Origin of the sequence: Anabaena sp. UHCC 0451 (genome assembly GCF_034931405.1) — a bacterium.
In the GTDB taxonomy this organism is placed as follows: Bacteria; Cyanobacteriota; Cyanobacteriia; order Cyanobacteriales; family Nostocaceae; genus RDYJ01.
In genome coordinates this window covers 22,246-78,965 of record NZ_JAYGHA010000019.1, presented here as the reverse complement: position 1 = coordinate 78,965, position 56,720 = coordinate 22,246, and the positions used below count along the sequence as shown (strand labels likewise).

General features: G+C 37.6%; 61 protein-coding genes, 1 tRNA gene and 1 pseudogene (1 of these 63 running past the window's edge). 35 read left to right on the top strand and 28 right to left on the bottom strand.

What is annotated here, in order from left to right:
- The 4 genes from carB to mutT form a co-directional block, all read left to right on the top strand.
- Positions 1-2,343: the 3' portion of a carbamoyl-phosphate synthase large subunit gene (carB, locus tag VB694_RS14830; protein ID WP_323361088.1), read on the top strand. It extends 951 nt beyond the left edge of the window; 2,343 of the gene's 3,294 nt are visible here — the last part of the coding sequence; its start codon lies beyond the left edge, outside the window; it ends in the stop codon at positions 2,341-2,343.
- Between the two features lie 592 nt (positions 2,344-2,935).
- Positions 2,936-3,892: an RNA polymerase sigma factor, RpoD/SigA family gene (locus VB694_RS14825; protein WP_323361124.1), complete on the top strand. Its 957-nt coding sequence runs from the start codon at positions 2,936-2,938 to the stop codon at positions 3,890-3,892.
- Between the two features lie 347 nt (positions 3,893-4,239).
- On the top strand, positions 4,240-4,587 hold the full coding sequence (locus VB694_RS14820; RefSeq protein ID WP_323361087.1) for a DUF760 domain-containing protein: 348 nt from the start codon (positions 4,240-4,242) through the stop codon (positions 4,585-4,587).
- Positions 4,588-4,717: 130 nt separating this feature from the next.
- Positions 4,718-5,149, top strand: a complete 432-nt coding sequence (gene mutT, locus VB694_RS14815; protein WP_323361086.1) for an 8-oxo-dGTP diphosphatase MutT — start codon at positions 4,718-4,720, stop codon at positions 5,147-5,149.
- A 34-nt stretch (positions 5,150-5,183) separates the two neighbouring features.
- Here the strand turns inward: mutT and VB694_RS14810 are convergent, their stop codons facing one another.
- On the bottom strand, positions 5,184-6,080 hold the full coding sequence (locus VB694_RS14810; RefSeq protein ID WP_323361085.1) for an SPFH domain-containing protein: 897 nt from the start codon (positions 6,078-6,080) through the stop codon (positions 5,184-5,186).
- 277 nt (positions 6,081-6,357) lie between these two features.
- On the opposite strand from VB694_RS14810, the gene VB694_RS14805 reads away from it, so the two are divergent.
- The 3 genes from VB694_RS14805 to VB694_RS14795 all read left to right on the top strand — a co-directional run bounded on the left by VB694_RS14805 (position 6,358) and on the right by VB694_RS14795 (position 8,178).
- Positions 6,358-6,969 carry a hypothetical protein gene (locus VB694_RS14805; protein ID WP_323361084.1) on the top strand — a complete coding sequence of 204 codons (612 nt, stop codon included), beginning with the start codon at positions 6,358-6,360 and terminating at the stop codon, positions 6,967-6,969.
- Positions 6,970-7,161: 192 nt separating this feature from the next.
- The gene (locus VB694_RS14800; protein WP_323361083.1) at positions 7,162-7,428 is read left to right on the top strand and encodes a hypothetical protein; all 267 of its coding nucleotides are present in this window, start codon (positions 7,162-7,164) and stop codon (positions 7,426-7,428) included.
- 282 nt (positions 7,429-7,710) lie between these two features.
- Positions 7,711-8,178, top strand: coding sequence for a DUF29 domain-containing protein (locus tag VB694_RS14795; protein WP_323361082.1), 468 nt, complete (start codon positions 7,711-7,713; stop codon positions 8,176-8,178).
- A gap of 101 nt (positions 8,179-8,279) precedes the next feature.
- Here VB694_RS14795 and VB694_RS14790 read toward each other — a convergent pair whose 3' ends face one another.
- Complete coding sequence (locus VB694_RS14790) at positions 8,280-10,310, bottom strand: elongation factor G (protein ID WP_323361081.1); 2,031 nt, start codon at positions 10,308-10,310, stop codon at positions 8,280-8,282.
- 330 nt (positions 10,311-10,640) lie between these two features.
- Here VB694_RS14790 and VB694_RS14785 point away from each other — a divergent pair, with 330 nt between their 5' ends.
- The 4 genes from VB694_RS14785 (at position 10,641) to msrA (ending at position 13,509) form a co-directional block, all read left to right on the top strand.
- Positions 10,641-11,594 carry a tetratricopeptide repeat protein gene (locus tag VB694_RS14785; RefSeq protein WP_323361080.1) on the top strand — a complete coding sequence of 318 codons (954 nt, stop codon included), beginning with the start codon at positions 10,641-10,643 and terminating at the stop codon, positions 11,592-11,594.
- Positions 11,595-11,680: 86 nt separating this feature from the next.
- Complete coding sequence (locus tag VB694_RS14780; protein ID WP_323361079.1) at positions 11,681-12,229, top strand: phosphate-starvation-inducible PsiE family protein; 549 nt, start codon at positions 11,681-11,683, stop codon at positions 12,227-12,229.
- Positions 12,230-12,413: 184 nt separating this feature from the next.
- The gene (locus VB694_RS14775) at positions 12,414-12,653 is read left to right on the top strand and encodes a hypothetical protein (RefSeq protein ID WP_323361078.1); all 240 of its coding nucleotides are present in this window, start codon (positions 12,414-12,416) and stop codon (positions 12,651-12,653) included.
- 190 nt (positions 12,654-12,843) lie between these two features.
- Positions 12,844-13,509, top strand: a complete 666-nt coding sequence (msrA, locus tag VB694_RS14770; RefSeq protein ID WP_323361123.1) for a peptide-methionine (S)-S-oxide reductase MsrA — start codon at positions 12,844-12,846, stop codon at positions 13,507-13,509.
- Between the two features lie 222 nt (positions 13,510-13,731).
- Here the strand turns inward: msrA and VB694_RS14765 are convergent, their stop codons facing one another.
- Positions 13,732-15,624, bottom strand: coding sequence for an ATP-binding protein (locus tag VB694_RS14765; RefSeq protein ID WP_323361077.1), 1,893 nt, complete (start codon positions 15,622-15,624; stop codon positions 13,732-13,734).
- Here VB694_RS14765 and VB694_RS14760 point away from each other — a divergent pair.
- Positions 15,617-15,790 (top strand): hypothetical protein, encoded by a 174-nt coding sequence (locus VB694_RS14760; protein WP_323361076.1) that lies wholly within the window; start codon positions 15,617-15,619, stop codon positions 15,788-15,790. The genes VB694_RS14765 and VB694_RS14760 overlap by 8 nt on opposite strands.
- An 88-nt stretch (positions 15,791-15,878) precedes the next feature.
- Here VB694_RS14760 and VB694_RS14755 read toward each other — a convergent pair whose 3' ends face one another.
- The gene (locus VB694_RS14755; protein ID WP_323361075.1) at positions 15,879-17,183 is read right to left on the bottom strand and encodes an adenylate/guanylate cyclase domain-containing protein; all 1,305 of its coding nucleotides are present in this window, start codon (positions 17,181-17,183) and stop codon (positions 15,879-15,881) included.
- A gap of 54 nt (positions 17,184-17,237) precedes the next feature.
- On the opposite strand from VB694_RS14755, the gene VB694_RS14750 reads away from it, so the two are divergent.
- Positions 17,238-18,830, top strand: coding sequence for a DEAD/DEAH box helicase family protein (locus tag VB694_RS14750; protein WP_323361074.1), 1,593 nt, complete (start codon positions 17,238-17,240; stop codon positions 18,828-18,830).
- Positions 18,760-19,980, top strand: a complete 1,221-nt coding sequence (locus VB694_RS14745; RefSeq protein WP_323361073.1) for a DUF790 family protein — start codon at positions 18,760-18,762, stop codon at positions 19,978-19,980. Before VB694_RS14750 ends, VB694_RS14745 begins: the two co-directional genes overlap by 71 nt.
- Before the next feature lie 158 nt (positions 19,981-20,138).
- Here VB694_RS14745 and VB694_RS14740 read toward each other — a convergent pair whose 3' ends face one another.
- The gene (locus tag VB694_RS14740; RefSeq protein ID WP_323361072.1) at positions 20,139-20,708 is read right to left on the bottom strand and encodes a hypothetical protein; all 570 of its coding nucleotides are present in this window, start codon (positions 20,706-20,708) and stop codon (positions 20,139-20,141) included.
- A gap of 302 nt (positions 20,709-21,010) precedes the next feature.
- Here VB694_RS14740 and VB694_RS14735 point away from each other — a divergent pair, with 302 nt between their 5' ends.
- Complete coding sequence (locus tag VB694_RS14735) at positions 21,011-23,056, top strand: vWA domain-containing protein (RefSeq protein WP_323361071.1); 2,046 nt, start codon at positions 21,011-21,013, stop codon at positions 23,054-23,056.
- A 352-nt stretch (positions 23,057-23,408) separates the two neighbouring features.
- The gene (locus VB694_RS14730) at positions 23,409-23,750 is read left to right on the top strand and encodes a hypothetical protein (protein WP_323361070.1); all 342 of its coding nucleotides are present in this window, start codon (positions 23,409-23,411) and stop codon (positions 23,748-23,750) included.
- 28 nt (positions 23,751-23,778) lie between these two features.
- Here VB694_RS14730 and VB694_RS14725 read toward each other — a convergent pair whose 3' ends face one another.
- The gene (locus tag VB694_RS14725) at positions 23,779-23,958 is read right to left on the bottom strand and encodes a hypothetical protein (protein WP_323361069.1); all 180 of its coding nucleotides are present in this window, start codon (positions 23,956-23,958) and stop codon (positions 23,779-23,781) included.
- A gap of 150 nt (positions 23,959-24,108) precedes the next feature.
- Here VB694_RS14725 and VB694_RS14720 point away from each other — a divergent pair, with 150 nt between their 5' ends.
- The 3 genes from VB694_RS14720 (at position 24,109) to VB694_RS14710 (ending at position 25,980) form a co-directional block, all read left to right on the top strand.
- Complete coding sequence (locus tag VB694_RS14720) at positions 24,109-24,321, top strand: hypothetical protein (RefSeq protein WP_323361068.1); 213 nt, start codon at positions 24,109-24,111, stop codon at positions 24,319-24,321.
- A gap of 109 nt (positions 24,322-24,430) precedes the next feature.
- Entirely contained in the window at positions 24,431-25,648 is a 1,218-nt protein-coding gene (locus VB694_RS14715; RefSeq protein WP_323361067.1) for an acetate kinase, read from the top strand.
- 134 nt (positions 25,649-25,782) lie between these two features.
- Positions 25,783-25,980, top strand: coding sequence for a hypothetical protein (locus VB694_RS14710; protein ID WP_323361066.1), 198 nt, complete (start codon positions 25,783-25,785; stop codon positions 25,978-25,980).
- Positions 25,981-26,052: 72 nt separating this feature from the next.
- Here VB694_RS14710 and VB694_RS14705 read toward each other — a convergent pair.
- The 7 genes from VB694_RS14705 to VB694_RS14675 all read right to left on the bottom strand — a co-directional run bounded on the left by VB694_RS14705 (position 26,053) and on the right by VB694_RS14675 (position 30,268).
- Positions 26,053-26,125: transfer RNA gene (locus tag VB694_RS14705), tRNA-Arg, on the bottom strand.
- A 53-nt stretch (positions 26,126-26,178) separates the two neighbouring features.
- A complete protein-coding gene (locus VB694_RS14700; RefSeq protein ID WP_323361065.1) occupies positions 26,179-27,384 on the bottom strand; it encodes a murein hydrolase activator EnvC family protein in 1,206 nt (401 codons plus the stop codon).
- 286 nt (positions 27,385-27,670) lie between these two features.
- Positions 27,671-28,990, bottom strand: a complete 1,320-nt coding sequence (gene trmFO, locus VB694_RS14695; protein WP_323361064.1) for an FADH(2)-oxidizing methylenetetrahydrofolate--tRNA-(uracil(54)-C(5))-methyltransferase TrmFO — start codon at positions 28,988-28,990, stop codon at positions 27,671-27,673.
- A gap of 20 nt (positions 28,991-29,010) precedes the next feature.
- Positions 29,011-29,229, bottom strand: coding sequence for a type II toxin-antitoxin system HicA family toxin (locus VB694_RS14690; RefSeq protein WP_323361063.1), 219 nt, complete (start codon positions 29,227-29,229; stop codon positions 29,011-29,013).
- Complete coding sequence (locus tag VB694_RS14685) at positions 29,222-29,452, bottom strand: type II toxin-antitoxin system HicB family antitoxin (RefSeq protein WP_193891708.1); 231 nt, start codon at positions 29,450-29,452, stop codon at positions 29,222-29,224. Before VB694_RS14685 ends, VB694_RS14690 begins: the two co-directional genes overlap by 8 nt.
- 76 nt (positions 29,453-29,528) lie before the next feature.
- On the bottom strand, positions 29,529-29,864 hold the full coding sequence (locus VB694_RS14680) for a XisI protein (RefSeq protein ID WP_323361062.1): 336 nt from the start codon (positions 29,862-29,864) through the stop codon (positions 29,529-29,531).
- Complete coding sequence (locus VB694_RS14675; protein WP_323361061.1) at positions 29,852-30,268, bottom strand: element excision factor XisH family protein; 417 nt, start codon at positions 30,266-30,268, stop codon at positions 29,852-29,854. Before VB694_RS14675 ends, VB694_RS14680 begins: the two co-directional genes overlap by 13 nt.
- 112 nt (positions 30,269-30,380) lie before the next feature.
- On the opposite strand from VB694_RS14675, the gene VB694_RS14670 reads away from it, so the two are divergent.
- A complete protein-coding gene (locus tag VB694_RS14670) occupies positions 30,381-31,790 on the top strand; it encodes a pentapeptide repeat-containing protein (protein WP_323361060.1) in 1,410 nt (469 codons plus the stop codon).
- A gap of 58 nt (positions 31,791-31,848) precedes the next feature.
- Here the strand turns inward: VB694_RS14670 and VB694_RS14665 are convergent, their stop codons facing one another.
- The 6 genes from VB694_RS14665 to VB694_RS14640 form a co-directional block, all read right to left on the bottom strand.
- Entirely contained in the window at positions 31,849-32,484 is a 636-nt protein-coding gene (locus VB694_RS14665) for a hypothetical protein (RefSeq protein ID WP_323361059.1), read from the bottom strand.
- A gap of 79 nt (positions 32,485-32,563) precedes the next feature.
- On the bottom strand, positions 32,564-33,718 hold the full coding sequence (locus tag VB694_RS14660) for an iron-containing alcohol dehydrogenase (RefSeq protein ID WP_323361058.1): 1,155 nt from the start codon (positions 33,716-33,718) through the stop codon (positions 32,564-32,566).
- 246 nt (positions 33,719-33,964) lie between these two features.
- Positions 33,965-34,921: an alpha/beta hydrolase gene (locus VB694_RS14655; RefSeq protein ID WP_323361057.1), complete on the bottom strand. Its 957-nt coding sequence runs from the start codon at positions 34,919-34,921 to the stop codon at positions 33,965-33,967.
- 21 nt (positions 34,922-34,942) lie between these two features.
- Positions 34,943-35,767, bottom strand: a complete 825-nt coding sequence (locus VB694_RS14650; protein WP_323361056.1) for an SDR family oxidoreductase — start codon at positions 35,765-35,767, stop codon at positions 34,943-34,945.
- Positions 35,768-36,167: 400 nt separating this feature from the next.
- A complete protein-coding gene (locus tag VB694_RS14645) occupies positions 36,168-36,836 on the bottom strand; it encodes a pentapeptide repeat-containing protein (protein ID WP_323361055.1) in 669 nt (222 codons plus the stop codon).
- A 19-nt stretch (positions 36,837-36,855) separates the two neighbouring features.
- On the bottom strand, positions 36,856-37,107 hold the full coding sequence (locus tag VB694_RS14640) for a hypothetical protein (protein ID WP_323361054.1): 252 nt from the start codon (positions 37,105-37,107) through the stop codon (positions 36,856-36,858).
- A 218-nt stretch (positions 37,108-37,325) separates the two neighbouring features.
- Here VB694_RS14640 and dnaJ point away from each other — a divergent pair, with 218 nt between their 5' ends.
- From dnaJ to rsgA, 3 genes are read left to right on the top strand one after another with little or no spacing between them, the layout of a single operon-like run.
- Complete coding sequence (gene dnaJ / locus VB694_RS14635; RefSeq protein WP_323361053.1) at positions 37,326-38,462, top strand: molecular chaperone DnaJ; 1,137 nt, start codon at positions 37,326-37,328, stop codon at positions 38,460-38,462.
- Complete coding sequence (locus VB694_RS14630; RefSeq protein ID WP_323361052.1) at positions 38,459-38,716, top strand: sulfurtransferase TusA family protein; 258 nt, start codon at positions 38,459-38,461, stop codon at positions 38,714-38,716. The genes dnaJ and VB694_RS14630 overlap by 4 nt, the downstream gene beginning before the upstream one ends.
- Entirely contained in the window at positions 38,713-39,870 is a 1,158-nt protein-coding gene (gene rsgA / locus VB694_RS14625; protein WP_323361051.1) for a small ribosomal subunit biogenesis GTPase RsgA, read from the top strand. The genes VB694_RS14630 and rsgA overlap by 4 nt, the downstream gene beginning before the upstream one ends.
- Before the next feature lie 91 nt (positions 39,871-39,961).
- Here the strand turns inward: rsgA and VB694_RS25320 are convergent.
- Positions 39,962-40,096: pseudogene (locus VB694_RS25320) on the bottom strand (D-alanine--D-alanine ligase); the annotation flags it as partial.
- Positions 40,097-40,199: 103 nt separating this feature from the next.
- Between VB694_RS25320 and VB694_RS14620 the strand changes: the two are divergent.
- Complete coding sequence (locus tag VB694_RS14620) at positions 40,200-41,789, top strand: glycoside hydrolase family 57 protein (protein ID WP_323361050.1); 1,590 nt, start codon at positions 40,200-40,202, stop codon at positions 41,787-41,789.
- Between the two features lie 501 nt (positions 41,790-42,290).
- On the opposite strand, the gene VB694_RS14615 is transcribed toward VB694_RS14620, so the two are convergent.
- Positions 42,291-42,518: a photosystem II protein, Psb35-related gene (locus VB694_RS14615; RefSeq protein ID WP_323361049.1), complete on the bottom strand. Its 228-nt coding sequence runs from the start codon at positions 42,516-42,518 to the stop codon at positions 42,291-42,293.
- A gap of 645 nt (positions 42,519-43,163) precedes the next feature.
- On the opposite strand from VB694_RS14615, the gene VB694_RS14610 reads away from it, so the two are divergent.
- Positions 43,164-43,427, top strand: coding sequence for a hypothetical protein (locus tag VB694_RS14610; RefSeq protein ID WP_323361048.1), 264 nt, complete (start codon positions 43,164-43,166; stop codon positions 43,425-43,427).
- 213 nt (positions 43,428-43,640) lie between these two features.
- On the opposite strand, the gene VB694_RS14605 is transcribed toward VB694_RS14610, so the two are convergent.
- The 3 genes from VB694_RS14605 to VB694_RS14595 form a co-directional block, all read right to left on the bottom strand.
- Complete coding sequence (locus VB694_RS14605; protein WP_323361047.1) at positions 43,641-45,254, bottom strand: tetratricopeptide repeat protein; 1,614 nt, start codon at positions 45,252-45,254, stop codon at positions 43,641-43,643.
- 110 nt (positions 45,255-45,364) lie between these two features.
- The gene (locus tag VB694_RS14600; RefSeq protein ID WP_323361046.1) at positions 45,365-45,607 is read right to left on the bottom strand and encodes a hypothetical protein; all 243 of its coding nucleotides are present in this window, start codon (positions 45,605-45,607) and stop codon (positions 45,365-45,367) included.
- A 70-nt stretch (positions 45,608-45,677) separates the two neighbouring features.
- On the bottom strand, positions 45,678-45,848 hold the full coding sequence (locus VB694_RS14595; RefSeq protein ID WP_323361045.1) for a hypothetical protein: 171 nt from the start codon (positions 45,846-45,848) through the stop codon (positions 45,678-45,680).
- Between the two features lie 246 nt (positions 45,849-46,094).
- On the opposite strand from VB694_RS14595, the gene VB694_RS14590 reads away from it, so the two are divergent.
- Positions 46,095-47,438: an NB-ARC domain-containing protein gene (locus VB694_RS14590; RefSeq protein ID WP_323361044.1), complete on the top strand. Its 1,344-nt coding sequence runs from the start codon at positions 46,095-46,097 to the stop codon at positions 47,436-47,438.
- A gap of 97 nt (positions 47,439-47,535) precedes the next feature.
- Here the strand turns inward: VB694_RS14590 and petA are convergent, their stop codons facing one another.
- Complete coding sequence (gene petA / locus VB694_RS14585) at positions 47,536-48,537, bottom strand: cytochrome f (protein ID WP_323361043.1); 1,002 nt, start codon at positions 48,535-48,537, stop codon at positions 47,536-47,538.
- A gap of 102 nt (positions 48,538-48,639) precedes the next feature.
- Positions 48,640-49,179: a cytochrome b6-f complex iron-sulfur subunit gene (petC, locus tag VB694_RS14580; RefSeq protein ID WP_323361042.1), complete on the bottom strand. Its 540-nt coding sequence runs from the start codon at positions 49,177-49,179 to the stop codon at positions 48,640-48,642.
- A gap of 341 nt (positions 49,180-49,520) precedes the next feature.
- On the opposite strand from petC, the gene VB694_RS14575 reads away from it, so the two are divergent.
- The 9 genes from VB694_RS14575 to arfB all read left to right on the top strand — a co-directional run bounded on the left by VB694_RS14575 (position 49,521) and on the right by arfB (position 54,743).
- Positions 49,521-49,829 (top strand): DUF3067 family protein, encoded by a 309-nt coding sequence (locus tag VB694_RS14575; protein WP_323361122.1) that lies wholly within the window; start codon positions 49,521-49,523, stop codon positions 49,827-49,829.
- Between the two features lie 71 nt (positions 49,830-49,900).
- Positions 49,901-50,941 carry a M28 family peptidase gene (locus VB694_RS14570; RefSeq protein ID WP_323361041.1) on the top strand — a complete coding sequence of 347 codons (1,041 nt, stop codon included), beginning with the start codon at positions 49,901-49,903 and terminating at the stop codon, positions 50,939-50,941.
- Between the two features lie 97 nt (positions 50,942-51,038).
- Complete coding sequence (locus tag VB694_RS14565; RefSeq protein WP_323361040.1) at positions 51,039-51,566, top strand: opioid growth factor receptor-related protein; 528 nt, start codon at positions 51,039-51,041, stop codon at positions 51,564-51,566.
- Positions 51,567-51,678: 112 nt separating this feature from the next.
- A complete protein-coding gene (locus VB694_RS14560; protein ID WP_323361039.1) occupies positions 51,679-52,128 on the top strand; it encodes a type II toxin-antitoxin system VapC family toxin in 450 nt (149 codons plus the stop codon).
- Between the two features lie 128 nt (positions 52,129-52,256).
- Positions 52,257-52,676: a hypothetical protein gene (locus tag VB694_RS14555; RefSeq protein WP_323361038.1), complete on the top strand. Its 420-nt coding sequence runs from the start codon at positions 52,257-52,259 to the stop codon at positions 52,674-52,676.
- Between the two features lie 428 nt (positions 52,677-53,104).
- Complete coding sequence (locus VB694_RS14550) at positions 53,105-53,317, top strand: DUF2997 domain-containing protein (RefSeq protein WP_323361037.1); 213 nt, start codon at positions 53,105-53,107, stop codon at positions 53,315-53,317.
- 39 nt (positions 53,318-53,356) lie between these two features.
- A complete protein-coding gene (locus tag VB694_RS14545; protein ID WP_323361036.1) occupies positions 53,357-53,743 on the top strand; it encodes a DUF1257 domain-containing protein in 387 nt (128 codons plus the stop codon).
- Positions 53,743-54,210, top strand: coding sequence for a ferredoxin (locus VB694_RS14540; protein WP_323361035.1), 468 nt, complete (start codon positions 53,743-53,745; stop codon positions 54,208-54,210). Before VB694_RS14545 ends, VB694_RS14540 begins: the two co-directional genes overlap by 1 nt.
- Positions 54,211-54,329: 119 nt before the next feature.
- Entirely contained in the window at positions 54,330-54,743 is a 414-nt protein-coding gene (gene arfB, locus VB694_RS14535) for an alternative ribosome rescue aminoacyl-tRNA hydrolase ArfB (protein WP_323361034.1), read from the top strand.
- A gap of 177 nt (positions 54,744-54,920) precedes the next feature.
- On the opposite strand, the gene VB694_RS14530 is transcribed toward arfB, so the two are convergent.
- On the bottom strand, positions 54,921-55,556 hold the full coding sequence (locus VB694_RS14530; protein WP_323361033.1) for an HAD-IA family hydrolase: 636 nt from the start codon (positions 55,554-55,556) through the stop codon (positions 54,921-54,923).
- Positions 55,531-56,502 (bottom strand): tRNA epoxyqueuosine(34) reductase QueG, encoded by a 972-nt coding sequence (queG, locus tag VB694_RS14525; RefSeq protein WP_323361032.1) that lies wholly within the window; start codon positions 56,500-56,502, stop codon positions 55,531-55,533. The genes VB694_RS14530 and queG overlap by 26 nt, the downstream gene beginning before the upstream one ends.
- Positions 56,503-56,720 lie beyond the last annotated feature (218 nt).

The following is a 56,720-nucleotide window of genomic DNA, read 5'->3' as shown; positions in this document are numbered from 1 at the left end:
TTCCCCATTGCCAAAATAGCGGCTAAGTTAGCTGTGGGTTACACCTTGAATGAACTGCAAAACGATATCACCAAGAAAACCCCCGCTTCCTTTGAACCGACAATTGATTATGTGGTGACAAAAATTCCCCGTTTCGCGTTTGAAAAATTCCCCGGTTCTGAACCTGTACTAACTACCCAAATGAAGTCTGTCGGGGAAGCAATGGCCATTGGACGGACATTTAACGAATCCTTCCAAAAAGCATTGCGTTCTCTAGAAACCGGTCGCGCTGGTTGGGGTTGTGACAAAGCTGAAAAATTACCCAGTGGTGAACAAATTCGCGCTCAATTGCGGACACCAAACCCAGAACGCATCTTTGCAGTCCGTCATGCGATGCAACTAGGAATGAGTAATGAAGAAATCTATGAACTTACGGCTATTGACCCGTGGTTTTTAGATAAATTACAACAGCTGCTAGAAGTGGAGAAATTTCTGAAACGCACTCCCTTAAAGCAGTTGACAAAAGAGCAAATGTATGCTGTCAAAAGGGATGGTTTTAGCGATCGCCAAATAGCCTATGCTACTAAAACCAATGAAGATGAAGTTAGGGCTTACCGCAAGAACTTAGGAGTGATTCCAGTTTACAAAACTGTGGATACTTGCGCGGCTGAATTTGAAGCTCTAACTCCTTATTACTATTCTACCTACGAAGAAGAAACGGAAGTTTTACCCACCACCAAACCCAAGGTGATGATTTTGGGTGGGGGGCCAAACCGCATTGGTCAAGGAATTGAGTTTGATTATTGTTGTTGTCACGCTGCTTATGCTTTACATGGTGCAGGGTATGAAACAATCATGGTTAATTCTAATCCTGAAACGGTTTCTACAGATTATGATACAAGCGATCGCTTGTATTTTGAGCCGTTAACCAAGGAAGACGTTCTCAACATCATCGACACCGAAAACCCGGTGGGAATAATTGTCCAGTTTGGGGGACAAACACCATTAAAATTAGCAGTTCCCTTACAGCAATATTTAGAGCAACTAGCGAATGGTGATGTTTACCAATGTCCTGTTCCTAGTCCTGATTTTCCCATTCCCCAAATTTGGGGTACATCTCCCGATTCTATCGACATGGCTGAAAACCGGGAGCGATTTGAAAAGATTCTCAACAAATTAAATATTGCTCAACCGCCTAATGGTATAGCCAGAAGTTATGAAGATGCTTTAATTGTCGCTAAACGCATTGGTTATCCTGTGGTGGTGCGTCCTAGCTATGTATTGGGAGGAAGAGCGATGGAAATCGTCTATTCTGATGCAGAGTTAGAACGCTACATGACTTTTGCCGTGCTGGTAGAACCAGACCATCCCATTTTAATTGATAAATTCTTAGAAAATGCCATTGAAGTTGATGTCGATGCGATCGCTGACCATACTGGCAGAGTCGTAATCGGTGGCATTATGGAACACATCGAACAAGCGGGTATTCACTCAGGAGATTCGGCTTGTACCTTACCGTCTATTTCCCTATCCCCAGCCGTTCTCAATCAAATTCGTACTTGGACAGTCGAACTAGCACAAGCTTTGTCTGTTGTAGGTTTGATGAATATTCAATTTGCGGTAGTCGGTGCAAATAGTTATTCTCCCCAAGTCTACATTTTGGAAGCTAACCCCAGAGCATCCCGCACTGTGCCTTTTGTTTCTAAAGCTACAGGTGTACAACTGGCAAAACTCGCATCCTTAATTATGTCGGGTAAAACCTTAGAGGAATTGAACTTTACACAAGAAGTTATTCCCTCTCATATTGCAGTGAAGGAAGCCGTCTTACCCTTTAATAAATTCCCTGGTACAGATACCATCTTAGGACCAGAAATGCGCTCAACAGGCGAAGTGATGGGGATTGATAGCGATTTTGGCCGGGCTTTTGCGAAAGCGGAAATGGGTGCAGGGGAAAAGTTACCTCTCAAGGGTACTGTATTTGTTTCCATGAGCGATCGCGATAAATCTCTGGCTGTAGATGTAGTCAAAGAATTTATCAACCTGGGTTTCAATATCATGGCTACCCAAGGTACACGCCAATTCCTTCAGGAACAAGGATTAAAGATTGAGTCCATACTCAAACTCCATGAAGGTCGTCCTCATGTTGTCGATGCGATCAAAAATCAGCAAATTCAGCTAATCATCAATACACCATCAGGAGAAGAAGCCCGCACCGATGGACAGTTGATTCGTCGTACAGCCTTAGCTTACAAAATTCCCATTATTACTACTATCGCTGGCGCTAGAGCCACAGTCGCCGCCATCCGTTCTCTGCAAAACACAACCTTAGATGTAAAAGTCATTCAAGAATACTGTCCAACTTAGGTGATGGGGTGATGGGGTGATGGGGTGATGGGGAGGTAAACAACCCAATCCCCAGTCCCCAATCCCCAATCCCCAATCCCCAATCCCCAGTCCCCAATCCCCAGTCCCCAGTCCCCAGTCCCCGAAACATTAAGCAATTATTATAGGAGAAAGATTATGGTTAACATTGAGATATTTTAACAAATATGAGAAAGCGATTTCTTCCCTAGAGAATTGATTTCCAGAGCTTCATACATAATTTTTTAAGTATAATTACGGCATTTTAACCCCTGAAGTAACCAGGAAATTTTGGGTTTTTCGGTAGTCAAACTTTTCTCATAAATGTTACAATTATTAATAATTCTCATAAAACCAAAAATGTTCGACATACTACCTTATATCTAACTGTCGGTACTTGTAATTACTAGGAAATAACTGTAACGTCTAGCAGTTAAGAAGCCTAATATTGATTAAATATAAGCAGCCGAGTTGATCGGGCGTGTAAATCCCAAACCCTAGCGTAGTTTTCCAGCGTACCTGGATGGCAACATCCCAAGGCATTTATCAGCTAATGACACTACCAGCAAACCCATCATCACCAAAGAGTAGCGCCATGAAGACGGCTCAGACACCCACAGACCTCGTGCGGACTTACCTGCGTGAGATTGGCCGTGTGCCACTCCTCACCCATGAAGAAGAGATTCATTATGGGAAACAGGTACAAAAATGTACCGCGTTGTATGAGGTGAGAGATAATCTTGCTAATCAGTTAGATCGTCAACCCAGTTTAGAAGAGTGGGCAACAGCAGCACAACTAGAACTAGTAGAGTTAAATGAAGCGATCGCTGAAGGTGAAATTGCTAAACGTAAAATGGTAGAAGCCAATCTGCGTTTAGTTGTGTCTGTTGCCAAAAAGTACATTAAGCGCAATGTCGATTTACTCGACTTAATCCAAGAAGGTAGTATTGGGATGCAACGGGGAGTAGAAAAATTTGACCCCACCAAAGGTTATAGATTTTCTACCTATGCCTATTGGTGGATACGTCAGGCTATTACCCGCGCTATTGCCGAAAAAGCTCGCACAATTCGTCTCCCCATTCATATTACCGAAAAGCTAAATAAAATCAAGAAAGCACAACGCCAACTCTCCCAAACGCTGGGACGTGCGCCTACAGCTATAGAATTAGCTGAAGAATTGGAATTAACACCTAAACAGGTGCGTGAATGCTTAGAAAAAGCCCGTCTGCCTTTATCTCTAGATTTACGACTAGGGGATAATTACGACACTGAACTGGGAGAAATGCTGGAAGATACAGGTGCATCACCAGAAGATTTTGTGATGCAATCTTCTCTATCTTACGACATAGAGTGTCTGATGTCAGAACTCACCCCACAGCAGAAGGAAGTCATTAAGCTGCGTTTTGGTTTATTAGATGGGCAATCTTTGACTCTAGCGAAAATAGGTGAAATACTGAATATCAGTCGGGAACGAGTCCGACAAATTGAACGGGAAGCCTTAACAAAACTTCGCAAGTCAAAAGCCAGCATGAATGAATATCTTGCTAGTTAGGTGACTGAGGATTGGGGATTGGGGATTGGTGATTGGTGATTGGGGATTGGTGATTGGTGATTGGTGATTGGTGATTGGTGATTGGTGATTGGTGATTGGGAAGAATTAAGTCAAAAACTCTGTTCCCTGTTCCCTGTTCCCTGTTCCCTGTCACCTGTCACCTAGACTTATTCGCAAAACTACGCTGCTTTTGGTACGGTTAAACCGACTCCCATGACTGAAATAATCGGTTACATTGGTTGACATGGATACACAATTAATTTTCGTCGTCATCAAATACAAAACAAGTTATTAATTATTTCAGTCACAATTACCACAGTTAGTAGTTGTAGTCAAGGAGAGAAAAAGTGAGTAACCAACCAAATCGAGTATCAGAATTTTTTAACGGTGAATCTGAAAATAGCAACATATTATGGCAATACCTTAAGTCCTTAAGTCCAGAAACTGTTACTCAGTTATCTAAACCCACTTCTGCGGAAGTTTTTCAAGTCATGGAACGGAATATTGTCGGACTTTTGGGAAATCTGCCTTCAGAACACTTTGGTATTACTATTACCACCAACCGCGAAAATTTAGGTCGGCTATTAGCCTCTGCAATGATTAGTGGTTATTTCTTGCGGAATGCAGAACAGAGAATGGACTTTGATATAGCTTTACAAGGAACTGAAGCAAACAGCAGCGATGTTGCTGAGTAAAGAAGTGAACTAACGCCAGTTAAACAAATTCTCTGCTAAATTGAGCATTGTATTAGCAGAATTTTAATAATTGGTGTTTTTTATTGAATAAATTTCTAAATTTTATAATTTCCATATCTAATCCTGTTTTATGAGTGAAATATCTGTTGTCCCCCATAAAATCATTGGTGTTGCTGTTATTTGGAATCAAGAAAAACAAATTTTAATTGACCGTCGTCGTCCAGAAGGGACTATGGGTGGTTTATGGGAATTTCCTGGAGGTAAAATAGAACCAGGTGAGACGATAGAAGAATGTATAGAAAGGGAAATTTTAGAAGAGTTAGGAATTAAAATTGAAGTAGGTAAACATCTGATTACTATTGATCATACTTATCCTCATTTGCGAGTAACTTTAAATGTATATCATTGTCATCATTTAGCAGGAATTCCCCAAGCTATAGAATGTGCAGAAATTCGTTGGGTAGGTTTAGATGAGTTGGATAATTTTACCTTTCCAGAAGCGAATGTAGAAATTATTGATGCTTTGAGAAAGAGTCAATTAAATCCTGAAAAACCATATTAAGTTTCTCGCCAAGGTGCAAAAGTCTGGAAATATTTTATGGTTTTGATGTTCTTGTATCTGGCTGAATTAAAATAGGCATTCCTCCCTTTTCAGCACCGATAACGACAACCTTAGAATTATTAGATTGAGCAAGTTTTTCTGTAGCTTCAATGGCGCGTAATTGCAAAATTTGGTTAGTGAGTCCACCAGAAATAATTTTTTGAGAATCAGCTATACCTTTAGCTTCAATTTTCTTTCTTTCAGCTTCTTGACGCTCTTTTTCTAATACAAATTTCATTTGCTCATTTTCTTGTTCAGCTTTGAGTTTTTGCTGAATAGCTATTTGTAACGTATCAGGCATTTTCACATTTCTCAAAAGTGCTTGGTCAACAATAAAACCTAACTTTGGTATGTCCTGGGTGAGTTGTTGATCAATTTTATCAACTATTTCCTGACGTTTTATCGAGTAAACTGCACTAGCTGGATAGTTCGCAGTAATAGCGCGGACTGTAGAACGAAATCTGGAAATAATCAATTCTTTTTCATCAGTTCCAATAGTTTTATATACTGTCGCTGCTTTTTGGGGGTCAAGTCTATATTGCAGACTGACATCAAGATTTAAACTTAAACCTTCTTGAGATGTTGTGTCTATGTTTTCCTTAATATCTTTCAGACGAGTGGAAAAATTCAAGACTTTAGCAAAGGGGTTAACTACATGAACACCGGAATTAAGGGTATTGTCGGAAACGTTACCAAATAGGTTGATAACACCCACATTTCCCGGTGGAACAATCACTAAAAGCCTAGAAATTGAAGCTAGAAAGGCAATACTACCAATTAAGATGGTAATTCCTCTGACTGCAATTTGAGTCTTTATGTTCGTGATTTTGCTGCTTTGGAGATAGATGAGACTTGCGATGAGACTGGTGAGAAGGGAGAATATAAAGCCCATGATGATTTTCCTGTGTTGTTAAGATGTTGTATATACTTAACATACAAGTATAATCTTGAGTTTAAGGTTTGGTCATCAATAAAAGCTATTATTCTAAATTTCCATCATATTTGCTGAAACATTTTTGACCAATATCGTCACTTTATCAGGTGTTTCTCTTGTTAGTTTTGTGAATTACTATTTGAATATTTACGGTTTTTATGATACAAACAGTTCGGTTAACCCTAAGTAGGGTAAATACATAAAAGCTACAGTAAAGAAGTCAACAGGAGATAATATGCAAAAAACAACAGAAAATATGACAATCAATGAATTAATGCATTACTACCTTGAAAAAAGTGAAGTTGCAAATGGAGGTAGCACAACAGCAAAGCCAGGTCATTCAAGAACAATTTTTGTTGAAACAAAAGGTGGAGAAGGATATACCGAGCGAGTAGAAGCTGGAATATGGGGAGAAATAAATTCAGAGCCTACTGTTTTATTAAAATTATTTCATGAAAGATATTATGCTGTAAGTCATGAAACATACAAAGAAATTTGTGATTTATTAAGCCGTGATCTTTCTCAGAGTGAAATAACCACAGTACGCACATCACAAGTGGCATATCCAGGAGGTATTATTGACATAAATCTCCCAGGTAAACCTACTATAAAAGCAAAAGCTTGGTATGAGATTACACCAGGAGAAGTAACTCTTTTCCTAGTAAATGATACACTATATGCTATTAGCCGTAAAGCCCCCAAAACAATTTCTGTGAGAACTATAAGTCAAAGAAAAACAGGTAGTTTTGCAAATCCAAACCCAAAACGAGAAATAATTTGGCATAAATTTGATTTATCAGGAAATAGCATCCCAGGTTTTCCGAATAAACCAAGCTATCTATTATAACAAAAATATGAAAAGAGAAATTTAATAAATTTGGATTGAGGCATAAATTTTGGCTCAATCCTATTTTTCATGAATATTACTGCAAATTTTCTTAAGGCTCTAACCTAGCAAATAAGGAAAAGTGTTCTGCACGCTCATCACATGAGCAGCCAATGTATCTTATTATATGTATAGTTGATTTAGTAAAAATATATGGGAAGAGTACGTGAGCGTAGAACATGGCATTTGACTCCTAGTGGTTGGGAACAAGGTTCTTTGCATGAAGATATTGGTATTTCTATAGAAGTAAGACCACCAGTAGATAGAGTCATAACACAAACCTGTGTGAAAGTAACGTATGAATATTATCGTGATGGTTCTCCTTATTATGAGGTAAGTAACCCAGAATTTGAGATACAGAACAAAGAGCTTATTAAGGAATTAATTGCTAAATATGGAGATTGTCCAGAAGAAATATAAGGCTATCTCCGCACTCTCCTCTCTCTCCGCGTCTTTGCGCGAAATAAAACTAAGGACACCCATGCAGAGTGTCCCTAAAACTAACTCAAACTATTTACCATTACTAATTAGAATGCGTTCAGCCAGCTATTCTGGTACTTCTTATAGGTGATCTTCCAATGGAAAGAACCAACACCAAGAGTAAGCGATTCAACTATAATGATTATATCAGCCAACTATTTTGTGTGTACCTAAAGATACTGCTCAAAAATCTCACAATTTCTTTGAGGAGGTTGAAATAAAATGACAGCAACTCAACCCACAAACCTTACTAATTTAAATCTTTATAATGAAGATTTTTATTTGTGGATAGAAACTACAGCAAAACAATTAAAAAATGGTAACTTTTCAGAAATTGACTTAACTAATTTGATTGAAGAAATTGAAAGCATGGGAAGAAGTGAAAAAAGAGCATTAAAAAGTAACTTATTAGTTTTATTAATGCACCTTCTCAAATATAAATATCAACCTGAAAAATGCAGTAATAGTTGGTTATCTACCATATTTGAACATAGACGTAGATTGAAAGAAGAATTAACCGAAAGTCCAAGTTTAAAAAAATACTTCTCTGACGTATTTAACGAATCTTATCAAGATGCAAGAAAACAAGCATCCTTAGAAACAGGTTTATCAATTGATACTTTTCCTTTTAATTCTCCGTTTACGACAGAAGAAAGTTTAAATCAAGATTATTTACCAGAACAACATTGATTTTTTTCTTATCTTATCTTCTTGCTTTGCGCCTTTGCTCCTCTGCGACTTTGCGCGAAATAAAACTAAGGACACCCATGCAGAGTGTCCCTAAAACTAATCTACTTACCGTTACCAGCATTAGTAACCAGAATGCGTTCAGCCAGCTTTTCTGGTACTTCTTGGAGATGATCTTGTTCCCAATGGAAAGAACCAACGCCTAAAGTGAGCGATCGCAATTCTACAATAAAATCCTGCATTTCCGCTTGGGGTAAATATGCAGAAACATTATCCCAACCTGACCAATCTTGTCTACCTTCATAACCCAAAATTTGCCCCCGTCTACCACTCAAAAGTTGTAAAACCTTAGAAGTAAACTCACTGGGAGTATTCACATCAACCTTTAAAATCGGTTCTAATAATGTTGGTTCGGCTTGAGTTACTCCTGTTTGCATTGCTAGACGTGCAGCTTGTTTAAAAGCTTGTTCCGAACTATCAACGGAATGATAAGAACCATTAGTTAATGTCACCGCAACATCAACCATCGGGAAACCTAAAGGACCATGTATGAGAAATTCCCGCACACCCATTTCTACCCCAGGAATGTACTGTTTTGGAACAACACCACCAACAATCTTTTCCTTAAAATTGAAACCTTCACCTCTTGCTAAAGGTTGAATATCTAAATAAACATCTCCAAATTGTCCATGTCCACCACTTTGATGTTTATAACGTCCATGAACTGAGTTTACAGATTTACGAATAGTTTCTTTATAAGGAACTTGGGGAAGATGAGTAGACATTGGTAAATTATATTTGCGTCGCAGTCTATCTAATGCAACTTGCAAATGTATTTCCCCTTGTCCCCACAAAATTACTTCATGAGTATCACCGTGTTGTTCCCAATTTAAAGCCGGATCTTCTTCTAATAACTTAGTAATAGCCGCACTAAGTTTGACTTCATCATTGCGTTTTTCTGGTGTAATTGCTAAAGCAAAAACCGATTCTAATTGTTCGGCTTTTGGTAATTGCTGAATTTGGGAATTTGGAGAAATTGTATCTCCGGTTTTAATGCCTTCCAATCTACTAATAGCGACAATTTCACCAGCTACGGCTTGATTAACTTGCTGTTGTTGTTGTCCCATCAAACGGTAAAGACCACCAGCACGAACGCCATTTAAAACAATACCATCAGTTAATGTTCCTTGCCATACTCGCACTAAAGAAAGTTTACCACCTTGGGGAGTATAGAAAGTTTTGAGAACTTGCGCTAAAGGAGTATCACTAATTTTTCCTAAACGCCGTTCCATTGTTGTTTCTGGTGCTGGTGCTTCTCGCAATAAAGCTTCTAATAAAGGTCTAACACCATAATCTTGTTCTGCAATACCAAAGAAAACAGGTACTACTAAATCAGCACCTAATTCAAATTTTAAATCTTTGATAATTTCCTCTTGCGGTGGTTCAATATCTTCTAAAAGTTCTTCGAGTAAATGATCATCAAAATCTGCCAAAGCTTCTAACATTTCTGCTCTAGCTTGATGTTCTTCAGCTTTTAATTCTTGAGGAAATGGTATAGGATCAGCAGGTGCGCCGGCATGATATTGATAAGCTTTTTCTGTCACCATATCAATAAATCCTGTTAGTTGTTCCCCTTGCATAATGGGGTATTGGTGCAGAACTAACGGACGACTGGAAACTGCTTTCAGGGCTTTTAATGTTTCTAAAACATGAATATTTGCCCGATCCATTTTATTCACAAAAACGATGTGGGGAATTTCCCAATCATCGAGAAATTTGAATAATGGTGCTAAAGTTAAAACTCTTTCTTTGATGGGTTCACAAATAACAATTGCCGCATCAACTCCCATTAACGCATTGTATGTTTCTTGGGCAAATTCTATTGAACCCGGACAATCTATAAATGTGAAGTGTGTATTTTCATATTCGGTACTCGCTGCGGAGACTTCCACACTCATGCGTCTGTCGCGTGCTTCGTTGGCACTATCTCCAACTGTGTTACCATCTTGAATGTTACCTTTGCGAGAAATTGCTGTGGTGACAAATAACAAACTTTCTAATAAAGTGGTTTTTCCACTTAAATAAGGTCCGACAATTGCTACGTTCTGCGAACCGGATTTTAATTTTTCGTTCATAAAACCTCCTTTACGGTGATTCCCTCAACCGCATTCTGTATTTATCAGGAGTAATTCATTAAGCATTCAGCTTTTTAACACTTGCGCCAAAAATCTTTATTTGCTGATCTTACTGATTAATCAAACATTCTGACTCCTGACTCCTGACTCCTGACTCCTGAATTCTTATTTTTTATTATCCATCCTTTAATCTCAGTTTCAAAAAATTGTAGTTTATCGTAAGGTTTAGTTGAAGTAATGTTAAGCAATACTAACTTATATGGCAAATTTAAAATTTTTGTAAAATTATTTGTTGATAACAATTTGATAACAATATTATCGAGCAAATTTATGGCATTTTCCTTACAAAAATCTTCTATAATTGGAATTTCAACTTTTCTAGCAATAAGTGTAAATATTAAACCAGTATTTTCCTTTTCTCCCCACCTCCCCACCTTCCCATCACCCCATCTCCCCCTAATAGCCCAAACTTCCCGCCAAATTGCTTTAGACTGGTTAAATCAGGGATTACAAGCGATTCAAGGGGGAAAAGTTCCAGATGCAATTATTGCTTTTCGTCAAGCGACACAATTAGATCCGACTTTAGCAGCAGCCCATTATAATTTAGGTTTAGCACTGCGACAAGTTGGACAATTGCAACCAGCAGCAAACGCATTTTATCAAGCGACGCAAGCAGATCCAAAGTTTGCACTAGCCTTTGCAAATTTAGGTGGTGCATTATTAGAAGGAAATAATTTACAGTTAGCGGTGGATTATTTACAAAGGGCGCTACAAATAGATCCAAAGTTGGGTTTTGCACATTATAACTTAGGATTAATTAGAGAAATACAAAAAGATTGGACTGGTGCGATCGCATCTTTTCAACAAGCTATAATTTATAGTCCGAATTCACCAGAACCAGCTTATCATTTAGGTTTATCTTATCTGCAACAAGGCAAAATTGAACTAGCAAAATCTGCTTTTAGTCAAGCAATAAGCATAAATCCTCGATATGCAGAGGCTTATTATAATCTGGGTTCAATTTTCTTTAATCAACGCCAATTTAACGAAGCATTAGCAGCATTTAGAAAATCTACCGATGCCAATTCTAACTATGCAGATGCTTACTATGGCGCAGGATTAGTTTTTATACAATTAAAACAATATCCAGAAGCAGTCAAAGTGATAAAATATGCCAGAGATTTATATAAAACTCAGGGTAATTCACAATGGACAATAAATGCTGAACAATTGTTAACACAAACACAAAACTTAAATAACAAATTAAATAACAACCCACGCTGAGGCATAAGCGTTAATATTACGTAACAATAAGAAAATGGGGTTAACCGGCTAGTGTGGTCTAAACTGCCATTGGAATGTAAATAGTCATGCAAAAACGCTTCAAGAGTCGGTTTTTATTTTGCGATCGCTGGTTAGATCGCCATACAATAGTTCGTAACATGGAGGCTTTTCAAGACCTAATAGTGATCATTTTGTGTTTAGCCTTGTTTGCAGTCATGTTAATCCAGTTGTGGGGTATATTTATTGCCATCACCAATTCTCTCGACTACAAAGAATTGACATCTAAAATGCTCTTTGTGCTAATTCTAGTTGAGTTATTTCGACTACTGATGGTTTACTTACAAGAGCATAGTATTTCTGTCGGTGTAGCTGTTGAAGTGGCAATTGTTTCTGTTTTGAGAGAAGTAGTAGTTCACGGTGCGCTGGATATTTCAGGAGTACAAACAGCAGCAATTTGTGGTTTATTACTCATTTTGGGCGGCTTGTTATTAGTGTGTGCAAAAACACCGCACATGGATTGTATGAGTGCTAACACAAAATCTTGTCCTATTGTCCATCAAGGACATAAAGAAAGACAAAATGAGTGGGAATTTCAGTATGCAGATGAATATGATGAAAATCAACTTATTCCTTAGAAAATAAGTCAATGGGTAGAAAAAAATCATACCCGGTAGGGGTTTAGCAATGGGCTTTACCCCTACTTCTGTCTGAGGATAATACTGAGGATAATAATTTGTAAGCGTTCAGGTAGATGAATCAAACTTTAAGAGACAGTATAAATAAATAAAATAAATACCTTTAATTAAGGAGTGAAAAATCATGACTACAGGTAACGGACAATCTCAACAACCAATTAGTAATTTAGAATATGATTTTATTACCGTACTGCACAACAAAGCCGCAGCAGTACAGTCCTATGATCGTTACATTCAAGATGCTCAAGAAGCAAATTCTCAACCTTGTGTAGAACTGTTCCAAAAATTGCGGCAATCAGAAATTGACGAAGCACATGAAATTCGTCATCATCTGCAAGCAGTAATGGCACACGGAAAAATGTAAATCTGGAATTTGTAGGGTGCGTTACAGTGTTTTTAACGCACCATTAGCACCTTCTAAGATAACTTTGAATCACAATCATGTTTTCTGGGAAATTCCTGAGAGAAATAAAGGAGCGTGTTCTTTCTTCAAGAATGATTTAGGATTGCTATATATAAAGTTAAGCAATCATTCATCACATTCATCAAAAACAATGGGAATATTCGGATTTGGCAAAAAACTGAGCATAATTACACCTGAGCAAGCGTTACCAGGTCGTACAGAAACAATGCCAGTACCCGCAAAACACTACGTTAATAGCAACCCTCTCAAACCTCCGTTTCCTGAAGGTATGGAAACAGCAATGTTTGGTTTAGGCTGTTTTTGGGGTGCAGAACGCAAATTTTGGCAACAAAATGGAGTTTACAGCACTGCGGTAGGTTATGCTGCTGGTTACACACCCAACCCCACCTACAGGGAAGTATGCACTGGTATGACCGGACACAATGAAGTAGTGCTAGTTGTGTTTGATCCCCAAGTAATTACTTATTCCCAACTGCTAAAAGTTTTCTGGGAAAGCCACAACCCCACCCAAGGGATGCGTCAAGGTAATGATAGCGGTACTCAATACCGTTCGGGTATTTACGTATATTCCCCAGAACAAAAGCAACTCGCAGAAGCATCACGGGATGCTTATCAACCAGCTTTAGAAAAAGCAGGGTATGGGCAAATTACCACAGAAATTTTAGATGCACCTGAATTTTACTATGCTGAAGACTACCATCAACAGTATTTAGCTAAAAATCCCGGTGGTTATTGCGGTTTAGGTGGTACTAATGTTGCTTGTCCTGTGGGTGTGTTTGAAAATGCCATTAATTAGAAACTAAAACAGTAGGTTGGGTTGACGCAAGGAAACCCAACATTAAAAGATTTCCTTGAACAGAAAAGCGGTCTAACGAGATCAAATCTGTTTAGTGATAGGATTTATGCCTTCTGATGCACCCTACAAGAGATATTTAATCTAACCTCTGAACAAAAAAGCAATCACTCCCACCCAAATCATAATGGGGACTGGGAAAATATTTTAACCAATTACCAATTATCATGTTCTTCCCGCTAAATTAGCCACCACTGCTGCTAATTCCCCTGCATTTACTGGTTTAGGAATATGTAATTGAAACCCAGCTAATAAAGCTTGGGTACGGTCTTCTGATCTAGCATAAGCTGTTAATGCCACTGCGGGAATTTTCCCTCCTTGATCACTAGGAAGACTTCTAACTTTACGAATAAATGTATAGCCATCTTCTTCGGGCATTCCAATATCACTAATTAATATATCTGGTTGAAATTGTGATAAAGCTGTCATTGCTTCTGTTGCAGAAGTCACAGCCATAACTTGAGCGCCATATTGTCCTAAAATTGTGGTTAGCAAATTTCGAGCATCTGCTTCATCATCAACAACAAGCACCCGCAAATCCTGAAGAATTGATAATTGATGATTAACAAAATTAGCATTCACAATCACTGGATTCTGTGTTGATGTATCGCATTCTCTAACAACGACTTTCATTGGTAAATTGATGATGAAAGTTGATCCCTGTTCTATTCCTGGACTGGTAGCGGTAACTGTGCCTCCGTGTAGTTCTACTAAATGACGGACTACAGCTAATCCTAATCCTAATCCACCATGTAATCGTGTAGTTGAACTATCAGCTTGGCAGAAACGTTCAAATACATGAGGTAAAAATTCGGCAGAAATTCCCACTCCAGTATCACTGACTTGAATTTGTACACGGGAATTAATGCGCTCTATTTTTACCTCAACTCTTCCCCCCTTGGGTGTAAATTTGACAGCGTTGGAGAGCAAATTCCAGATGATTTGTTGGAAGCGGTTAGCATCACCTATCACTACCCCCAGTCCTGGGTCAAATTCTGATTTAATGCAAATATGTTTAGCATCCGCAGCAGGGCGCACAGTATCTATTGCTGCTTCTACTACTGGGGCAAGCTCCACCGGACTCAAATTTAAGCGCAGGTTGCCACGAATAATTCGAGAAACATCTAAAACATCTTCAATTAATTTTGCTAGTGCGTGACTATTGCGGTCAATGGTTTCCAATGCCTTAGCGGTGGTAGTCTCATCAAACTTACGACTTTTGAGTAGCTGTGTCCACCCTAACATGGCATTGAGAGGAGTACGGAGTTCGTGGGAAAGTGTGGCTAAAAATTCATCTTTGATGCGGTTAGCAGCTTCTGCTTCAGCCCTAGCTGCTTTTTCTCGCTCTAGTAATTGTTCCCGTTCTTGCTCTGCTTGCTTGCGTTGACTGACATCGACAACAAAACCAATTACTTGCTCGGAATTATTTTCTAATAATGCTAAACCTATTAAAATACTAACGCGGCTGCCATCTTTACGAATATATTGTTTTTCAAATGGTTGACAAACTCCGTGAGTTTTGAGTTCCATCGCTGCATTATTGCTTATTTCTAGATATTCTGGAGGTGTCATTTCTCGCCAGTTTACTCTTCCTGCCAGTAGTTCTTCTGGTGTATAACCCACCATTTCTAAAAAGGCATCATTGGCTTCTAAAATTCTGCTATTCATATCAGCTATGATCACACCAATGATATTGGCTTCTTTCAAGCGCCGAAATCGTGACTCACTCGCTGCTAAATATTGAATATTTATTTCTAATTTCTTTTTGGCAATACGTAATTCTGAATTAAGCCAACTAATAAATATTGTGATAAATATAAATATTCCTAAATTAATTACACTATTAAAACTATCTACAATCAGTGAAAATTTAGGATTGATTAAAAAGTAGTTAACAACTAGAGCAGATAAAAAAGTAGCTAATAATCCCGGCTTAGTGCCACCATAGGAGGTACTGATGGCTATAGCCGCAAAAAATAGCATAAAAATAGATTGTTGTAGTAATGGCTGTAACATTAATGTTAGTACCAAGGCGATACAAATAGATGTAATGGACACAGCATATTTTGATAGAAGGAAATCTTTTCCTTTCAATGTGGCATCTCCTTTAGGATTACAAACTACTAGAAGTCATCCAATTTCTGAAACACTGCAAGATAACTCCAAAATTATTATGCAACGGCGGAATACAGAACTAACATTTTCTGATTATGAATCTACCTAAAGTAGTAAAAATCGGATTAAGCAAGGAATTTATGGTATATAATATACTATTTTAAGTATATTGTTAACAGTGTTAATGAAAAGAAAACTTATTGATTATTTAACTTCGCCCCCAGGAGTAAATAAGTGATCATTTCTCCTTTACCTTTAACTTGAATTAAGCCGCGTTTTTGCAGTAAATAGTCTTCTTTGAGCAAATCATAGCTGGCTTCGCAAACCTGAATAAAATCTGGTATTCCATGTGATTCCATTCTACTGGCAGTATTAACTGTATCTCCCCACAGGTCATAAGCGAATTTTTTTAAACCAATTACTCCTGCTACTACTGGTCCTGTGCTAATACCAATACGGATACGAAATGATTGATTTTGTTCTTGGTTAAATTGATTTACAGCCTGTTGCATATCCAGCGCCATATTTGCTATAGCTATAGCATGATCACTGCGATGACTAGGTAAACCTGCAACTGCCATATAAGCATCCCCAATAGTTTTAATTTTTTCGATTCCATGCAGTTCTGCTAATTCATCAAATAAGCAGAAGATTTCGTTTAATAACTCCACTAATTGCGGTGGAGAAGTATGGCTAGAAAGTTCTGTAAATCCAACGATATCAGCAAATAATACTGTTACTTCTAAAAAACTATCAGCAATAGTTGTAGGTTGTTGTTTTAATTGATCAGCTATCACTTGGGGTAAAATATTTAAAATTAGTTTTTCTGATTGTTTTTGAGCTATTTCTAATTCTTGTCTGGCTCTAAACTCCTTTTTTCTCAATTTTTCATATAAATAAACTGAAAATACACAAATGATGGCTGTCCAAAAGCAATACATTCCATTTTCTATATATAAAGATAATGGATGTCTAAATTGGGGACGATAGATCAAGTATAATCCTAAATAACAGATAATTGTGCCAATTTGGGAGATGAGATGAGTTCGCCATAATACGGGAATAAGTGTTGCTTGGGTAATAAACATCAAGTTCCAAATATTAGTAAAAGGCTCGACAAAATCAAACAAAACGGCTGTATAAATTTGGATGACACAAGTTACTGACCAGGATAGATTTAAAAACATTACGTGTGGGTAACGTTCACCTATTTTAGTTCTGCACAATAACCAACAAATAAAAATGAAAAATTCAATTAATAACCCAATTTTTAAAGCGTAAATTTTTCCATTTGGTTGTTGGTTGTTCCAGATAAAGAAAGCAGTTAGTGTGACACCAACAATCAGCATGATTTGTGTCTGCAATTCTAAACGCTTGAGTATAAAGCGTCGCCGCTGTTCTCTGTAGGATTCAACTAGGCTTACATCCATTTGCAAGTCCAATATTTCGGGAGTAAACAGCGCCTCTAGTCGAGTTATACCAAAATCTCTTTTGGGAATCATGCACTTTTTGGGTTATGAGTAATTAAAGATGAATGAGTTGGGAGAAAACCTAACATGGGTCGCAACCCTACTTTAACTTTTGATCGTGGCACGTTAATTTTACACCCTCCACCACGCTGTAAAGCCTGGATAGATTTTGCTACATGGGATGATAGAATTGAAAAATTTCGCATTCCTGCCATTAGATACCGTTGTTTAGTCGAAGCACTGCAAGCTGAAGATACAAATTTTACTGATGAAGCCAAGCAATTTTATCCTTTAGAGTTGGTTGCTAGTTTAGAAATGACTCCCTATCCCCACCAAAATGAGGCTTTAGCGGCTTGGAAATTGGCGGGTAGGCAGGGGGTTGTGGTACTACCAACGGCGGCGGGTAAGACTTATTTGGCACAAATGGCCATGCAAGCAACACCACGCACGACGTTAATTGTTGTGCCGACTTTGGATTTGATGCACCAGTGGTATGCACACCTGACAGCGGCTTTTCCTGATGCGGAGTTGGGTTTGTTGGGAGGTGGTTCACGGGATAGAACACCAATTTTGGTAGCAACTTATGACAGTGCGGCTATTCATGCGGAAAGTTTGGGTAATAAATATGCTTTGATTATTTTTGATGAATGCCATCATTTACCTACGGATTTTAATCGAGTTATTGCTGAATATGCGATCGCACCCTATCGGTTAGGACTTTCTGCAACACCAGAACGCACCGATGGTAAACACGCTGATTTAAATATTCTCATTGGCAGAGAAGTTTATCGCCAACGTGCTGAAGATTTGGCTGGTAAGGCTTTAGCAGAACATCAAATTGTACAGATAAAAGTCAAGTTATCCCAACTTGAAAGGGAAAGATATAATCAGTTAATTCAAACCCGTAATGATTTTTTAAAGCAATCTCGCATTTCTTTGGGAAGTTTACAAGGTTGGCAAACTTTTGTGCAAATGAGTGCGCGATCGCAAAATGGACGCAGGGCGATGTTAGCACATCGTCAAGCCAAAGAAATCGCTCTGGGGACTGATGGTAAATTAAGAATTCTGATGGATTTACTAGCCGAACATTACCCCGCCAGAGTGTTGATTTTTACGGCTGATAATGCTACAGTCTATCGCATTTCTCAAGATTTATTAATTCCCGCTATCACTCATCAAACTCCGGTTAAAGAAAGACATGAAATTTTGTCTAAATTTAAGGAGGGTACATATAATACTTTAGTGGCTTCTCATGTCTTAAATGAAGGTGTTGATGTTCCTGCTGCTTCTATCGCCATTATTCTTTCTGGTACTGGTTCAGCTAGGGAATATATTCAGCGTTTGGGTAGGGTTTTACGTAAGGGAAATATAGAAAATAAACAAGCAATTTTATATGAAGTTATAGCTGAGGATACGAGTGAAGAAGGAACTTCTGCTAGAAGACGAGGAGAGAATAAAAGCAGAGGAGCAGGGGAGCAGGGGAGCAGGGAAGAGAAGGATAAAAAAGGGAATTTAAGAGTTGTGTATGGTGGTGGAAAAGAAAGAGAAAAGGAAGGAGATTTGCGGGCGGCTGAACAGTTAGAAATTAATTATTCAACACAGAAGAAGGATGTTAACAACGGAGTTATTGATTCATCGTCAAAACGGGGAAGAAATCATCCCGAAGAGACTGAAACTTGATCAAAAACATTTGGGTTTAGCTAGTGATTTAATTAGGTTTTTTCAGGAGGCCGTGGGGAAATCTCAAGGGGTTCTTGAACGTCAATTAGCTGATTTTGAAGGTGATACTACTGATTATCGGACTAAGCGCGGTTTGGCTTACATTCTGAAAAGTAGTTTCTGTACTTTTGAAGTTGTTAGTCCTCTCGAACCCATTATGTTACGAGAACGGGTTTTTAGTTTGGCTGCAAAATCTGTTCCTAGTCGAGAAGCTACTGAAGTTACTTTGAGTAAAGTTGCTGATGAGTTAAGTCAGGAATTACAACACGAAGTTTTACCAATTCAAGTCCGAGATGGTCTTTATGCTGATTTATCTGAAAATAAAATCTTAACCGCTTTTGATACCCCTAAACCTGAAGATTTATTACATCGTTATAATTTGTCTCAGGTACAAGGTGTTTTTTATAAATCTACTCAATTGGTGTTAAATGCTCATCGCAATGTACCAGGAGAATATAAGCTATTATTTCGTTATTTAAAACTGTTTCAATTAATGGCTTATATTGAAGGTGATGCTGACCACGGTTTTACTATTAGTATTGATGGTCCAACCAGTTTGTTTAGTCCTAGTACCCGTTATGGATTATCAATAGCGAAAATGATTCCGGCTTTGCTTCATGTCACAAAATGGAGTTTAAGCACAACTTTACAAACTAGAGATTTTTATACAAATGAATGGAAAACAGGACGGTTTACTCTCAATTCTGAATGTGGTTTAGTTTCTCACTATCCCCCTGGTAAGCCTTATGATAGTATGTTGGAACAATCTTTTGCTGATAAATGGGATGCTTTAAAAAGCGGATGGATCTTAGAGCGAGAAGTTGATTTAATTCCTATTCCTGGTAGTGTGATGATTCCCGATTTTCGTCTTGTTCATCCTGATGGAAGAAATTTTTTATTAGAAATTGTTGGTTATTGGCGACCGGAATATTTACAAAAGAAGTTTTCCCAGGTACGTCGTGCAAATTGCGATAATTTAATTTTGGCAATTTCTGAAAAATTGAATTTAGAAAAGGCTGGTATTAAATTAGATAATGTTCCTGCTAGAATTGTTTGGTTTAAAGAAAAGTTGTTACCAAAAGCAGTTTTAGCAGTAATGGATGATGAGTGATAGCCATTTCTTCTATTGTGCTTAAAAAAAGCATATTGCGCTCCTTTTCGTATTGATTAAGTTTATTTTTAAATTCCTGATACCCATATCTCCGACTTCTGCCTTCAATTCACAATTTATTGACAGGATAATTAAAGAAGTCGGGAATCTTATCACTCTTAATTATTACTGCTCAAATTCTGATTAATTACCTGTTCAAACTCCTCTAAAGAATTGACATTAATACTAGGTAAAAGTAAATTTTCTAACACAGATATATCATCAATTTGATTGATAGATTTGATGATATAATCCGGTATACTATCAAAGCGATTTTGAAGAATTTTGATAATATCTTGTTTGCGAGTTTCTTTAGCTCCTATTTGCTGACCTATTTGTTGACCTATTTGTTGACCTCTTTCTAGTGCCATTTCTTCTATTGTGCTTAAAAAAGGCATATTGCGCTCCTTTTCGTATTGATTAAGTTTATTTTTAAATTCCAGTTCTAGTTGCAGTGGTAAAGTCATCATTTTATCAAGGAATTTACCTAAATTAATGATATCAAATTTAGTTAAGCCCCTTTCATATAAACCTCTGACTAAATTCCATTTCCATTGTTCTCTTTGGGTTAAATTGCTAGTAGTAGCTTTGGTTTTTAAATGAGCCATGACTACTGTTGCGAAGATATTATCACTTGCTTCTAAGTCCTCCCACTGATAATCTAAGAGTTTCACTTTACTGAAAGTCATTTTAACTTGGCTTTCTCCAATGCCATATTCATAAGAATTTGGTCGCCAAGTGTTACTCTCATCTCCTAGTATAGCTAAACTGATGACGGGTTTATTATATAAATCAAATTATATATTTATAATATCAACAATTGTATCAATCCTGCTGATATTATTTATGCTTATGAGCTTTACCCCTAAATAAATTAATGATGGTAGGAGGAATAAAAGTAGTTACCAAAACTGTAACGGTGTTAAATTTCATCCTACTTAGGAATATTCTAGGTAATAACAACCAACATCTTTAATGTGAGGATTTAGTCATGTCTTACCCCGTACCTTCCAAAACCTGGCAGCGTGCAAGTATTTTAATACTACTCCTATTAATTCCAACAGTAGGAATAGCGGTGTTACGTCAATCGCTAACAGTAGCAGTACCAGCAAATCAAACTACATCAGTTAACCCCGTTCCACTTAATCACCCAGACTACCAAGCACTACAAACATTAGTTAAAAATTATAGTTGTCTGGTTTCAGTTCCTAATTTTGGAACTCTTCCTATTAACCGCATAGAATTTGCTACAGTTCTCAATGCTTGTGTAGAACAAATGAATGGACTGATAACTACTAACTCCACAATTGTCACTCAAACAGACCTCAAAACCCTAGAACGGTTACAAAAAGAATTTACATCAGAGTTAGCAACTCTCAACAATTCCAAAGATGAATTAGAAGTTAAAAGGGAAATTATTCCCAATCAATCTACCAGCAATATTAAACCATCAGGTGTAGTCACAGCAAAACCACTGAATTTACCAGCTAGTTCAGCTGTTGTGAATGAATCCTATGCTACTCGTGGTGGAATTGCTAAACATACATTTGCAAATGGTGTTCGTGGTGGTATGCTGACTGCTGAACCGCAAACAGGTGAAAAATTCAACACAGAAAACTATAACCGCATTGATGATAACCCTTTTCGGACTGTTAGTAATGACCCCCTTTCTACCTTTTCTATAGATGTAGATACAGCATCTTATAGTAATGTCCGTAGGTTTCTTAATCAAGGACAATTACCACCTAAAGATGCCGTCAGAATCGAAGAGTTGATTAATTATTTCAGTTATAATTATCCTCAACCCACAGGAAATAAACCTTTTTCTGTCACTACTGAAGTTTCTACTGCACCCTGGAATCCTCAACATAGATTAGTACAGGTAGGTTTAAAAGGTAAAAGCTTAGAAACTGCAACTTTACCACCTAGTAATTTAGTGTTTTTAATTGATGTTTCTGGTTCTATGGATGCACCAAATAAATTACCTTTAGTCCAAGAATCTATTAAATTACTAGTTAATAAATTACGTCCTCAAGATAGAGTTAGTTTAGTAGTTTATGCTGGTAACGCTGGTTTAGTTTTACCTGCTACTTCTGGTAGTGAAAAAACTAAGATTATCACAGCTATTGACAGATTAAACGCTGGTGGTTCTACTGCTGGTGGTGAGGGTATTGAATTAGCTTACAGAATTGCTAAACAAAATTTTCTCAAGTCTGGTAATAACAGAGTAATTTTAGCTACTGATGGAGATTTTAACGTCGGGGTTTCTGGTGATGCGGAATTAACTAGATTAATTGAACAAAAACGCGAACAGGGAATTTTTCTCACAGTTCTAGGATTTGGTACTGGCAACTATAAAGATGGTAAAATGGAACAATTAGCTAATAAAGGTAATGGCAATTATGCCTATATTGATACCTTATTAGAAGCGAAAAAAGTTTTAGTTAATGATATTCGGGGAACTCTGTTTACTATTGCTAAAGATGTCAAAATTCAGGTGGAATTTAATCCGGCTAAAGTCCAAGCTTATCGGTTAGTTGGTTACGAAAATCGTATTTTGCAAAATCAAGATTTCAATGATGATAAAAAAGATGCTGGTGAAATTGGTACAGGTCATTCTGTAACGGCATTATATGAAATTATTCCCACGGGAATTAAAAGTGATGTAAAATTACCAGAGGTAGATCCTTTGCGTTATCAACGTTCTAGTGAAACCACTTCTGATACTGCTGATAATGAAATGATGTTGGTAAAATTACGTTATAAATTACCCCAGGATAGCACCAGTCAATTAATTACTCAAACTATCAAAGATAGTGATTTTAAAGTTGACCAAATCCCCTCCACTAATTTGAGATTTGCGGCTGGGGTAGCTACTTTTGGGATGATATTACGTGATTCTGAGTACAAGGGAAATGCTAACTATGATTTGGTGATGCAATTGGCAACTCAAGGTAAGGGGGAAGACCAAGAAGGGTATCGGGGTGAGTTTATTCGCTTGGTAGAGCAATCTAGGGAGTTAATGACCAGGAAGTAAGTAAACCAGGACTTACGCAAAATCATCAAGAACTGTAGCAATAGAACGGAGCGTAATATCAGTCATACCGCAGAGAAATAAGAGTTTGGGAGAGTTTTTGCGTAAGTCCCAATATAAAATAAAAAAAAATCAATTTAAACTCAAAACATGACTACGATTCTGAGCCGCCCAATTTGGACAACAGATTTAGAACTGGGAATTTTTGATAACATCATTAATCAACACGCACCGCATATTCCCAAAAACTCCAGCCTTCTGAATTCTTAATTAATGTATGTGAAAACACAAATCTATCGAAGGTATGATTTATAATTCTCAGCAGTAAGAATACGTTTATAAAAAACTCAAAACCATGAAAACTAAAATTTCAGCCACCTTAGCGATTATAGCTGCCTTCGTGGGCATAAATGGCGCTGCCTATGGACAATCAACATCACAGATCCAAACAGGCAGTTTTACTTTAAAGGGCGATTCTTTAGTTAATATTAATGATCGCAGTTCAGCTAATGATTTTGGCAACTTTTTTGAAAAAATGTCCAATAATCAAAGTTCAGAAAATACGGTTTCTGAAGAATTACCCTTGAGTGAGTCAATAACAATTCCTTCTACTCCTATATTTTTACAACCCGCATATCAAAATCTTAACGAAAATGATGGATTACAGTTGCAGTTAGATTTGAGTGATAATCAATAATTCCTAATATCTGATAGATATAAACTAATCATCTTCTGATTAGCTTACCCTGGTTATTAGCTGCTGCGATCGCTCTAGGATTAGCAGTAAATACCTGAATACCTGGTACTGTCACAAAATCACCATCATCAGTAATGATTTTATCAATTGATTCCTGACCCATAGACTCAAGAATAAACAAGTCATAGCCATCTAAGTAGTTGACCAATAGCCATTGGTGTCAACTTAACGTAAAACCCTTAATAAATAAGGAGTAGGAAAAGAGCGATGGCGCGGAATGCACTGCTATAGGCGATGGTATTCCACCCACTAAAGGCGATCGCTACGGAGGGCTTCGCTATCGCTAGATTTAAGAGTGATGCGCCTGCCAAAAGAAAAAATATCAGTAGAAATGGTTTTTAGAAGTCTATATTATGTAGCTAAATCCGTAGAAAGGGGTGAAAATCCCGATATCGTCACCTCTAAAGTCCAACGAGCCAAATTACTTGGTTTAGTCAAAGCTATCAGGAAACGACATCGAGAAACACAACAAATCAGAGAGCAAATTTGGGAGGCTGTACCGTTAAGTTGACACCAATGAGCAATGCTAAACCCCTACAAATTATCAAATTCATCAATTTATCTCTCTTCATCTGCGTACATCTGCGTTTATCTGCGTTTCTCTCCTTGATAATTTTTCTATGAAAATACTCGTATTAAATGCCGGTTCCAGTAGTCAAAAAAGTTGTTTGTATGAAATTACAGACGCAACTCTTACCCAACAGCCACCCCAACCTCTTTGGGAGGGAAAAATTGACTGGACTCAAGACCGAAGTGTGGCAGAAATTGAGGTAAAAACCGCGACTGGTGAGGTACTGCAAGAATCAATTGATGGTGACTCCCGTACAGCACACGTTGCTTATATGCTTGATACTCTAACTCATGGTGCTACTCAGGTAATTAGTGAGTTATCAGCAATTGATGTGGTGGGACATCGGGTAGTGCATGGTGGGTTAGATTACCGAGATAGTGTAATAATTACTGAAGATGTAAAAAAAGCGATCGCTCATCTTTCAAACCTAGCACCAGCGCATAATCCAGCGGCTTTAGAGGGCATAGAAGCCATTGAACAAAGCTTGGGAAATGTTAAACAAGTGGCAGTATTTGATACTAGCTTTCACAGCACTTTACCTGATGCCGCTGCTATCTATCCCGGTCCCTATGAATGGGTAGAACAAGGTATCCGTCGCTACGGCTTCCATGGTATTAGTCACCAATACTGTGCTAACCGTGCAGCGCAAATTCTCAATCGTGATTTAACATCTCTACGCTTAATAACCTGTCATTTGGGTAACGGTTGTTCTTTAGCAGCGGTTAACAATAGTCGCAGTATTGATACCACGATGGGTTTTACACCTTTAGATGGTTTGATGATGGGAAGTCGTTGCGGTTCAATTGATCCAGGAATTTTAATTTATCTGTTACGTCAGTCTGATTACTCAGCAGAAAGCTTAGATCATGTTTTAAATAAAGCTTCTGGTCTACGAGGAATTTCGGGTATTTCTAGTGATTTCCGAGAAATCAAAGCGGCAATGGAACAAGGTAATGAGCGTGCTAAACTAGCTTATGATATTTACGTACATCGTTTGCGGGCTGGTATCGGTTCTATGTTGGCTAGTTTAGGGGGGTTAGATGCGCTAGTATTTACTGCTGGAGTAGGCGAAAAATCCGCATTAATAAGACAAGCAGCTTGTGAAGCTTGGGAATTTTTGGGACTGAAAATAGATGTTGAGAAAAATCAACAACAGCCTATTGATGTAGATATTGCTACAGATGATTCAAATGTGCGAGTATTAGTTATACATACTCAAGAAGATTGGGCGATCGCTCAACAATGTTGGCAATTATTACATCAATAGGGAAAAGGGAATAGGTTAAAAAAACTCTGGGTTTACTACTTTTATATTCAATTTTGTGCCTCATTTACTCGAAATCCTTAACTGCTGACAAGGGGGTTGAAGATCAATACTGTTCGGTTAACAAGATTTACAAGGTGCGAACAACATCACCATCAAGTAATTCTACTCTGCAACCGCGTGTTTGTAGTTCTTGGGCAAATGGACTTACAAACCCAGATACACCCAAACTCACAGAAGGGGAGCATCTCAAGTTTGTTAGAACAGATGAACTAGCAGATAGGGGTGAAAATGAATCTTTAATCGATTGGGTAAATCAACAACATAGTGAGTAAATTTTGAGTAATTTTAGGTGTAGGTTATGTGGGTAGGGCGTGAAAGTCCCTCGCCACAAGCAATCTAACAAACGAGCGCGGAGGGACTCGAACCCCCGACCCACAGGACCGGAACCTGTTGCTCTATCCACTGAGCCACGCGCCCTTACATATACATTTGAAAGTATAACATACTTTTTGAATTGAGTCAGATTTAAATTATAAATAATCTGCGGGGTTAACAGGTGAACCATTGCGTCTAACTTCAAAGTGCAGGTGGGGACCTGTGGATAAACCTGTAGAACCGACAGCAGCGATCGCTTGTCCTTTTTGTACAGATTGTCCTTCACTCACATACAATTCACTACAATGGGCATATAGGGTGGTAATTCCTTTACCATGATCAATAATCAACGATTTACCATAACCACCATACCAACCCGCAAAAATCACTGTACCTGAATCTGCGGATCTAATTGTACTGCCATAACTAGCGGCAAAATCCAAACCTCCATGAAAACGCCGATAACCGAATATAGGGTGTATTCTCCAACCGAAGGGACTGCTGGTAGGTGCGTCGCTGGGAAAAGCAAAAATACCAGTACCACGAATCCAAATTTTACTATTAGCTTTAGCGCGTGCTGCTTCTCGTGCTTCTCGTTCTTCCCTGGCTTTTTGTTCAGCGATTTTTTGTTGAATTAAACCCGTTAAATTTTGTGAGTCTTGTTCTAACTGTTTTTGTGCTGCATCCAAAGCCAAGCGATCGCTATTTAAGCGTTGAATTAATTCTCCCTGTGACTCCGCTTGCGCTTGATAATCAGATTTTTGGGCTAATAATTGCTCTCTAATGATAGCAATCACGTTTTTTTGTCTTTCTACATCCGTTCTTTGCTGAATTAAGAAATTAGCTTGTTCTGCGAGTTGAGACAAAATGCGCTGATCTGCCTGATAAACTAATTTTAACTGATGACGACGACTGATAAAATCACTCAAATTCTGGCTTTGTAGCAAAACAGCCAATCCTTGAGAATTTTGCGATCGCTGTAAAAATCGTAACCTCGCTATTGTTGCAACTTGCCTTTTTTCATAATTACGCTCTGTTACAGATAAAGCCGCTTCTAATTCTTGGAGGCTTTCAGTAGCAAATTTTAACCTAGTTTCGCTGTTTTGAATTTGGCTATTAGTAGTTTGCAGATTTTGATTTAACCCAGTTAAGTGTTTTTGCGCTTCTGTTTGCAGATTCGTTAAATTATTCTTTTCTTGAATCACATTTTGACGCTGCTGTTGAACTTGCTGCTGTTGTTGTTTGAGGGTATTAATGGAATTTGCTGATACTGGTAACAGTAAGACTAGAGTCCAGAAAATGCAGCAACAAATCAGGAATAACCACCATAATCTAATTTTTGGGAAAAATACCGTTTTCATTTAGTTACTTCAGTCAACGCAGTGCAAACATAAACAGTATTATGCCCAAAATTGGGTAAAACTTAACACATTTGACAGGAGTCAGGAGTCAGGAGTCAGGAGTCAGGAGTCGTAGTTTTTTAAAAGAGAAGGAATAAATAACAAAATCTGGGTAGTTTACATTCAATCAAAATCCTGTAAATCCTTAAATCTTGGACATCCTGATTCTGACAAAATCCAAATTATATAATATTATAAGGAAAAGCGGGCAAGATGCCCGCACCACAGAAGATTTAACAAAAAATATTTAATTATAAAATGCTGATTTCCAAGTTGCTAAATCTGCCAAAGAGCGATCGCGATAACGTCCATATTTTTCCGGTTTACTCTTTATTCTCACACCCAAATCTGGAACAATGCCAAAATTAGGAGCCATCGGTTGAAAATATTTTGGTTCAGCGGAACTAATAAACTCAAATAAAGACCCCATCATGGTGGTATTTGGTAATATCAAAGGTGCTTTTCCTAAAGCTAACCTGGCAGCATTTGTTCCCGCTAACCAACCACCAGCAGAAGCAGCAGTATAACCTTCTGTTCCTATTAATTGTCCTGCTGCTAATAAAGTTGGACGTTCTTTAAATTGCAAACTTGCAGACATTAACTGCGGTGCATTTAAAAAAGTATTACGGTGCATAACTCCTAATCTGACAAACTCGGCTTTTTCTAAACCAGGAATCATTTGAAAAACTCGTTTTTGTTCACCCCAGCGTAAATTAGTTTGAAATCCGACCATATTCCAAAGTTGACCGGCTTTATCTTCTTGTCGCAATTGAATTACCGCATAGTTACGTTCTCCCGTGCGCGGATCAGATAAACCCACTGGTTTCAGGGGACCATATCTCATAGTATCTTCTCCCCGTCGTGCCATTTCTTCAATTGGTAAACAAGCTTCAAAAAATTTCGCTGTTTCCTTTTCAAAGTCTTTTAATTCTGTTTGTTCAGCTTTACGTAATTCTTCCCAAAAATGTAAATACTGTTCTTTATTCATGGGACAATTCAGATAAGCTGCTTCACCTTTATCATAACGAGAAGCCATAAAAGCAATATCTTTATTGATAGAATCTCCCACAATAATTGGACTGGCTGCATCAAAAAAGTTCAGATATTCCATCCCCGTAAATCGCTGTAAATCTGCGGCTAAGTCGGGACTGGTTAATGGTCCAGAAGCTAATACCACAATACCTTCAGGAATTGCGGTAACTTCCCCGCGACGGAAATCAATTAAAGGATGATTTGCTAAGGTTTGGGTCAAATCTTCGCCAAATTGTCCTCTGTCTACTGCTAAAGCCCCACCAGCGGGGACTGCGTGTTCATCTGCTTTGGAGATTACAATAGAACCGAGTTGGCGGAGTTCTTCGTGTAATAGACCGGCGGCGCGATCGCTCGCCATAGCCCCGAAGGAGTTACTACAGACCAATTCAGCCAAATTTTCGGTATGATGGGCAGGGCTGAAGCGTTTAGGGCGCATCTCGTGGAGAATTACAGGCACGCCGGCTTGAGCTATTTGCCATGCTGCTTCTGTTCCTGCGAGTCCGCCGCCAATTACTTGTATCGGTTGTTGTGTCATAGTGATTTTAGATAAAATGATTATTCAAATAAAGAACGAGGTAGTTGAGATTGCCGAATAATTGACATTAATGTACCAAGTTTAACAGATGAGTGATTAGGAACAATAGCAGTCAGAGTAAAGTCTTCCATTGCTTTTTGCATAACAACATGACTTCCTTTTTGTCTAACTTCTGTAAAGCCATTATCTTGTAAAATTTTACAGATTTCTTTACCTGATAGTACGCGTAATTTACCCAACAGAAACCTCCAAATTAGTAATAAAAATTTCGCTTTTGAGACGATTTTTTATTTCTGAAGGTGAAGCAAATTCTAAAAATAATTCAATTGCTTCTTTTAAATTATCTTTTGATTCCTCAATGGTATCTCCTTGACTAGCAATATCTAATTCTGGACAAAGGGAAACATACCCATTGTCTTCTTTTTCAATAATTACAGTAAATCTTTGTTTAATAGTTGGCATAGAATATGTAAACTCCTTAATATCTTTATATTATTATACTGCTTATCGTCAGATATTTTAAATGCTGAATTCCAAATCAAGAAACAGCATATTGTGAATGTTGTCTCAGTGCAGGATAATGAAAACCAATGACAATTTCTTGTTTAGAGATTCCCATTTCTTCTAGTTCTTCACCAACATCAATATCTGTATTATTTTCTTGAACCCAGATTTTTCCATCTTTGATATCAAAATGAAATATACAGGAATGAATTCGGCGTTTTTTATCCCAACCAGTCCGCAATAAAAGGTAATGATCATTTTCTGTATCAAAGATAAATTGGGTTTCCATATTTTGATCTTCTGAGCCGTAATTGGCGTATTGCGTGAGAAATTCTCGCAAACATTGGCGATAGAAATTTAGTCTATCCATAGTTTTATTACCTCTGTTACTTCATCATAAACAACTAGTTTAACAGGATAGTTTTGTAGGACTTTTTGGATGAGAACTTCTCCAAATAATGACTGATATGTTGAATCGGGAACTGCTAGATATAATATGCGTTCTGGTTCGTTTTCCTCTAGGGCAATTTTGTAAGATAGATATTGTCCCAAAGCACCATAGAAATCTGTAATTTTTGAAGCTCTGAGGAAGCTTTTCACTTCAACGGCGATTTTTTGATGATCTTTTTCTGCACCAATCAGACATTCAGCCCCTAAATCAATCTGAATATTCAAATTGCCGATACTTAAGTATAGAGGATCATGAGAGATAGTCCAACCGTCTTGAGTGAGGGCATCTTTGACTAAATCATGGAAGATGTCTTTTCTGGACATTTATCATAGGTCTATTTTTACAGTAATGCTGGTATTATAACCATAGATTAAAACCAACTTACCAATCGTGAGGATGGTAAATTACGCAAAGTTCAGATATAAAAAATTAATTATGGCAAATTCAGAACACTTGGAAATTTTAGAGAAAGGTTTAGAAACTTGGAATAATTGGAGGGATGAAAATCCAAATATAATACCTGATTTCAGTAATTTTTCTTTCTTTCAGGCTAATTTACGTTTTGCTAACTTTAGTGGAGCTAACTTTAGTGGAGCTAATCTCGGTGATGCCATTCTAAATTATACTAATTTTAGTGAAGCTGACCTAACTGGATGTAATCTCAGTCATGCTAACTTGAATGGTGCTGATCTAAGTAGAGCTAATCTAAACCATACTGAATTTTACATTACCAGTCTCTGTGATGCTGATTTAAGTGGGGCTAACCTCAGTCAGGCTACATTTTATAACACTAATCTCAGTGGAGCTAATCTCAGTCATAGTAATCTCACTGATGCCGATCTAAGTAAGTGTCATTTTGAGGATACTAACTTGAGTGGTGCTGACCTAAGTGGAGCTAATCTCAGTCAGGCTGATTTTTATAATACTAACTTTAGTGGTGCTAATCTTAGAGGGGCTAATCTAGTTAGATCTAGTCTATGGGTTGATTTTAGTGATGCTGACTTGTATGATGTTGAATCTTATGGTTTTACTTTTGATGAGACTAATTTCAGTGGGGCTAATCTGAGTGGGACTAACCTGAGTTACGCTTTTTTCAGTAGGGCTAATCTCAGTGGAGTTAACCTCAGTGATGCTAATCTCAGTTATGCTGTTATAAGTGGAGCTAATCTGAAGCATACTAACTTAAATAATGCAAATTTAAGTTTCTCACAGGTAATAGCTACTAACTTTAATCAGGCTAACATAACAGGTGCTTGTATAAAAAATTGGAATATTAACCATAAAACAAAATTGAATGGTGTAATTTGTGATTATATTTATCTGGATTTAAATGAAAGAGAAAGACGACCCATAAAGGGTAATTTTGAACCTGGAAAATTTGCTATTTTCTGCAAAAAAATTATAGACAGTAAAAATTTAATTGTCAGTCAAATTTTTGAAGATGATGAAGTAAATAATCAAGGACTTGAGCTTTATTTAAACCAAAAATCATCCTATTGGGAAAATTTACGGTTTCATTCAGAAGCAGAGATAAAGATTGCTCAAGCATTAGACCGTGCTGGAGTTCTATATTTACCAAACTGTTTAGCTAGACTCAATGCAAACAATGGCAGAGCAAATAAAGAAGCAAATTTTTTAGTGCGTTATAAGGGTAATTGGGGTATTTTAGAAGTTGATGAAATTTATTATACACCAGAATGTAGAATAGAAGAGCAAGAAAGAGAACGTATCTTTAAAAGAAATGGTATCAAGGTAGTAGAAAGATTTGATCCTAAAAATTGTTATAAAAATCCTGATAAAGTAGTAAAAGAATTTCTAGAAATAATAGAAGATATCTATTCATAAAATAATCTCAGTCTCAAAACAGATTATCTTTTTGGCTAATCTTCACACAGAATTAGTATTAAATAGTCAAGTCACTTTTAGCTATTGCTTCCATTATTATACTGACAGCAAATAGTATTGTTGATAAAGCCAAACTCCACATAGCATATCTTAGACACTTCCTCTTATTTATTAGTTGAATGTCAAGTTGTTGTATTGCCGCTTTCCACGCACTAGCAATATAGTGGCGACATCTTTCATCTGATTTATAGTACCACTCTCCATCTAATAAATCTTCAGGTGAGACCACATCACCACATGGAGACGGCATTAATCCAATGATACATAAACCGATATCTATAGCAAGAAGAGTGCAAACAGCAATTTTGATGTACAAACAGTAACCGTGGTTTGAGAGGTCAGCCGAAAATCTCAGCAGTACACCACTAAAACCTATTACCGTCGTCATCTTAGTATTAAGTGAATCTATACTTTTATTGACATCTTTTAAGATGCTTTCTGTATATTCATAAGCTAGTTTAGTATTAGTATGTTCTTCACTATCTATGAGATTCTTTTCCATGTCTAATAACCAAGATAATAATAACAAAAAAAATGAGCCGCCTAAAACACCACCTGCATCTCCTCCACCTAGTAATCCCAGACAACAAAGGGGTGATAGCAAGGATAAATAAACTTTTGGAGTTGCTACCACAGACTGAATAAATAATAGTTGATTTGAGTCAGGTGGGTATTACCTACCTGACAAAAAGCCTGACCTAATGATTTAATTTCTAAGCACAAAGAGCTAAAATTTGCTCAACAACTTGCGGATTAACATCTTTATTTTCCCCCAAAGCTGTCATCCCATGCTTTTCTAAATTCTTGATGACTGCGGGAATAGTTTCTACCCCCACACCATAATCAGATAAATGAGTGCGAACACCAACTGATTCAAAGAAATCACGAGTTTTACTAATTGCTGTATCTACCCGTTCTGTTTCTGAACCACCCACAATATCCCAAACTCTATCTGCATATTGGAGAAGTTTTTGCCATTTGCGATCGCGTCTAATTGTCAACGTACTAGGTAACACAACCGCCAAAGTTTGAGCATGATCTAAACCATGCAAAGCTGTTAACTCATGACCAATCATGTGCGTTGTCCAATCTTGAGGAACACCCACAGCAATTAAGCCATTTAACGCCATTGTCGCAGCCCAAACTAAATTTGCTCGTGCATCATAATCTGTAGGATTTGCTAAAGTTTTTGGACCTTCTTCAATCAAGGTTTTTAAAATTGATTCAGCCATGCGGTCTTGTAATGGTGCATTCACCGGATAGGTTAAATACTGTTCCATCACATGAGTAAAAGCATCAACTATCCCATTACTAATTTGTCTTGGAGGGAGAGAAAAAGTAGTTTCTGGGTCAAGAACAGAAAATTTAGGAAACACCAAAGGACTAGCGAAAAATAACTTTTCTTGAGTCTCCCACTTGGTAACAACTGAGTTTGTATTCATTTCTGAACCAGTCGCGGGTAAAGTCAAAACCACCCCCATTGGTAAAGCCGCAGTTACGGGTGCGCCTTTTGCCAAAATATCCCAAGGATCACCGACAAAAGGAACAGCAGCAGCTATAAATTTAGTCCCGTCCGCCACAGAACCACCACCCACAGCTAAGAGAAAATCAATCCCTTCTTTACGGATCAATTCCACTGCTTTCATCAAGGTTTCAAAATGGGGGTTGGGTTCAATACCACCAAACTCAAATACATTTCTTCCAGCTAATGCCGATTTTACTTGATCATAAACGCCATTGGCTTTAATGCTACCACCACCGTAAGTGATGAGAATTTTCGCATCTGCGGGTATTTCCGCTGCAATATTGGCGATTTGACCTTTACCAAAGAGGATTTTAACAGGATTGTAAAAAACAAAATTTTCCATGATTTAGTTACAGAAGGGAATAATATTTCACCTTGAGTATTGTAATCAAGTTCTTGTTTTTTTGCTTGTACCTAAAGAATACTATAGGACTATGCAACTGATTGGATAAATGTGGTGCTTATAATTCTATTATATAATTTTTAGGCATGATTCTAGGGTGAAAATTTAGCTCTCTGATATGTAACTAGATAAAAACCAATTACCTGGTTAAGAAAGCTAAAAGTTCTTAACCCTCTTTATATATTCTTACCTATTCCTAATCCATTCTTGCCAACTACTTAATCCATCAATAAATGGAGATATAGCAGCTACAAAATCAGCCGTTGATTCATAGGGTAAAACATTTCTACCCTTAATTTTTATTCCCCTTCCTTCAGGTAAACAAGCCAGATAATCAGCCATTCTTTCATCTGGTGTTTCTTTTTTGCCTTCTTTACTAATAGCTGATGCTATCTCTCCCAAAACTATTAATGTCGGTTGTTGAATAGCTGCAATATCACTACTATAATCACGTTGCCAAAATCTCGCTAAAAAGGAAAATACAGCATAGCGTCCACCCATATTTTGAGCATCTGCTAATAAGGTATTTAACCATTCTTCATCAACAGCATCACCAGAAGCAAACAGTTTTTCAATTGAGAAAGAAGCTAAAAACTTGCGCCTACGTGCATAGCGAAAAAACGCATTTCCTACAGGTGAATCAAAGATATTCCAGAGTAGTTTTTGTTGCCATTTAGGAGCATTTTTAGTAGTCACACTCCAAGCAGTTGGACCAGAAAATATCATACCCTTAATTAAATTGGGTGATAATTTAAATAATTCAATGGCTACTGGTGATAAAGCACCCTGTGATATTAAAATTACAGGTTTTTTAACTACGGTTTCTAAAAAGTATTGTAACTGTTTTGCCCAATCAATTGGTGTATAAGCTTTCCGTGGTGTATCACTTTCACCACATCCCAATAAATCAGGATTATAAATAATCTGATTATGATTGGTATCATACCATTCACAGCAAAAACGCCGCCAAAATAGCCGTGATAAACCTACCCCAATGGGATGAATTAATAGTAAAGGAATATCTTCATAATCAGAATTAATCGGTTGATGTATTTCGTAGGCACAGCGGTTATTTTCCCAAGTATAAAACTGGGTAGGAGATGCTGTTGTCGTAGAAGAATTAGCTAAAATTGGCAATTGCATGATCCTAAATTTTAAGGGCTACTAGAAAATAATTTGGGGATGAATAAACTTGTATCCTGCGTCTTTTATCTTTTGATTTGACACCCACGCATTATATTGGCGATTATTTTTGTTGGTTACATCCCAGACTACATTAGGTAAATTATGTTTTGTGAAGACATTATCAATTAATTGTTTACTGGTAAGATGGGCATCATCAACTAAATTATAAATACCTTGTAACCGATGATGAAGAGCAAATTCTATCGCTCCAACAATATCATCTAAATGTACCCAATTTGTAGTATCTTCACCTTTACCGGGACGAGTTGTACCAGCGACTCGTCCAAATATTTTCACCAATTCTCTACCCGGTCCATAAATTCCCCCCAACCGCAAAATACAAACGCGGAGGCTTTCATTTTCTGCTGATAATAAAACATCTTCGGTTTTGCGAAGAATCTGAGCGTTAAGATTAGCCGGTGCTGGTGGTGTTTCTTCATCTACCCAGACACCATTTCTATCACCATAAACTGAATAACTGCCCGTATATATCAACTGGTGAATATTGGGAGAATACTTGAGGATAGAAACTAAGGTTTTTGCAGTTTCTAGATAAGTCTCTTCATAGGTAGTTCCACTTTTAGCTCCTACAGTTAAAAGGACAACATCTTGATTTTTTAATACAGATTTTAGAGTTTCATAATCATTACCTTTAGTGACCATAACTCTCTGACTAACTGTTTTGAGTCCATCAACTCGCTCAGGACTAGTTGTGGTTGTAGTAATGATAAAATTTTTATTTTGCTGCCAGTGGTGAGCAACTGAATAACCAACATAACCACATCCAATTATTGCTATATTCATGATGATCTAAACAAAAAAAATTAAATTACCTTTAAGAATTCAGGAGTCAGTAGAGACATTTTGCTGGAACATCTGTACAGGAGTCAGGAGGCAAAAGACAGATAAATATTCCTCATTAGCAGTTACTAATTACCAGCCGCACCTAGAAGCTACATAAGCTGGATTATTGATTCTGAATTCTGGATTCTAAATTCTGGAGTCTGAATCCTTACTGAAAACTTCAATACCCCTGTGGGAATATTGTACACTCCCCTAAAGTAGCTTCCCGCAGAACATTTTAACTTTTCTGTTACATAAGATACTATTTATCAGGAATTCATTTTCTCAGGAATATTACTCAGTTTCCCCTCTTGTAAGTAGGTTAACTTAGTTCTTGATCTTTTGATTAACTCAAGGAGGTTTAGGGATGAATTGCGCCATCAGGCATAATCGCCCCACTTAAATTAGTGCCTATTAATTTCACCAGCAAACGTTCTCCTGAACGAATCCTCGCACCTGTCAAATCAGCACCACGCAAGTCAGCACCACTGAGATCCGCACCAATCAAATTAGCCGAGCGTAAGTTTGCTTCTCTTAAATCGGCTAATAACAGGTTAGCTCTAAATAAATTGGCTTCCGATAAATCCGCACCTCTGAGATTAACTTTGTGCATAAAAGTATCACTGAGATTAGACCCGCTTAAATTAGCATAGCTAAGATTTCTGCCAGACAGGTCTTTGTTACTAAGGTTAGCTCGACTAAAATCTTTACCACTTAAGTCAGGATTTTGATTTGGCGGCTGATAGTTTGTTTGCGATTGTTGATAATAACTCGAAGCTGGTTTTTTTTGTGGAGTTGCGTTAGAATAGTTTGCACTTTGAGACTTATCTTTAAAAGAACGTAATTTTTCACGAGCTTCATTCAAGGCTTTAATTTTGTCTTGAGCTTTTTGTTGTAAGCGATGGTTATCTTTAGGTAAGCGATCAGGATGCCAAACAAACACTAAATCTTTATAAGCCTGGTTTACCTCGTCTAGTGTTGCTCCAGGCTCTAAATCTAAGATTCTATAGTACTGCTCCATTTCGCTCATAAGATGTATTGGGGAAAAATCAAATAACTATTAAATCAATTATGAGTGATGGATGGCAGTCTCCTAAAACTCGTTCTCCTGAAAATGGTTTTATATCCCAAGATTTGCTAGATTGTAGAAGCGAATGATAGTAAAGTAGATGCTGCCATACTACAGATGCGACTAAAATTATATGGTGGATTTCCACACCATCAGGTACGGCTAGTTCCTCTGTATAACGGGCGTGGTTTTGCTCATCTAAGTAGCACAATTGTAAAAGAGATGGGTTCATTCCGTCTCATAATGATGCAACTAAATTCACTGACAATTTCGTTGCTGTTGTCGTTTACCACGCAAAAAGTATCTGTTGATCCAGATTTGCTGGTGATTTTTGCCAAAGGTAAAAGGTAAAATAAATTTATTAACAAAAATTAAGAGTTGTCTCTATATCCTTTACCTTAGTCTTTTAGGTACTTTTGCTTTCTTAGTTCTAACTTTTACCCTTGCTCTATGGCCCGCGACTATTATGAAATTTTGGGTGTCTCTCGTGACGCCGACAAAGAAGAAGTTAAACAGGCTTATCGCCGCCAAGCCCGGAAATATCACCCAGATGTGAACAAAGAACCGGGTGCTGAAGAAAGGTTTAAGGAAATCAACCGCGCTTATGAAGTGCTGTCTGAGCCAGAAACCCGTGAGCGCTATAACCGTTTTGGTGAAGCTGGGGTGTCTGGTGCTGCTGCTGCTGGTGCTGGCTTCCAAGATATGGGAGATATGGGCGGTTTTGCCGATATCTTTGAAAGCATTTTCAGTGGCTTTGCTGGAGGAATGGGTGGACCAACTCAGCAGCAAAGACGACGTAGTGGACCTGTGCGGGGTGATGATTTACGGCTAGACCTGAAGTTAGATTTTCGGGAAGCGGTATTTGGTGGCGAAAAAGAAATTCGGATTTCTCATCTAGAAACTTGTGAAGTCTGTAGCGGTTCTGGTGCTAAACCAGGAACTCGTCCCCGCACTTGTGCAACTTGTAGCGGCTCTGGTCAGGTGAGACGGGTAACTAGAACGCCTTTTGGTAGTTTTACCCAAGTTTCTACTTGTCCAACTTGTAATGGTACAGGGACAGTAGTTGAGGATAAATGTGATGCTTGTGACGGTAAAGGCGCAAATCAGGTCACGAAAAAGCTGAAAATCACTATTCCGGCTGGGGTTGACAATGGTACACGCTTGCGGATCTCCCAAGAAGGTGATGCGGGTCAACGGGGTGGTCCGCCTGGTGATTTGTATGTTTACCTGTTTGTGAATGAGGATGAAGAATTCCAGCGCGATGGCATTAACGTTCTTTCCGAAATTAAACTCAGCTACCTACAAGCAATTTTAGGTTGCCGTTTGGAGGTAGATACTGTAGATGGTCCTGTGGAGTTAATTATTCCCGCTGGAACTCAGCCAAATACGGTGATGAATTTGGAAAATCGTGGTGTCCCTCGGTTGGGAAATCCTGTGAGTCGTGGCGACCATTTACTGACAGTTTTGATTGATATTCCCACTAAAGTTACCCCAGAGGAAAGAGAACTGCTGGAGAAACTGGCTAAAATTAAGGGAGACAGAACTGGTAAAGGTGGGGGATTTTTTGAAAATCTGTTTAAGTCATGAGTGTATTTTCTTTGTTAACTCCTGATGTTCAACTGGATTTGCGTGGTACTCCTTGTCCAATCAATTTTGTGCGGACAAAACTCCGTTTGGAACAAATGACAGATGGAGATTTATTGGAAGTCTGGTTAGATGCTGGAGAACCAATTGAGCAGGTTCCTGATAGCTTGACTATGGCAGGTTATCAAGTGGAAAAAATTACGGACTGCTCTGGTTATTTTTCCTTGTTGGTACGCCGTCCGGCAACTACCGCATGAAAGGTGATACTGTTGCTACTACTGGACAGTTACTGGGTACAGTTTTAGCTGTACAGGCTAATTTTTATCGGGTGCAGTTAGATCCAGGAGTCAGAAGTCAGGAGTCAGGAGTCAGGAGTCAGGAGGCAGAAGGCAGAAGTCAAGAAGTAATATCTTATTCTCCCCATCTCCCCACCTCCCCATCTCCCCACCTCCCGATCCTCCTCTGTACCCGCAGAACTCGGTTAAAAAAAATTGGCCAACAGGTGATGGTGGGCGATCGCGTAATTGTGGAAGAACCTGATTGGAGTGGAGGAAGAGGTGCGATCGCTGATGTTTTACCCCGCAATAGTGAGTTAGATAGACCTGCGATCTCTAATGTTAACCAAATTTTGTTGGTATTTGCTGTTGCTGATCCACCTTTAGAACCTATTCAATTGAGCCGATTTTTAATTAAGGCTGAGTCTACAGGTGTGGATGTATTATTGTGTTTGAATAAATGTGATTTAGTTTCTCCAACGGAAAAACAAGAAATTAGCGATCGCCTACTTGCTTGGGGTTATAATCCAATTTTTATTAGTGTCCAAAATCAGATCAATATTGAGCATATTTCTGAATATTTAAATCATAAAATTACCGTGATTGCTGGTCCTTCTGGTGTAGGAAAATCCAGCTTAATTAATCTCATGATTCCTGATATTAATCTGCGTGTCGCCAAGGTTTCCGGTAAATTAGCCCGTGGTCGTCATACCACTCGTCATGTAGAATTATTTGAAATGCCTCATGGTGGTTTATTAGCTGATACTCCTGGTTTTAATCAACCTGATTTAAATTGTAGTCCAGAAGAATTAATCTATTATTTCCCAGAAGCCAGAAAACGATTAGAAGTTGGTAGTTGTCGGTTTAGTGATTGTTTACATCGAGATGAACCAGATTGTGTGGTGGGTGATGACTGGGAAAGATATGAGCATTATTTAGAATTTTTGCATGATGCGATCGCCTATCAAACTTTTTTAAAACAACAAACCGATCCTGAATCTACATTAAAGTTAATGAGTAAAGGTAAAGGTCAAAATCAATACGAACCAAAACTAGAAAGTAAAAAATATCGGCGGATTGCTCGAAAAACTCAATTACAAGACTTACAGGAGTTATATCGAGAAAGTGAGGATTGACAAATTCAATTGTACAGGTTTAACAACTACGGGAGTTTTAATAGCGGGAATGTCTCGAAGACATAAAACTTGACTACAAGGAACTTTTACCCTCTGAACTAAGGGAGGGTGGATATTTCCACTGACGATCAGGTGTGATGTATGCAATGTGAAAACCATAGCATGATTGGTTGGCGATCGCTGTCAAAGAATCTTGGGCATAAAGACGTGATAAATTACAATAAAACTTCCTTCACGATCCCGATATCATCTTAAAATATTGTTAATTTCTACTGGTTAATTTCCGCCAAACTCTCGACCTTCAATTTACAAACCACCCCAGGACCATTATGGCTATAGGCTACGTTGCACTTGTACTTCACGCACATTTACCCTTCGTTCGTCACCCAGAAAGTGACTACGTGCTGGAGGAAGAATGGCTATATGAAGCCATCACCGAAACTTACATTCCCTTATTGAAAGTATTTGAAGGCTTAAAGCGAGACGGCATCGACTTTAAAATTACGATGAGTATGACACCGCCTCTCGTGTCAATGCTCCGTGATCCTCTTTTGCAAGAACGCTATGATGCACACCTATCCCAACTGGAAGAACTGATAGAGTTAGAAGCTGAACGCAATATCCATAATGGACATATGCGCTATTTGGCTGAACATTACGCCACGGAGTTCAACGAAGCCCGTGAAGTTTGGGAAAAATACAATGGTGATTTAGTAACAGCCTTTAAAGGGTTCCAAGATACTAATAACCTAGAAATTATCACTTGCGGTGCTACCCACGGGTATTTACCGTTGATGAAAATGTATCCCCAAGCTGTATGGTCGCAAATTAAAGTAGCTTGTGAACATTATGAGGAAACTTTTGGCCAAGCACCTAGAGGTATTTGGTTGCCAGAATGCGCTTACTATGAAGGTTTAGAGCGAATGCTGGCGGATGCTGGTTTGCGCTATTTCCTCACAGATGGACATGGTATATTATACGCCCGTCCTCGTCCCCGCTTCGGTACTTATGCCCCAATTTTTACAGAACCTGGTGTAGCTGCTTTCGGTCGAGATCATGAATCTTCTCAACAAGTATGGTCTTCGGAAGTTGGTTATCCTGGTGCGGCTGAATATCGGGAATTTTATAAAGATTTGGGTTGGGAAGCTGAATATGAGTATATTAAGCCTTACATCATGCCCAATGGTCAGCGGAAAAACACTGGCATTAAGTATCATAAAATTACAGGACGTGGCTTAGGTCTTTCTGATAAGGCACTCTATGATCCTTATTGGGCAAGAGAAAAAGCAGCAGATCATGCTGCTAACTTCATGTATAATCGTGAAAGACAATCTGAGCATTTACACGGTATCATGGGTCGGCCACCAATTATTGTTTCTCCCTATGATGCGGAATTATTTGGTCACTGGTGGTATGAGGGTCCTTGGTTTATTGATTACCTGTTCCGCAAATCATGGTATGACCAAGGAACTTATGAAATGACTCATTTAGCAGATTATTTACGTGCAAATCCCACACAACAAGTTTGTCGTCCGGCTCAGTCGAGTTGGGGTTACAAGGGTTTCCACGAATATTGGTTGAATAATACTAATGTGTGGATTTACCCGCATTTGCACAAAGCTGCGGAACGGATGATTGAAATATCAACCCTCGAACCAGAGGATGATTTGCAATTAAAGGCTTTAAACCAAGCAGCTAGAGAATTATTATTAGCACAATCTTCTGACTGGGCGTTTATCATGCGGACGGGAACAATGGTTCCTTATGCGGTGAGAAGAACGCGATCGCACTTAATGCGGTTTAATAAACTGTATGAAGATGTGAAGGTGGGTAAGGTTGATAGCGGTTGGTTGGAAAAAGTCGAGTTGATGGATAATATTTTCCCTGAAATCAACTATCGCGTTTACCGTCCTGTGTAGTCAAAATCAGGATTTACAGGATTGGAGGATGAACAGGATTATACAAACATCTTCACTCTTGTGAATCCTGCTCATCTGATAATATCGGGTTGGGTTGATAGTTAAAATTAGCAATGACAAATATTTGATTTTTCATTTAGACGCACCAGCATCACACCTTACCTGCGGTTTATCAAGATGCTAACTAGGGTGTTTTTTCTCTAGTGTCGAAATATGTAAACTTGAAAAAGTTAAACTACAACTAAATATAGCAATAACCAATTATATATGTAATATAGCAGAAAAAAATCAGATGTCAATATCAATGGCTGAAAAAACCAAACCTCGTCAAATTATTGACATCATTATCAATAATCTTGAGAATAAAATTACTTATTGCGAAAAAAATTGACAAAATTCTTTTTTCGGAAAAATCAGATTTAAAAAACTAATGAAAGCAAAACCCCCAGTTACGGTACTGAGGGTTATTTTTATAGACATTTAATTAAGCGGCCTTGACTACTATTGAGGTAAAGTGCGGCTGGTGTAAGCATCCATCGCATAAGCTGGAGTGCGATCGCTGTAATCTATTTCCATGCCAGTAATAGACTTAGCTAACTTTTCAAAAGACTCAGAACGCCAGTTACGTTCGTGGATAGGCTTGGTTTGTTCACCCATGAAGTAAGCCAAAGAACCGACAACAGAACCAGCTACCCAACCTACAACCAATAATGCAATTAAGATAGTCATCTTTAAACCCTCGTTTTTTGTTTTTACTTTTGTTTCCTTATGTAAATAAATGTAACAGATTCTTAATAAATTTGCAAACAGTCTCCAAGGTGTGCTAACCGATAGTTTGAGTAGGGTCTTCCACACTCAATACTGTTCGGTTAAGCAAATTCGTAAGCCGAAAACCCTTGTAGAGACGTTACATGGAATGTCTCTACATCCCTGAACCTCCACACTGTCAGGTTGGGTGTAACGTCTCTACTAACTGTTGACTGCCGCTATAAGTAAATTATTTGAAAAATAAGTAATAAGATTTACCAGTGTAACCAGAATTTCCCCAGTTGACATAAAAATTGTCTGCTAGTGTAGCGTAGCCATATCAGAATTTACAGGATGGTTGGTGATAGATGATGGAAATAGCAAATTTTATGGGTTACAAAAATTCTGTTGATTTTTGTCTGAAACAGGATTTATAGGATGTTTGATGATAGATAATGAAAATGGCAAAATTTCCGATTTTGGATGATTTTGGATTTGTTATTAAAAACAATCCTGTTCATCTTTGAGTCTTATAAATTATGATTATGAAATTCTGGATATACTGTATAATTGATGAGTCAACAATTATCAAACCACTGATAAAATCATGAACAAGGAGGTAAGGCTATGGAAAGTATGAAGATTAAAACACACATTGGTAATGATAGAATAGTAAAAATTGAACTTCCGGCTGAATTTGCCAATGAAGAATTAGAAATAGTAATTGTATTTCAACGTATTGCAGAAAAATCATTACCATCTGCAACCAAAACACCGGAAGAATTAGGATATTCTCGTAGGTTTTTAGATGAAGTGATAGGTAGTTGGGAAGGAGAACCTCTTGAACATCAAAAACAGATTCCCTTTGAAGAAAGGGAGGAAATTCAATAGCTTATCTCTTAGATACAAATGCCTGTATTCAAATTCTCAATTCAAAAAAATCACCTGTTACCCAAAGGCTTTTATCAATTCCTGTTAAATAAATTTATATTTGTAGTTACTCACAATATCCGCGAATTTAGCCGTATTAATGGTTTGAGATATGAAGATTGGGAATAGATAAGTTAATGTTGGGTTTCGTCCCTCAACCCAACCTACCAATTATTATAATTGCCAAACCCACCATGCTGCCCCAAAACAAATTAATGCTATCAAATATTGCCCACCTAGTACGAGAACAGCACCAAAAGCAGCAATTCCTAAAACTAGGTTACGTTTTGATTTTTGCTCCTCCTGTTTTTTTCGCTTAATCTTGTTTAGTTCATAATTATTTCTCTCTTCTAACTTCTTTTGATGATACGCAATATTAACTAATTTTGGTTGATCTTGACTTTTTTCTGCAAATTTATTAGCTTCTGTAAAAAAATTACGCGATTCCTCCATTTTTTCCTGATTAGACACTGGGTAAACAGCATCTAGTCCTGATTTAATGGCTTTTATGTGATAATATGAAGCAGAATAGCTATCTGTCATTTGATGAATTATAGAAAGTGCTTCAAATTCACTGTCAGCCTGTTTAATCAAGATGTCCATCTTATTCAAGGTATCTGTGAGAAATTCATCACTTTTTCTCATTTCAGAAGGTAGATCAGAATATTGCCATCTATCTTTTAATTCATCTACAATACCATTAAAAGCAGTAAAAAATCCCTCCTCATAGATTGCCATATCTTCCAGAATCTTCTGCTGTATAACCTCGGTATTTTTATTATTAGATTTCACCGGTTGAATTTGAGTTAACCTTTCCTGTATCAGTTTCTTTTGCTCAGAATTTATTGTCTCTAAATTTGTATCCAGCCATTGATAGGACTGTAGAGCAATATTAAGAACTTTTTTTGCATCCCATGTTTTGTAGAGACCAAACATCAATGCTCCACGTTTCCAATTAATGTCTGTCAACATACTGAAGTTGTTTAGCTTTTCAGCTATTTTTTCCGCATTATCAAAACTTTCTATTGACTGACTTAACATTTCTTGAGAGTCATCTGCTTTGTAAAAGCGAACTGCATTACAAGCACGCACTACTCCCTGAATATAATAATAAAGCATCAATTCAAGTGGCAAATTTTCTCTAGAAAAATCTTCTACTAATGATGTACTTTCTCTAGAAATCGCGTTCATCACTTTAACTGTATTAGCACTATCTTCATCCAAAGTTATTTGGTTTTGATCAAAGGGTGAAAAAGCTTCATCAATTTGTTTTTTTAATTCATATAGGTCGGATGAAAGGCGATCTCGAAGGCGATCTCTGTTAAGTCCATTCACTAAAATATCTCTCTTTTTTCGTGCTTCAGCATCATTGGGATCAAGTTTAAGAACTTGCTCAAAACAAGCTAAGGCTTCTGGTAAGAGGCTATACTCGTCTAAGGCTAGTAAAATAGTTGCTTTTGTTCGATAATGTCCTGCAAGATTGGGGTTAATTTGGATCGCACGATTAGAATCTGCAAGAGCATTTTCAAAATTCTTTGCCCGAAAATGAGCTAATGCTCGCAGCGAAAATGCGCCATCATCTTGAGGATCAATTTCAATAACCTTTGTAAAACTACTAATTGCTGCTTGATAGTTTCCCATATTAGCAAAGACGATTCCACAGCCATTTAAAGCCGGTATACATCGTGGATCAATATCTAAAATTTGCTGGTAGAGACGCAAAGCATTTTCATCATCATCTCTATTAAGGTATTTAAGGGCTTGATCTAGTAAATTTTCAATATTCATAATTTCCCCCTGAAAATTTTCAGGCTTACTCAATTATTATTAGAGATAAGCCTGTTTTGTTTATTTTGAAATGCTTAGTGGTTAGACTTGCCGTGTCTTCATTAAATCTTCTACAGTCTGAAACTCATATTTTTCTGAAGTTCACCATCATAAACTTCATGACTATCAACTACCACCTTACCCCAGGCTGGTAAATCTAATTTCCAAAACGAAACTTGACCATTTTGATCTGTTTTTTCTGAACCAAAAACACCACCAAAATCAAGTAGTCCAGAACCTTGTCGGCTGATGTAAACACTTGCTCCCCACATAGGTTGACCATCAGAACGACGTACTAGGCGAATTGTTACCATGTAGATTACACCTGAGTTACCAAAAATTGCAATTATCGTTTTTAAACCTTAACTGAAACTACTATCACGATCAAGAATTGCCATAATATCCCCTCATATCTTTCCACTGTTGTATAGCCCAATCACGAGAAAAACGAGATTTGTCCCAAGTGATTGTCTGCTTTCCACAAGATATACATTTTTCACCTTTGGTTGTTTCTTGCTCTCTTGGGCAATGTCCGCAAAAATATACTTCACTCATAGTTAATCTCCTAAGTTTTATAAAATGTGTAATGCTTTTGGCAAGGTTGACCAATGTCATTAGTCAAACTTACAAATTGATAATAAATCACCAAAATTCAAGACTTCTACCCAAAAAAACCTGTTTTTATCGCATTTATATAACAAAATATAAACTCAGTAACCCAAAAAACACTGAAAAAATATGATTGTTAGGGCTGAAACTAAGTTATAATTGTTGCTGTAATACTTATACAGTCTACAATATATGAATATTACAGAGTTGTTACAATTTGTGGATCAAGTAGTGCAGAAACATACAGGAGAACATCTAGACGATTTAGAAAAATCTGTTTTGAAAGGACTTTGGCAAGGTCAAACTTACAATCAAATAGCAGACAAATCGGGATATAATAGTCAAAACTATATTGGAGATGTTAGTCGTAAATTATTTAAAATTTTATCAGAACAGTTAGGTGAAGATATTAATAAATCTAATTTTTGTTGGACTATAGAAAGAGTTATAAATTCTCAATTTGTTGGTTTAGTAAATACTGAAATTAACTGGTGTGATAGTCATCCTAATCCTAATATAAATCAATCTCATGAAGAAAAATTAAACAACAAAATACCTTATCATGATTTAACCCTATCCCCAAAAATCACCCACTTTTACGGAAGAGAAACCGAACTGCAAACATTATCCGATTGGTTAATCAATCAAAATAACCGCCTCATCTCAATTCTAGGATTACCTGGAATTGGTAAAACAACTCTCGTTAAACATTTCATTGATCTAAATTTACAAAAATTCGATTTAGTCATCTGGAAAAGTATTAAACTCTCTCATTCCTTAGATAACATCCTCACAGAAATATTAACATTTACCAAATCTAATCATACTGAAAATAACAATAAATTAACTCAACTTTTAAATCTCCTCAATCAAAAAAGATGTTTAATCATTCTTGATGATATCCAAGAAATATTTATTCCAGGACAATTTGCAGGACAATATAAACCTGAATATAAAGACTACAAAACCTTTTTCACCAAAATTGCAGAAATCGAACATCAAAGTAGTTTAATCTTAATCAGTCAGGAACAATGCCAAGAAATGGTCTGCTTAGATGACGAATTATATCCTGTTAAATGTTTAGAATTATCCGGTTTAAGTAATATTGATATTTTCCAAAAACTAAAACTAAAAGATGAGCAAAGCTGGTCAAAGTTGATAGATTTGTATGGAGGAAATCCCGTTTATTTAAAAGATATTAGCAATGTCATCAAAAATATCTTTCAAGGTAGTGTAGCTGATTTTATAAATGAAGGTTTCCTGTTAACAGAAGACATGAAATCTCAACTTGATGAATTATTGAACAGACTATCACCAATAGAACAACAAATTATTTCTGCCATGAGTAAATTTTCTCAACCTGTGACTAGAGAACAATTAAGAGAAAACTTGACTTTATCATCTACCGAATTAATTAACGGTTTACAATCCTTAAATAGACGTTATTTAGTGACAACTATAGAAACAGAAAAAACCCTATTTAACATATCTACTATTTTCCAGGAATATGTAAAAATTACAGAAGCCGATAGATAATGACAAATCATATTATCTGCGTTCAAAATCAGACAGAGCAGAATAAAAAAAAGACAGGTAAAATACCTGTCCCAGAAATAATGATTTAGCAGAGAATTTAGAAATTCATCTCAGCAGCTTGGACTTTTTCCACCTGCTTCTTCTTCAGAACCAACATAATTTGTGCCAACATTACTAAACAGATGAAAGCAACCATCCATGCGACTCTAGAACTATCTTGTAAGACGATTTCTACATCTTTTTGACCGAAACCACCAACGTTAGGGTTCACGGTAAGAGCATCACCAGATGCAACTGTTTGTCCTTCAGAGACAATGAATTCTGGACCTGCGGGAACGGTATCGTTAACAACTTCGCCAGATGCGGTTGTGATGCTAACTACATACTTAACATTACCGTCTTCATCTTCTGTTTTGGCAATCTTGCTGATTGTACCAGCAGCAGAAGCAGTGTAAAGGTTGTTATTGCTCTTTTCACCTGTGGGGTAAAGTTGTCCACGTCCTCTGTTACCGCCAACATGAACGGAATATTTGCCAAAGTTGATATTTTTGTCGGTAGCGGGGTTAGGTGAAAGCACAGGGAAGATGATTTCCTGATATTCTTCGCCTGGTAAGGGTCCAACGATGACGATATTTTCTTTGTCTTCGCTGTAGCTTTGGAAGGGAATATCGCCGATTTCTTCCTTCATTTCTTCAGGAATGCGGTCTTCTGGCGCAATCTTGAAGCCTTCGGGTAACATCAATACAGCACCGACATTTAAACCGACTTTAGAACCATCAGCACCTACTTGTTGTACGCTGGTATCGTAGGGTATTTTGACGATCGCTTTAAATACGGTGTCAGGTAATACTGATTGAGGTACTTCTACTTCTGTATTTTTTGCCGCTAGGTGGCAGTTAGCGCAAACGATCCGTCCTGTCGGTTCGCGGGGGGTTTCAGGATAGGCAGCTTGCGCCCAGAAAGGGTAAGCAGCAGCAGTTTGGGGTCGAGCAAAATCGCTGGTGAAGAAAAATGTCACAGTGGCGATCGCTACAAGCAATGTATTTAACATTACTTTAGCAGCGCGAGTTAACCTCGCAGGTGTACGGGCGTTTCTCATCTCTATAAAGTCATTTGTCAGTGGTCAGTTGTCATTTGTCAGTGGTCAAGAGTCCAGAGTCCAGAGTTGACTTGAGACTAATAACTCATTACTCAGCACTTTTTAAGACCACCAGGGTGCTTCATCGGTGCGGAAGTCTGTTTCTGTCCAAGGGGTCAAAACGATTTTGTCGTTATCTGTTTTGGCGTGAGCTAAAGCTAAGGACTTGGGTGCAGGTCCGCGGACAACTTTACCAGTAGCATCGTACTGGGAACCGTGACAAGGGCATTTAAACTTGTTCTCTGCTACGTTCCAGGGAACAACACAACCTAAGTGGGTGCAAATAGCGTTAATGCCATAATCCGCGATCGCTTCTTTGCTTTCCACCACAATATAGGTAGGATCTCCCTTGAGTCCTTGTACTAGGGTGCGATCGCCTACATTATGGCTTTCTAGAAACTTACCAAGGCTAACATCGTTACCCAGTTCGTCTTTTGCAGTTACACCACCACCAGCACCACCGGCAGCAGGAGGGATAAAGTAGTTGACAACAGGGTACAATGCACCTAGAGCCACTCCAGTAACAGTCCCAAAAGTCAGCAGGTTCATGAACTGACGACGACCCATATCGGGTACGTCCATTGATTCAGAAAATTGAGCCATAGTCTACGCGCTCTTTGTGTAATTTGTTAAGCATTTTGACAAGAGTGGTAGCAACTAGCCTCACACTTTGTCTGAGTCGAAATGCTAACGCCCCCAGTGATGCCATACTTCTTTGTTGCAAGACTTATCTAGCATCATTGTCTGTTAGCATTACATTTCTTTATATCCTTATCATACTGGAGTTACGGAACTTAATATCATAACTAAATGTAAAATCTAATTGAGAAAAGCCATGATCCCATGAAGCTTAGGCTCTCATTTTTTTTGCCAAGGTTGAGAAAGTATTATCTTTGCGAATAATGGCTGAAACCAGATTAAAAATCCAAAATTTTGAATTAATTATGACAGGAAAGGAATTACGTCAACTATTGATTGATAAATGGGGATACTCTTACGATGTCCAGTTCCGCAGGACGCAAGGAAAAGTATTTCTGCAAGTCATGTGGAAATATGTTGAACAAGCTTCATTCCCTTTAAGCGAACCAGAATACCAAGCGCATCTGGATAGTATCGCTAATTATCTAAACGCCTTAGAAGGAACGAGTCAAGTACAAACTTTTATTTTACAAACCAAAGAGCGCCCCCGCTTGGGTAAAGCTGTTAGTATCCCTCTAGATTTGGGCGATCGCACATCAGAATGGATAGTGTAGTAGGTGACAGGTGACAGATAAATATTTGTGTGGATATATCAAATTTAAGCAGAGAAGAAACAAAGAAGATCATGTGTAAATCTTCCCGCAACAACAGATTTAAGCTCAAAATCATTAATAAATCCGCCCTAATTCGCCTGGGTGTAATTATCACTGCTTTCCTAATTATAAGTATTTGGGGCTACTGGACAATGTTTTGGATGCCCAAACAAAGCTATCAAGGACAACTTCCACCCCTAAAACCAGAAGAAATCATACTTCATAAATCACTACAGGAAGACTTACAAAAACTAGCAGTTGAAATTGGTAGTCGTAACAATAATCAATATTCAAAACTCAATCAAGCAAAAGACTTTTTCATCAACTCTTTAAGTCAAGCAGGTTACAAAATCAACCAACAAGAATATAAAATAGACAACAAATCATACTACAACATAGAAGCAGAAAAAAAAGGAACTACCAAACCAGAAGAAATAATTATTATTGGCGGACATTACGATTCAGCCTTTACCAGTCCAGGAGCAAACGATAACGGTACAGGAGCAGCAGCAACCCTAGAACTAGCTAAAATCTTCGCCAACAAAAACACAAACCGTACCATCAAATTTGTAGAATTTACCAACGAAGAACCGCCTTTTTTCTGGACAGAAAACATGGGCAGTTTAGTATATGCCAAAAACTTAAAGCAGCAAAATCAAAAAATAGTCGCCATGTTGAGTTTAGAAACAATGGGATATTTTTCTGATCAACCAGGGAGTCAAGAATATCCCTATCCCATAAATTTAATCTATCCTAACAAGGGTAACTTTATCAGCTTTATTGGTAATATGAAATCTAGCCAATTAGTTAAAAAATCAATAGGTTCTTTTCGTAATCATGTAAAATTTCCATCTCAAGGTACAGCACTACCCAGTTTTATTCCCGGTGTTGGTTGGTCAGATCAATGGTCTTTTTGGCAGCAAGGTTATCCAGGAATTATGGTGACAGATACAGCACCTTATCGTTATCAATATTATCACACTATAGATGATACAATAAATAAAATTGACTTTGATAAATTTACCAGAGTTGTTAATGGTTTGGTAAACGTAATTTCTGATTTGGCAACATAATTTAATATATTAAAACTTCCTGTCTTAATATTGATTATCATAGTTTTAAAGCTTGTATTAAAATCATTGATTTTTAGGAGAATGAGGTTAATATTTTATGATTCAAGATTCTGTAATTGTTCAATTTTATTCTGGCAAAGCTGCTGATGTTCGCGGTAGAATGCTACAAGATATATGGAATCAAAATCATGAATGGTTAGAAAAAACCCATGATTATATTCAATGGTTATTTCCCCTCACAGAAAGAAGTCGGTTTAATCCTCATGCACCAATTTTAACAGATGACGATATTCAAAATTTTCAAAATAGAGAAGATTTGAGAAATAATTTACTGACATCTTTAAAATTGATGTTGGTTTTTTATGGTTTATCATGTCAAGAAAGCCAAGATGGGAAAATAAGAATTAAAATTGATCAATCATTTGCAGACAGGAAAAAATTTTGGGTACATTGGGGAAATCATAATCATTTAAGAATTACTAGGATTTTGAAATGTTTGTGTTTATTAGGTTTGGAAATATATGCTCAGGCTTTTTTTCAGTGTTTAGAAGAAATATATCATTTAGAAAAAGGTGAAATTACAAAACTTACCTTGTCTCATTGGCAAAATGCAATCATAGGTTAAGAATATTTGTAGGTGGGAATTACTGCAATTTTTTAAACTAATCGACATATCTATATATCTATTATTTTTGAAGTAAAATTAAGTAAACACAATTCTAACAAGAGATTTTCCAGTGGAAACGTCTAAACATCATCTGCCTCTTGTTTTTTTAGATACAAATGTTATCGCTGCTTACTTGCGTGGAGAGTCACCTAGTTCTGAACTCTTCTCTCCAGCAGTGATGAAACAAGTGCGGTTAGCAATTAATCCAGTAGTATTACAGGAGCTTTTTTTCTTAGCAGAGTCTAGTAAAAACCCAGAAATTCTGGATGAAATTCAAGAAGAAGTTAATGTTATACCTGTAAATTTACAGAAAGCTGAAGAATATCTCAAGTATGCGGCAAACCTTCGTAACCGTATAGCCCATTCTAATGATGTTTTAATTCTTAGCAGTGCTGCTGAATGTGACTATTTAGTTACTTATGATAAAGCATTAAGTAAAGCATTAGGTTCTTTATCAACGAGTAAGCCTCAAGTAGTTACACCTGAACAATTATTATCTGAATTGGGAACTAAGGTGTGAAGGTTTATATTGATACGGGTGTTTTTATTGACTATCTCAGTCCGCAAGCTATAGCTGGATAAACTCTCAGAACTACAGAACGTCGTGGCCGTGATCCAAAAAAATTATTTGAAGATGCAGAAGAGGTTTTGAAATTAGTTGCTGCAAAACACATAAGTGCTACATCAAGTCTTACCTATTATGAGGTGGAAGAAGCTTTATTTAAGCAACTGACATCTGTTGCTAAGGGCATGACTAATGCTAGTACATTGAGAGTTCTTGCAGCCCGTTCTATTGTACCCCAAACAGTAACTGCGGTTAGGTTTTTTGGAATTAGTGTACTGGATTTAACGGCTGGAATTGTGGAAGCACAGTTAAACAATATGGAACTTTATATTAGGGGAATACGTGCAGCTGATGCACTTCATGTTGCTAGTGCAATTCAATTTGATGCAGAAGTTGTCATTTCTGTAGATGAGGATGTGCTGAAATTAGATGGTGTGATAGTTAACAGCAGTGGTATTCCAATAAAATTCTGTGATACTGATTTAGCATTGAATGTATTGTAAAATACATACTATTTTAGAGATAGCTAGAAAACAAGTAAGCAATATCGCCTTACATTAACCGACAATCGCTGCGAAGAGGCTAAAATCAATGATAATAATAAGAATTTCCAATAAGCTTTAGTATTTTTTCATATTTACCTCGTTCCTGTCCTTAGTCTAAAAGCTTGATTTTTAAGGCTTTTGAACTGTAAATGTACCTAAAAAACTTCAGCTTGACTAATTGATCAGGTTAAGAGAAACTAAATGATAGTAGATGTAACTGCTAAGAGAAATAATAATTTTTGTAAAGTTTTTGAGATATATATTTTGAAACTGGAACATTATTGAACAAATAACAACTTTGTCTGTGAGTTCCTTCGGCAATTATAAAGATTAACTCCGCTCAAGCAGTTAGTTCAAGGGTACTATCGAGGTTGGCGTTCATAAATATGGAAACATTAGAATTCATAATTTATCCAGACGGTCGAGTACAAGAGAAAGTCACTGGTATTGTCGGGGCTTCTTGTGCGGAAGTGACAGCAGCGATAGAAGCTCAACTGGGACAAGTGTTGAGTCAAGAATCAACCTCAGAATTTTTCGCCACCAACAATATCCAGGAATCTGGTGTAGTGAATACCCAAACCGCTTTTAGCGAATGGTAAGTTTTCCAACTCGTTTATTCTCATTGATTACAAACCGCCATGTCACACTTTAGCCAAATCAAAACTCAAATCCGTAACCTAGAATCCTTACAGGATGCGCTTTCTGACTTAGGGATAGATTGGAAACCAGGACCTCGTGAAGTACGTGGTTATCGTGGTCAAACCCATGCTGCTGAAGTTAGTATTGAGCAAGAAAATGGGTACGACATCGGTTTTAGATGGAATGGTCAGGAATACGAATTAGTGACTGATCTACAATATTGGCAACAAAATTTGTCTGTAGATGGATTTTTACGCCAAGTCACCCAGCGATATGCTTATCAAACAGTGATGAAAGAAACCACTAAAGTTGGTTTCCAAGTAGCTGAACAACAAAAAAATGAAGATGGTTCTATTCGCTTAGTATTACAACGCTGGAGTGCGTAATGTCCCAATTGCAGCCGTTACCAGAAGATTTAGATCATAATCTAGAAAATCATCCTTCCGGTTTAGAACCAGAATTAGGCGGTTTTTTGCGTGATGAACCAGAGCGTTCTGGTTTAGAACCGGAACTGGGCGGACTGCTGCGCCAGAAAGGCGTTTATGTGGATGAAATTACCTGTATAGGCTGTAAACATTGCGCCCATGTTGCCCGTAATACTTTTTATATTGAAGCAGATTATGGGCGATCGCGTGTAATTCGTCAAGATGGAGACGCTGAAGAGTTAATTCAAGAAGCTATAGATACCTGTCCTGTCGATTGTATTCACTGGGTTGATTACACCGAACTGAAAAATCTAGAAGAAGACCGCAGATATCAGGTAATTCCTGTCGTGGGTTATCCAGTAGACCATGCTGTAGCTACCACAGAAAAACGACGCAAAAAGCAAAAGTTAAAAAACAAACAATCATAAACTTACAGCAAATTGCAATCAACCTTGCCACAGATGGAAATCATAAAAACCAGTGATAGACTGCGTTATGCGATTTATTTTGTGGCGGGTTTGATCTCAAACTGCTGTAAAAAACCATCATGCTACAAATTACCAATAAAACCACCATCCCTATTAGCGAAATCAGTATTACTGCAATTCGTTCTCAAGGTGCAGGTGGACAAAACGTCAATAAAGTTGCTACAGCAATTCATCTGCGCTTTGACATCAACGCTTCATCCCTATCACCACTTTACAAAGAACGCTTGCTCAATTTGGGAGATCAGCGCATCACTAAAGATGGGATAATTATCATTAAAGCCCAGCAACATCGTACTCAAGAACAGAATAAAGAAGACGCGCTCGAACGTCTGCAAACCTTAATCAAAAGCGTCACCGTCATCTCCCCAAAACGCAAGCCCACAAAACCCACGCGCGGCGCTAAAAATAAACGCATTGACAGCAAAACCAAACGCGGCGAAATTAAAGCTCTACGAGGCAAAATTACAGAATGATTGAGTGCAAAAATGCTCAATTTTCATCAGGTTGGGCTTTTAACAACTGCAAGTATTCAGCTATAGAAATCCTTCATATCCACATCCCCGACTTCACCAGATCAATTTATCATTTATGGACACAATAAATAATAAATAAAAGAAGTCGGGGATCTTATCGCCTTACCTGAATTCTTACTAACAACTGTTAGCCACATCAAATAATTCACTGGGATGATGAATTAAAAAGTCAGGATTTTGTTTAGCTAGTGCTTCCGGGGAATTAAACCCCCAAGTTACCGCAATCACTTTAATATTAGCTTTTTTGGCAGCTTCTACATCTCTGGTTTCATCCCCTACATAAATGACTGTTTGCGGTTTGATTTGCCTCTGTCTTAATACATTATTAATTATCGTTGTTTTGCCAAAAATTGTTACTCCTGAGTGGATAAATTCAAAGAGATAATCTAAATCATGACACTTGAGAAATTCATTCACATTTTCTTGAGAATTAGAAGTAATAATTCCCAGTCTATATCCTTGATTGTGGAGTGCTATTAATGCCTCTGGAACACCAGATATAGGTTCTAATTCTTTGATTTTGGTTTTTAATTCACCTTTAACTTTTTTGACTAAAAAAGGTATTCTCAATAAAGATACACCTGAATATTTAATAATTTCCCTAGCAGTTAAATTGCGTAACAGAGTCAATTCATTAGCAGATATTTGTATATAACCAAACTCTACAGCTAAACGATTGGCAATACTGACAAGAGCATCTACTGTATCTGCAATTGTCCCATCAAAATCAAATATTATTACTTTCTGGGTCATTCTTTCGCCTAGATGCGTCAAGATTAGCTCGAGCGTTTCTTCGTAACATTTTTGGTTTAATGCGCCGCAAGGCTGATGCTGGAAATTTTCTATCCCACTCCTCATCTGTGATTTGCGCTAATTCTACCAGCTTAGGTGCTATATTCCCAGGATAAGGTTGAAAATCTGTCACATCAGTTATTTGAGCAAAACGCTGATTCCAAGGACATACATCTTGACAAATATCACAACCAGCCACCCATCCTTGTAAATTGGCTTTAATGGTTTCTGGTAATGTTTCTGCCCGATTTTCAATGGTATGATAAGCAATGCACCTGTTAGCATCTACCACAAACGGCTGGGTAATTGCCCCAGTAGGACAAGCTTGCATACATCTTGTACAAGTGCCACAATGTTCTGTAGCTTCGCTATCGCTCTCTAACTCTATATTAGTTAATATTTCTCCCAAAAATACCCAAGAACCATACTCCCTAGTAATTACATTCCCATTTTTAGCAATCCAACCAATACCAGCTTTTTGCGCCCAAACTTTATCTTGCACTGGTCCTGTATCTGCATAATATCGAGCTTGAATCCCTTCACCCCCAGATTCTAACCAGGTAGCCAGTTGCTTCAGCTTCTTGTGCAGTAGCTTATGATAGTCTCTTCCCCAGCCATAACGGGAAATTTTCGCGTATTCTTCCCCTTCAGGGCGTTGTTCTGGTGTGTAATAATTCAGCGCCACACAGACAAGCGATCGCACGTCCGGCATCAATAAACTCACATCTTGGCGTTTCGGATTAGCCATCCACTCCATATCAGCGTGATAACCCATCGCCATCCAGGCTTGCAACCGTTGAGTGTCTTTGGCTTCTATTCCTTCTACAGCAGCAATACCAACTTTGTGAAAACCCAACTCCCTGGCCTTCTCTTTTACCATACTGCTGGTTAATTGAGACTGATTCATTTTCTTGATGTGAAATTCTGCCAGTCAGTTGCTACGCCATTATACACCAAATCGTAAATATATCCATTGTATTCTCTGTGTCTGGAGTGGTTAGTTCCTTTCTAAATTTGGCGCATCTTTATACAGAATTGTTATAAGTAGGGGTTTAGCATTGCTAAACCCTTACCCACTTATCTAAACAACCAAACTGAAATCACTACTACTGAGGGTGATATCAA

What these genes read in the sequence shown, in the direction of transcription:
- VB694_RS14825 (WP_323361124.1), top strand. Translation starts at nt 2,936, where the DNA reads ATGAAGACGGCTCAGACACCCACAGACCTCGTGCGGACTTACCTGCGT.
- mutT (WP_323361086.1), top strand. Translation starts at nt 4,718, where the DNA reads ATGAGTGAAATATCTGTTGTCCCCCATAAAATCATTGGTGTTGCTGTT.
- VB694_RS14810 (WP_323361085.1), bottom strand. Translation starts at nt 6,080, where the DNA reads ATGGGCTTTATATTCTCCCTTCTCACCAGTCTCATCGCAAGTCTCATC.
- VB694_RS14805 (WP_323361084.1), top strand. Translation starts at nt 6,358, where the DNA reads ATGCAAAAAACAACAGAAAATATGACAATCAATGAATTAATGCATTAC.
- VB694_RS14800 (WP_323361083.1), top strand. Translation starts at nt 7,162, where the DNA reads ATGGGAAGAGTACGTGAGCGTAGAACATGGCATTTGACTCCTAGTGGT.
- VB694_RS14795 (WP_323361082.1), top strand. Translation starts at nt 7,711, where the DNA reads ATGACAGCAACTCAACCCACAAACCTTACTAATTTAAATCTTTATAAT.
- VB694_RS14790 (WP_323361081.1), bottom strand. Translation starts at nt 10,310, where the DNA reads ATGAACGAAAAATTAAAATCCGGTTCGCAGAACGTAGCAATTGTCGGA.
- VB694_RS14785 (WP_323361080.1), top strand. Translation starts at nt 10,641, where the DNA reads ATGGCATTTTCCTTACAAAAATCTTCTATAATTGGAATTTCAACTTTT.
- VB694_RS14780 (WP_323361079.1), top strand. Translation starts at nt 11,681, where the DNA reads ATGCAAAAACGCTTCAAGAGTCGGTTTTTATTTTGCGATCGCTGGTTA.
- VB694_RS14775 (WP_323361078.1), top strand. Translation starts at nt 12,414, where the DNA reads ATGACTACAGGTAACGGACAATCTCAACAACCAATTAGTAATTTAGAA.
- msrA (WP_323361123.1), top strand. Translation starts at nt 12,844, where the DNA reads ATGGGAATATTCGGATTTGGCAAAAAACTGAGCATAATTACACCTGAG.
- VB694_RS14760 (WP_323361076.1), top strand. Translation starts at nt 15,617, where the DNA reads ATGGACACAGCATATTTTGATAGAAGGAAATCTTTTCCTTTCAATGTG.
- VB694_RS14755 (WP_323361075.1), bottom strand. Translation starts at nt 17,183, where the DNA reads ATGATTCCCAAAAGAGATTTTGGTATAACTCGACTAGAGGCGCTGTTT.
- VB694_RS14750 (WP_323361074.1), top strand. Translation starts at nt 17,238, where the DNA reads ATGGGTCGCAACCCTACTTTAACTTTTGATCGTGGCACGTTAATTTTA.
- VB694_RS14745 (WP_323361073.1), top strand. Translation starts at nt 18,760, where the DNA reads ATGTTAACAACGGAGTTATTGATTCATCGTCAAAACGGGGAAGAAATC.
- VB694_RS14740 (WP_323361072.1), bottom strand. Translation starts at nt 20,708, where the DNA reads ATGACTTTCAGTAAAGTGAAACTCTTAGATTATCAGTGGGAGGACTTA.
- VB694_RS14735 (WP_323361071.1), top strand. Translation starts at nt 21,011, where the DNA reads ATGTCTTACCCCGTACCTTCCAAAACCTGGCAGCGTGCAAGTATTTTA.
- VB694_RS14730 (WP_323361070.1), top strand. Translation starts at nt 23,409, where the DNA reads ATGAAAACTAAAATTTCAGCCACCTTAGCGATTATAGCTGCCTTCGTG.
- VB694_RS14720 (WP_323361068.1), top strand. Translation starts at nt 24,109, where the DNA reads ATGCGCCTGCCAAAAGAAAAAATATCAGTAGAAATGGTTTTTAGAAGT.
- VB694_RS14715 (WP_323361067.1), top strand. Translation starts at nt 24,431, where the DNA reads ATGAAAATACTCGTATTAAATGCCGGTTCCAGTAGTCAAAAAAGTTGT.
- VB694_RS14700 (WP_323361065.1), bottom strand. Translation starts at nt 27,384, where the DNA reads ATGAAAACGGTATTTTTCCCAAAAATTAGATTATGGTGGTTATTCCTG.
- trmFO (WP_323361064.1), bottom strand. Translation starts at nt 28,990, where the DNA reads ATGACACAACAACCGATACAAGTAATTGGCGGCGGACTCGCAGGAACA.
- VB694_RS14685 (WP_193891708.1), bottom strand. Translation starts at nt 29,452, where the DNA reads ATGCCAACTATTAAACAAAGATTTACTGTAATTATTGAAAAAGAAGAC.
- VB694_RS14680 (WP_323361062.1), bottom strand. Translation starts at nt 29,864, where the DNA reads ATGGATAGACTAAATTTCTATCGCCAATGTTTGCGAGAATTTCTCACG.
- VB694_RS14675 (WP_323361061.1), bottom strand. Translation starts at nt 30,268, where the DNA reads ATGTCCAGAAAAGACATCTTCCATGATTTAGTCAAAGATGCCCTCACT.
- VB694_RS14670 (WP_323361060.1), top strand. Translation starts at nt 30,381, where the DNA reads ATGGCAAATTCAGAACACTTGGAAATTTTAGAGAAAGGTTTAGAAACT.
- VB694_RS14660 (WP_323361058.1), bottom strand. Translation starts at nt 33,718, where the DNA reads ATGGAAAATTTTGTTTTTTACAATCCTGTTAAAATCCTCTTTGGTAAA.
- VB694_RS14655 (WP_323361057.1), bottom strand. Translation starts at nt 34,921, where the DNA reads ATGCAATTGCCAATTTTAGCTAATTCTTCTACGACAACAGCATCTCCT.
- VB694_RS14650 (WP_323361056.1), bottom strand. Translation starts at nt 35,767, where the DNA reads ATGAATATAGCAATAATTGGATGTGGTTATGTTGGTTATTCAGTTGCT.
- VB694_RS14645 (WP_323361055.1), bottom strand. Translation starts at nt 36,836, where the DNA reads ATGAGCGAAATGGAGCAGTACTATAGAATCTTAGATTTAGAGCCTGGA.
- VB694_RS14640 (WP_323361054.1), bottom strand. Translation starts at nt 37,107, where the DNA reads ATGAACCCATCTCTTTTACAATTGTGCTACTTAGATGAGCAAAACCAC.
- dnaJ (WP_323361053.1), top strand. Translation starts at nt 37,326, where the DNA reads ATGGCCCGCGACTATTATGAAATTTTGGGTGTCTCTCGTGACGCCGAC.
- VB694_RS14630 (WP_323361052.1), top strand. Translation starts at nt 38,459, where the DNA reads ATGAGTGTATTTTCTTTGTTAACTCCTGATGTTCAACTGGATTTGCGT.
- rsgA (WP_323361051.1), top strand. Translation starts at nt 38,713, where the DNA reads ATGAAAGGTGATACTGTTGCTACTACTGGACAGTTACTGGGTACAGTT.
- VB694_RS14620 (WP_323361050.1), top strand. Translation starts at nt 40,200, where the DNA reads ATGGCTATAGGCTACGTTGCACTTGTACTTCACGCACATTTACCCTTC.
- VB694_RS14615 (WP_323361049.1), bottom strand. Translation starts at nt 42,518, where the DNA reads ATGACTATCTTAATTGCATTATTGGTTGTAGGTTGGGTAGCTGGTTCT.
- VB694_RS14610 (WP_323361048.1), top strand. Translation starts at nt 43,164, where the DNA reads ATGGAAAGTATGAAGATTAAAACACACATTGGTAATGATAGAATAGTA.
- VB694_RS14605 (WP_323361047.1), bottom strand. Translation starts at nt 45,254, where the DNA reads ATGAATATTGAAAATTTACTAGATCAAGCCCTTAAATACCTTAATAGA.
- VB694_RS14600 (WP_323361046.1), bottom strand. Translation starts at nt 45,607, where the DNA reads ATGGTAACAATTCGCCTAGTACGTCGTTCTGATGGTCAACCTATGTGG.
- VB694_RS14595 (WP_323361045.1), bottom strand. Translation starts at nt 45,848, where the DNA reads ATGAGTGAAGTATATTTTTGCGGACATTGCCCAAGAGAGCAAGAAACA.
- VB694_RS14590 (WP_323361044.1), top strand. Translation starts at nt 46,095, where the DNA reads ATGAATATTACAGAGTTGTTACAATTTGTGGATCAAGTAGTGCAGAAA.
- petA (WP_323361043.1), bottom strand. Translation starts at nt 48,537, where the DNA reads ATGAGAAACGCCCGTACACCTGCGAGGTTAACTCGCGCTGCTAAAGTA.
- petC (WP_323361042.1), bottom strand. Translation starts at nt 49,179, where the DNA reads ATGGCTCAATTTTCTGAATCAATGGACGTACCCGATATGGGTCGTCGT.
- VB694_RS14575 (WP_323361122.1), top strand. Translation starts at nt 49,521, where the DNA reads ATGACAGGAAAGGAATTACGTCAACTATTGATTGATAAATGGGGATAC.
- VB694_RS14570 (WP_323361041.1), top strand. Translation starts at nt 49,901, where the DNA reads ATGTGTAAATCTTCCCGCAACAACAGATTTAAGCTCAAAATCATTAAT.
- VB694_RS14565 (WP_323361040.1), top strand. Translation starts at nt 51,039, where the DNA reads ATGATTCAAGATTCTGTAATTGTTCAATTTTATTCTGGCAAAGCTGCT.
- VB694_RS14550 (WP_323361037.1), top strand. Translation starts at nt 53,105, where the DNA reads ATGGAAACATTAGAATTCATAATTTATCCAGACGGTCGAGTACAAGAG.
- VB694_RS14545 (WP_323361036.1), top strand. Translation starts at nt 53,357, where the DNA reads ATGTCACACTTTAGCCAAATCAAAACTCAAATCCGTAACCTAGAATCC.
- VB694_RS14540 (WP_323361035.1), top strand. Translation starts at nt 53,743, where the DNA reads ATGTCCCAATTGCAGCCGTTACCAGAAGATTTAGATCATAATCTAGAA.
- arfB (WP_323361034.1), top strand. Translation starts at nt 54,330, where the DNA reads ATGCTACAAATTACCAATAAAACCACCATCCCTATTAGCGAAATCAGT.
- VB694_RS14530 (WP_323361033.1), bottom strand. Translation starts at nt 55,556, where the DNA reads ATGACCCAGAAAGTAATAATATTTGATTTTGATGGGACAATTGCAGAT.
- queG (WP_323361032.1), bottom strand. Translation starts at nt 56,502, where the DNA reads ATGAATCAGTCTCAATTAACCAGCAGTATGGTAAAAGAGAAGGCCAGG.